Source organism: Thermococcus sp. (assembly GCF_027023865.1).
Lineage (GTDB): Archaea > Methanobacteriota_B > Thermococci > Thermococcales > Thermococcaceae > Thermococcus.
In genome coordinates, this window is the sequence record NZ_JALVUC010000011.1 from 1 (window position 1) to 55,218 (window position 55,218).

60 protein-coding genes (1 of these 60 only partly in view) are annotated in these 55,218 nt (G+C 52.6%); 29 read left to right on the forward strand and 31 right to left on the reverse strand.

The genetic code is table 11. The annotated features are described in order from the left end of the window. Window positions 1-121 precede the first annotated feature (121 nt). The 3 genes from glpK to MV421_RS03085 are packed head-to-tail and all read right to left on the reverse strand — an operon-like array spanning window position 122 to window position 3,138. On the reverse strand, window positions 122-1,606 hold the full coding sequence (gene glpK / locus MV421_RS03075; RefSeq protein WP_297418463.1) for a glycerol kinase GlpK: 1,485 nt from the start codon (window positions 1,604-1,606) through the stop codon (window positions 122-124). A gap of 48 nt (window positions 1,607-1,654) precedes the next feature. Continuing rightward, complete coding sequence (locus MV421_RS03080) at window positions 1,655-2,395, reverse strand: glycerophosphodiester phosphodiesterase family protein (protein ID WP_297418528.1); 741 nt, start codon at window positions 2,393-2,395, stop codon at window positions 1,655-1,657. Between the two features lie 32 nt (window positions 2,396-2,427). Continuing rightward, window positions 2,428-3,138: a glycerophosphodiester phosphodiesterase family protein gene (locus MV421_RS03085; protein WP_297418466.1), complete on the reverse strand. Its 711-nt coding sequence runs from the start codon at window positions 3,136-3,138 to the stop codon at window positions 2,428-2,430. 85 nt (window positions 3,139-3,223) lie between these two features. Here MV421_RS03085 and MV421_RS03090 point away from each other — a divergent pair, with 85 nt between their 5' ends. From MV421_RS03090 to MV421_RS03100, 3 genes are read left to right on the forward strand one after another with little or no spacing between them, the layout of a single operon-like run. After that, on the forward strand, window positions 3,224-4,564 hold the full coding sequence (locus MV421_RS03090) for an MFS transporter (protein WP_297418469.1): 1,341 nt from the start codon (window positions 3,224-3,226) through the stop codon (window positions 4,562-4,564). A gap of 4 nt (window positions 4,565-4,568) precedes the next feature. Next, window positions 4,569-5,429, forward strand: a complete 861-nt coding sequence (locus MV421_RS03095) for an alpha/beta hydrolase (RefSeq protein ID WP_297503346.1) — start codon at window positions 4,569-4,571, stop codon at window positions 5,427-5,429. 38 nt (window positions 5,430-5,467) lie between these two features. Continuing rightward, window positions 5,468-6,190 carry a DUF2334 domain-containing protein gene (locus tag MV421_RS03100; RefSeq protein ID WP_297418475.1) on the forward strand — a complete coding sequence of 241 codons (723 nt, stop codon included), beginning with the start codon at window positions 5,468-5,470 and terminating at the stop codon, window positions 6,188-6,190. Here the strand turns inward: MV421_RS03100 and MV421_RS03105 are convergent. Beyond that, the gene (locus tag MV421_RS03105) at window positions 6,187-7,416 is read right to left on the reverse strand and encodes an ABC transporter permease (RefSeq protein ID WP_297517816.1); all 1,230 of its coding nucleotides are present in this window, start codon (window positions 7,414-7,416) and stop codon (window positions 6,187-6,189) included. The two genes, MV421_RS03100 and MV421_RS03105, sit on opposite strands and share 4 nt — an antisense overlap. After that, window positions 7,413-8,303 carry an ABC transporter ATP-binding protein gene (locus tag MV421_RS03110; protein WP_297418482.1) on the reverse strand — a complete coding sequence of 297 codons (891 nt, stop codon included), beginning with the start codon at window positions 8,301-8,303 and terminating at the stop codon, window positions 7,413-7,415. The genes MV421_RS03105 and MV421_RS03110 overlap by 4 nt, the downstream gene beginning before the upstream one ends. Here MV421_RS03110 and MV421_RS03115 point away from each other — a divergent pair. Then, complete coding sequence (locus MV421_RS03115) at window positions 8,293-8,640, forward strand: hypothetical protein (RefSeq protein ID WP_297418485.1); 348 nt, start codon at window positions 8,293-8,295, stop codon at window positions 8,638-8,640. The two genes, MV421_RS03110 and MV421_RS03115, sit on opposite strands and share 11 nt — an antisense overlap. Window positions 8,641-8,808: 168 nt before the next feature. After that, a complete protein-coding gene (locus MV421_RS03120) occupies window positions 8,809-9,132 on the forward strand; it encodes a hypothetical protein (RefSeq protein WP_297418488.1) in 324 nt (107 codons plus the stop codon). A gap of 171 nt (window positions 9,133-9,303) precedes the next feature. On the opposite strand, the gene tmk is transcribed toward MV421_RS03120, so the two are convergent. The 3 genes from tmk to MV421_RS03135 all read right to left on the reverse strand — a co-directional run bounded on the left by tmk (window position 9,304) and on the right by MV421_RS03135 (window position 11,827). Beyond that, window positions 9,304-9,930, reverse strand: a complete 627-nt coding sequence (tmk, locus tag MV421_RS03125) for a dTMP kinase (RefSeq protein ID WP_297418531.1) — start codon at window positions 9,928-9,930, stop codon at window positions 9,304-9,306. Between the two features lie 93 nt (window positions 9,931-10,023). After that, window positions 10,024-10,731, reverse strand: a complete 708-nt coding sequence (locus tag MV421_RS03130; protein ID WP_297418491.1) for a phospho-sugar mutase — start codon at window positions 10,729-10,731, stop codon at window positions 10,024-10,026. Window positions 10,732-10,741: 10 nt separating this feature from the next. After that, the gene (locus MV421_RS03135) at window positions 10,742-11,827 is read right to left on the reverse strand and encodes an NDP-sugar synthase (RefSeq protein ID WP_297418536.1); all 1,086 of its coding nucleotides are present in this window, start codon (window positions 11,825-11,827) and stop codon (window positions 10,742-10,744) included. 140 nt (window positions 11,828-11,967) lie between these two features. On the opposite strand from MV421_RS03135, the gene MV421_RS03140 reads away from it, so the two are divergent. The 3 genes from MV421_RS03140 (at window position 11,968) to MV421_RS03150 (ending at window position 17,827) form a co-directional block, all read left to right on the forward strand. Continuing rightward, a complete protein-coding gene (locus MV421_RS03140; RefSeq protein ID WP_297418494.1) occupies window positions 11,968-13,842 on the forward strand; it encodes a phosphoenolpyruvate carboxykinase (GTP) in 1,875 nt (624 codons plus the stop codon). A gap of 97 nt (window positions 13,843-13,939) precedes the next feature. After that, window positions 13,940-16,435 (forward strand): maltodextrin phosphorylase, encoded by a 2,496-nt coding sequence (malP, locus tag MV421_RS03145; protein WP_297418497.1) that lies wholly within the window; start codon window positions 13,940-13,942, stop codon window positions 16,433-16,435. A 102-nt stretch (window positions 16,436-16,537) separates the two neighbouring features. Next, a complete protein-coding gene (locus MV421_RS03150) occupies window positions 16,538-17,827 on the forward strand; it encodes a sodium-dependent transporter (RefSeq protein ID WP_297418500.1) in 1,290 nt (429 codons plus the stop codon). 50 nt (window positions 17,828-17,877) lie between these two features. On the opposite strand, the gene MV421_RS03155 is transcribed toward MV421_RS03150, so the two are convergent. From MV421_RS03155 to hpkB, 8 genes are all read right to left on the reverse strand, one after another. Next, entirely contained in the window at window positions 17,878-19,593 is a 1,716-nt protein-coding gene (locus tag MV421_RS03155; protein WP_297503348.1) for a glutamate--tRNA ligase, read from the reverse strand. Window positions 19,594-19,635: 42 nt separating this feature from the next. Continuing rightward, the gene (locus MV421_RS03160; RefSeq protein ID WP_297503350.1) at window positions 19,636-19,821 is read right to left on the reverse strand and encodes a hypothetical protein; all 186 of its coding nucleotides are present in this window, start codon (window positions 19,819-19,821) and stop codon (window positions 19,636-19,638) included. Between the two features lie 82 nt (window positions 19,822-19,903). After that, window positions 19,904-21,325, reverse strand: a complete 1,422-nt coding sequence (dnaG, locus tag MV421_RS03165; RefSeq protein ID WP_297418506.1) for a DNA primase DnaG — start codon at window positions 21,323-21,325, stop codon at window positions 19,904-19,906. Further along, window positions 21,270-21,719, reverse strand: a complete 450-nt coding sequence (locus MV421_RS03170) for a toprim domain-containing protein (RefSeq protein ID WP_297418509.1) — start codon at window positions 21,717-21,719, stop codon at window positions 21,270-21,272. Before MV421_RS03170 ends, dnaG begins: the two co-directional genes overlap by 56 nt. 52 nt (window positions 21,720-21,771) lie before the next feature. Next, complete coding sequence (locus MV421_RS03175) at window positions 21,772-21,969, reverse strand: hypothetical protein (protein WP_297418511.1); 198 nt, start codon at window positions 21,967-21,969, stop codon at window positions 21,772-21,774. Then, window positions 21,966-22,109: a hypothetical protein gene (locus MV421_RS03180; protein WP_297418513.1), complete on the reverse strand. Its 144-nt coding sequence runs from the start codon at window positions 22,107-22,109 to the stop codon at window positions 21,966-21,968. Before MV421_RS03180 ends, MV421_RS03175 begins: the two co-directional genes overlap by 4 nt. Before the next feature lie 46 nt (window positions 22,110-22,155). Next, on the reverse strand, window positions 22,156-23,430 hold the full coding sequence (locus tag MV421_RS03185; RefSeq protein ID WP_297418516.1) for a TIGR04013 family B12-binding domain/radical SAM domain-containing protein: 1,275 nt from the start codon (window positions 23,428-23,430) through the stop codon (window positions 22,156-22,158). Window positions 23,431-23,502: 72 nt separating this feature from the next. After that, a complete protein-coding gene (gene hpkB / locus MV421_RS03190; RefSeq protein ID WP_297418519.1) occupies window positions 23,503-23,706 on the reverse strand; it encodes an archaeal histone HpkB in 204 nt (67 codons plus the stop codon). Between the two features lie 390 nt (window positions 23,707-24,096). Here hpkB and rbcL point away from each other — a divergent pair, with 390 nt between their 5' ends. Then, window positions 24,097-25,431 (forward strand): type III ribulose-bisphosphate carboxylase, encoded by a 1,335-nt coding sequence (rbcL, locus tag MV421_RS03195; protein ID WP_297517819.1) that lies wholly within the window; start codon window positions 24,097-24,099, stop codon window positions 25,429-25,431. 96 nt (window positions 25,432-25,527) lie between these two features. Then, complete coding sequence (locus tag MV421_RS03200; protein WP_367184476.1) at window positions 25,528-26,109, forward strand: thymidine kinase; 582 nt, start codon at window positions 25,528-25,530, stop codon at window positions 26,107-26,109. Here MV421_RS03200 and thrC read toward each other — a convergent pair. Next, window positions 26,089-27,270: a threonine synthase gene (gene thrC, locus MV421_RS03205; RefSeq protein WP_297503361.1), complete on the reverse strand. Its 1,182-nt coding sequence runs from the start codon at window positions 27,268-27,270 to the stop codon at window positions 26,089-26,091. The genes MV421_RS03200 and thrC overlap by 21 nt on opposite strands. 109 nt (window positions 27,271-27,379) lie before the next feature. Here thrC and MV421_RS03210 point away from each other — a divergent pair, with 109 nt between their 5' ends. Both MV421_RS03210 and MV421_RS03215 read left to right on the forward strand, forming a co-directional pair. Next, complete coding sequence (locus MV421_RS03210; protein WP_297418953.1) at window positions 27,380-27,973, forward strand: ArsR family transcriptional regulator; 594 nt, start codon at window positions 27,380-27,382, stop codon at window positions 27,971-27,973. A 78-nt stretch (window positions 27,974-28,051) separates the two neighbouring features. Further along, the gene (locus tag MV421_RS03215) at window positions 28,052-28,783 is read left to right on the forward strand and encodes a helix-turn-helix domain-containing protein (protein ID WP_297418950.1); all 732 of its coding nucleotides are present in this window, start codon (window positions 28,052-28,054) and stop codon (window positions 28,781-28,783) included. Here the strand turns inward: MV421_RS03215 and MV421_RS03220 are convergent. Next, window positions 28,780-29,568: a 4-phosphopantoate--beta-alanine ligase gene (locus MV421_RS03220; RefSeq protein ID WP_297418956.1), complete on the reverse strand. Its 789-nt coding sequence runs from the start codon at window positions 29,566-29,568 to the stop codon at window positions 28,780-28,782. The genes MV421_RS03215 and MV421_RS03220 overlap by 4 nt on opposite strands. A gap of 210 nt (window positions 29,569-29,778) precedes the next feature. Between MV421_RS03220 and MV421_RS03225 the strand changes: the two genes are divergently transcribed. Together MV421_RS03225 and gltA are read left to right on the forward strand one after the other, a co-directional pair. Then, window positions 29,779-30,627, forward strand: coding sequence for a sulfide/dihydroorotate dehydrogenase-like FAD/NAD-binding protein (locus MV421_RS03225; protein ID WP_297517822.1), 849 nt, complete (start codon window positions 29,779-29,781; stop codon window positions 30,625-30,627). After that, entirely contained in the window at window positions 30,628-32,049 is a 1,422-nt protein-coding gene (gltA, locus tag MV421_RS03230) for an NADPH-dependent glutamate synthase (protein WP_297418944.1), read from the forward strand. A gap of 12 nt (window positions 32,050-32,061) precedes the next feature. Here gltA and MV421_RS03235 read toward each other — a convergent pair whose 3' ends face one another. Then, a complete protein-coding gene (locus MV421_RS03235) occupies window positions 32,062-32,529 on the reverse strand; it encodes a hypothetical protein (protein WP_297418941.1) in 468 nt (155 codons plus the stop codon). Between the two features lie 301 nt (window positions 32,530-32,830). On the opposite strand from MV421_RS03235, the gene MV421_RS03240 reads away from it, so the two are divergent. Continuing rightward, on the forward strand, window positions 32,831-33,601 hold the full coding sequence (locus tag MV421_RS03240) for a type IV toxin-antitoxin system AbiEi family antitoxin (RefSeq protein WP_297517825.1): 771 nt from the start codon (window positions 32,831-32,833) through the stop codon (window positions 33,599-33,601). Further along, window positions 33,598-34,014, forward strand: a complete 417-nt coding sequence (locus MV421_RS03245) for a nucleotidyl transferase AbiEii/AbiGii toxin family protein (protein ID WP_297417221.1) — start codon at window positions 33,598-33,600, stop codon at window positions 34,012-34,014. The genes MV421_RS03240 and MV421_RS03245 overlap by 4 nt, the downstream gene beginning before the upstream one ends. Before the next feature lie 270 nt (window positions 34,015-34,284). On the opposite strand, the gene MV421_RS03250 is transcribed toward MV421_RS03245, so the two are convergent. Further along, complete coding sequence (locus tag MV421_RS03250) at window positions 34,285-34,749, reverse strand: YiiX/YebB-like N1pC/P60 family cysteine hydrolase (protein ID WP_297417218.1); 465 nt, start codon at window positions 34,747-34,749, stop codon at window positions 34,285-34,287. 1,172 nt (window positions 34,750-35,921) lie between these two features. On the opposite strand from MV421_RS03250, the gene MV421_RS03255 reads away from it, so the two are divergent. Beyond that, complete coding sequence (locus MV421_RS03255) at window positions 35,922-36,821, forward strand: MBL fold metallo-hydrolase (RefSeq protein WP_297417215.1); 900 nt, start codon at window positions 35,922-35,924, stop codon at window positions 36,819-36,821. 34 nt (window positions 36,822-36,855) lie between these two features. On the opposite strand, the gene MV421_RS03260 is transcribed toward MV421_RS03255, so the two are convergent. Continuing rightward, a complete protein-coding gene (locus tag MV421_RS03260; RefSeq protein WP_297417212.1) occupies window positions 36,856-37,602 on the reverse strand; it encodes a hypothetical protein in 747 nt (248 codons plus the stop codon). A gap of 316 nt (window positions 37,603-37,918) precedes the next feature. Between MV421_RS03260 and MV421_RS03265 the strand changes: the two genes are divergently transcribed. Beyond that, a complete protein-coding gene (locus tag MV421_RS03265) occupies window positions 37,919-39,145 on the forward strand; it encodes a nicotinate phosphoribosyltransferase (RefSeq protein ID WP_297417293.1) in 1,227 nt (408 codons plus the stop codon). A 17-nt stretch (window positions 39,146-39,162) separates the two neighbouring features. Here MV421_RS03265 and MV421_RS03270 read toward each other — a convergent pair whose 3' ends face one another. The 3 genes from MV421_RS03270 to MV421_RS03280 form a co-directional block, all read right to left on the reverse strand. Beyond that, window positions 39,163-39,366: a ferredoxin gene (locus tag MV421_RS03270; protein WP_297417209.1), complete on the reverse strand. Its 204-nt coding sequence runs from the start codon at window positions 39,364-39,366 to the stop codon at window positions 39,163-39,165. Window positions 39,367-39,495: 129 nt separating this feature from the next. Further along, complete coding sequence (locus tag MV421_RS03275) at window positions 39,496-40,032, reverse strand: metal-sulfur cluster assembly factor (protein ID WP_297417290.1); 537 nt, start codon at window positions 40,030-40,032, stop codon at window positions 39,496-39,498. Window positions 40,033-40,094: 62 nt separating this feature from the next. Further along, the gene (locus tag MV421_RS03280) at window positions 40,095-40,835 is read right to left on the reverse strand and encodes an ATPase (protein ID WP_297417206.1); all 741 of its coding nucleotides are present in this window, start codon (window positions 40,833-40,835) and stop codon (window positions 40,095-40,097) included. A 106-nt stretch (window positions 40,836-40,941) separates the two neighbouring features. On the opposite strand from MV421_RS03280, the gene bpsA reads away from it, so the two are divergent. Both bpsA and MV421_RS03290 read left to right on the forward strand, forming a co-directional pair. After that, window positions 40,942-41,997 carry a N(4)-bis(aminopropyl)spermidine synthase gene (gene bpsA / locus MV421_RS03285; RefSeq protein WP_297503381.1) on the forward strand — a complete coding sequence of 352 codons (1,056 nt, stop codon included), beginning with the start codon at window positions 40,942-40,944 and terminating at the stop codon, window positions 41,995-41,997. After that, window positions 41,994-42,656 (forward strand): nucleotidyltransferase domain-containing protein, encoded by a 663-nt coding sequence (locus MV421_RS03290; RefSeq protein ID WP_297417202.1) that lies wholly within the window; start codon window positions 41,994-41,996, stop codon window positions 42,654-42,656. Before bpsA ends, MV421_RS03290 begins: the two co-directional genes overlap by 4 nt. A 3-nt stretch (window positions 42,657-42,659) precedes the next feature. Here the strand turns inward: MV421_RS03290 and MV421_RS03295 are convergent, their stop codons facing one another. From MV421_RS03295 to MV421_RS03305, 3 genes are all read right to left on the reverse strand, one after another. Continuing rightward, entirely contained in the window at window positions 42,660-44,447 is a 1,788-nt protein-coding gene (locus tag MV421_RS03295; RefSeq protein ID WP_297417199.1) for a prenyltransferase/squalene oxidase repeat-containing protein, read from the reverse strand. A gap of 40 nt (window positions 44,448-44,487) precedes the next feature. Continuing rightward, window positions 44,488-46,542 (reverse strand): S8 family serine peptidase, encoded by a 2,055-nt coding sequence (locus MV421_RS03300; RefSeq protein WP_297517828.1) that lies wholly within the window; start codon window positions 46,540-46,542, stop codon window positions 44,488-44,490. Between the two features lie 315 nt (window positions 46,543-46,857). Then, window positions 46,858-47,061: a 30S ribosomal protein S17e gene (locus tag MV421_RS03305; protein WP_297417287.1), complete on the reverse strand. Its 204-nt coding sequence runs from the start codon at window positions 47,059-47,061 to the stop codon at window positions 46,858-46,860. Between the two features lie 109 nt (window positions 47,062-47,170). Between MV421_RS03305 and MV421_RS03310 the strand changes: the two genes are divergently transcribed. The 4 genes from MV421_RS03310 to MV421_RS03325 are packed head-to-tail and all read left to right on the forward strand — an operon-like array spanning window position 47,171 to window position 49,995. Next, a complete protein-coding gene (locus MV421_RS03310) occupies window positions 47,171-47,590 on the forward strand; it encodes a DUF371 domain-containing protein (RefSeq protein ID WP_297417191.1) in 420 nt (139 codons plus the stop codon). Window positions 47,591-47,618: 28 nt separating this feature from the next. Further along, on the forward strand, window positions 47,619-48,935 hold the full coding sequence (locus tag MV421_RS03315; RefSeq protein WP_297417188.1) for a glycerate kinase: 1,317 nt from the start codon (window positions 47,619-47,621) through the stop codon (window positions 48,933-48,935). Beyond that, entirely contained in the window at window positions 48,932-49,579 is a 648-nt protein-coding gene (locus tag MV421_RS03320; protein ID WP_297417185.1) for a M48 family metallopeptidase, read from the forward strand. The genes MV421_RS03315 and MV421_RS03320 overlap by 4 nt, the downstream gene beginning before the upstream one ends. Continuing rightward, complete coding sequence (locus MV421_RS03325) at window positions 49,576-49,995, forward strand: NfeD family protein (protein ID WP_297417182.1); 420 nt, start codon at window positions 49,576-49,578, stop codon at window positions 49,993-49,995. Before MV421_RS03320 ends, MV421_RS03325 begins: the two co-directional genes overlap by 4 nt. Here MV421_RS03325 and MV421_RS03330 read toward each other — a convergent pair. Then, window positions 49,928-50,365: a hypothetical protein gene (locus tag MV421_RS03330; RefSeq protein WP_297417179.1), complete on the reverse strand. Its 438-nt coding sequence runs from the start codon at window positions 50,363-50,365 to the stop codon at window positions 49,928-49,930. The two genes, MV421_RS03325 and MV421_RS03330, sit on opposite strands and share 68 nt — an antisense overlap. Window positions 50,366-50,430: 65 nt before the next feature. Between MV421_RS03330 and MV421_RS03335 the strand changes: the two genes are divergently transcribed. After that, the gene (locus tag MV421_RS03335; RefSeq protein WP_297417176.1) at window positions 50,431-50,859 is read left to right on the forward strand and encodes a CoA-binding protein; all 429 of its coding nucleotides are present in this window, start codon (window positions 50,431-50,433) and stop codon (window positions 50,857-50,859) included. Between the two features lie 37 nt (window positions 50,860-50,896). Here MV421_RS03335 and MV421_RS11025 read toward each other — a convergent pair whose 3' ends face one another. Then, window positions 50,897-51,013 carry a PIN domain-containing protein gene (locus MV421_RS11025; RefSeq protein ID WP_366938811.1) on the reverse strand — a complete coding sequence of 39 codons (117 nt, stop codon included), beginning with the start codon at window positions 51,011-51,013 and terminating at the stop codon, window positions 50,897-50,899. A gap of 89 nt (window positions 51,014-51,102) precedes the next feature. Beyond that, a complete protein-coding gene (locus MV421_RS03340) occupies window positions 51,103-52,203 on the reverse strand; it encodes a TRM11 family methyltransferase (protein WP_297517831.1) in 1,101 nt (366 codons plus the stop codon). Between the two features lie 119 nt (window positions 52,204-52,322). On the opposite strand from MV421_RS03340, the gene MV421_RS03345 reads away from it, so the two are divergent. From MV421_RS03345 to MV421_RS03355, 3 genes are read left to right on the forward strand one after another with little or no spacing between them, the layout of a single operon-like run. Further along, window positions 52,323-53,603: a prenyltransferase gene (locus MV421_RS03345; protein ID WP_297417170.1), complete on the forward strand. Its 1,281-nt coding sequence runs from the start codon at window positions 52,323-52,325 to the stop codon at window positions 53,601-53,603. After that, window positions 53,582-53,890, forward strand: a complete 309-nt coding sequence (locus MV421_RS03350; RefSeq protein WP_297417167.1) for a hypothetical protein — start codon at window positions 53,582-53,584, stop codon at window positions 53,888-53,890. The genes MV421_RS03345 and MV421_RS03350 overlap by 22 nt, the downstream gene beginning before the upstream one ends. Continuing rightward, window positions 53,880-54,302, forward strand: coding sequence for a secondary thiamine-phosphate synthase enzyme YjbQ (locus tag MV421_RS03355; RefSeq protein WP_297417284.1), 423 nt, complete (start codon window positions 53,880-53,882; stop codon window positions 54,300-54,302). The genes MV421_RS03350 and MV421_RS03355 overlap by 11 nt, the downstream gene beginning before the upstream one ends. Before the next feature lies 1 nt (window position 54,303). Here MV421_RS03355 and MV421_RS03360 read toward each other — a convergent pair whose 3' ends face one another. Further along, window positions 54,304-54,861: an Era-like GTP-binding protein gene (locus MV421_RS03360; RefSeq protein ID WP_297417164.1), complete on the reverse strand. Its 558-nt coding sequence runs from the start codon at window positions 54,859-54,861 to the stop codon at window positions 54,304-54,306. A 49-nt stretch (window positions 54,862-54,910) separates the two neighbouring features. Here MV421_RS03360 and MV421_RS03365 point away from each other — a divergent pair, with 49 nt between their 5' ends. Next, window positions 54,911-55,218, forward strand: the 5' portion of a protein-coding gene (locus MV421_RS03365) for a GTP-binding protein (RefSeq protein ID WP_297417281.1). It continues 7 nt past the right edge of the window; only the first 308 of its 315 coding nucleotides appear in the window; the start codon lies at window positions 54,911-54,913; the stop codon falls past the right edge of the window.

The window sequence follows — 55,218 nt, forward strand, 5'->3', positions numbered from 1 at the left end:
GGTAACCTAACACAGAAGACAGAACCAATAGGACGCCAAAAACGACCAGAAACCTCCTCATGATATCCCTTATTCTTCTACGACTGATATGTTAATAAAATTTATGGGTAGGAATGGTAAGTCATTGACTGCCGACGACCTTCGCCCATCCCATCGCCCTCGTTACCGCCTCCTTCCAGCCGCGGTAGAGCTTCTCCCTTGTCTCCCCATCCACAGACGGCTCAAAGACCCTCTCCGCCCCCCAGAGGCTCCTTATCTCATCTTGACTGCTCCAATAATCAACGGCTAGTCCTGCAAGATAGGCCGCGCCAAGGGCGGTGGTTTCCTTCACTACAGGCCTGACGACGCGCCTGTTGAGTATGTCAGCCTGGAAGCCCATCAGGAAGTCGTTGGCCGTTGCCCCACCATCGACGCGGAGTTCCTTTATCCCGACGAGCTTCTCCATCTCCTCAATCACGTCGCGCGTGAGGTATGCTATAGCCTCTAAGGTCGCCCTCGCCAGGTGCTCCCTGCCGGTTCCACGGGTTATGCCGATTATCAGCCCGCGCGCAAACTGATCCCAGTAGGGTGCGCCGAGGCCAACAAACGCTGGGACGAAGTAGACTCCCTCATTGCTTTCCAGCTTTCTGGCAAGTCCCTCCGTCTCTGCGGCGCTCTTGATTATCTTTATCCCGTCGCGGAGCCACTGCACAGCGGCACCTGTTATGAAGATGCTCCCCTCGAGGGCGTAGCTGACCTTCCCGTTTAGACCCCAGGCGATGGTGGTGAGCAGGTTGTCGGAGTAGCGGACAGTTTTACCTGTATTAGCCAGGATAAAGCTTCCTGTGCCGTAGGTGGCCTTTACCATCCCCGCATCGAAGGCTGCCTGACCGAATAATGCGGCCTGCTGATCCCCGGCGTCCCCGCTTACCGGAATCTCTTTGCCCAGGAGTTCTCTCCTGGTGTATCCGTAGATCTCGCTCGATCCCCTGACCTCTGGCAAAACCTCCTCAGGGATGCCGAATATCTCAAGAAGCTCGTCGTCCCACTCCAGCTTTTTGATGTTGAAGAGCATCGTCCTTGAAGCGTTGGAGTAATCGGTGACGTGTTCTCCAGTTAGGCGGTAGATAAGGAACGTATCGACTGTTCCAAAGAGGACCTCTCCGCGTTCGGCCTTTTCCCTCAAACCGGGCACGTTGTCGAGGAGCCACTTAAGTTTTGAAGCGGAGAAATAAGCGTCCGGCACAAGACCGGTCTTTTTCTTAATCAGACCGCCATACTCGCGCTTTATCTCCTCGACCATCTCTGCAGTTCTCCTGCACTGCCAGACTATTGCATTGTAGAGCGGTTTTCCACTCCTATCCCAGACAATAGTGGTTTCCCTCTGGTTGGTAACGCCTATAGCAGCTATCTGCCCAGAATTAATTTTGGCCCTCTCGATAGCGGTATTTATCGCCCTGAACTGAGCGTTCCATACCTCCTCCGGGTCGTGCTCCACCCAGCCCGGCCTCGGATAGTGCTGGGGGAACTCGTACTGACCGACGCCGTGTATATTACCCTTCCTGTCGAAGAGTATAGCTCTAGCTGAAGTCGTTCCTTCGTCGAGTGATAGGATGAACTTCTTCATGTTCTCACCGAAAAGTAGGAAGAGAAGGAAAGTATATTAGGGATTCGGTCACTTCAGCCCTATCGAATCGAGGTAGGAGAGCATCCTCTCAATGTCGTTGACTATGACACCATCGAAGAGGCCACCGAGGCGGACAAGGTTGTCGTTCTGATAGTAGAGTTCCTCGTTTAGAGGCCAGAGAACGGCCTTAAGCCCAGCTTTTTTAATCATCTGAAGCGCCCCCACGGTCTTCTCAACGCCAAGGATGGCCATCGCGTCTATCGGGGGGTTTATTGACCAGGGTCTAAGCTCCGCTATAAGCCTTGGGAGCTGGGAGAAGGTTTCCTCGCTGTCTATGAGTATCCCAAGCCTCGTTTTAGAGTCGCGCTTTCTATACTCCCTCAGGGCATCTATGAGGAAGGATGAAACGATTATCCTGTCAGGATGGTTCCTCCCTATGATTTCAGCGGTCTTTGGAACGGCATCGATGTCCTTTATCTCGACGTTGACAACGGCATCCTCCGGAATGGTCTCAAAGACCTCCTCCAGAGTTGGTATTCTCTCCCCATCGCCGAAGTCGAGCACCTTAAGCTCCTCGAGCGTCATTTCCTTGACTCTACCGCTCCCGTTGCTCGTCCTGTCGACGGTCTCATCGTGGATTACAACGATCTCTCCATCCCTAGTCAGCCAGACGTCAAGCTCGATTCCATCCGCGCCGGCTTCGATGGCCTTTTTAAAGGCCAGAAGGGTGTTCTCAGGATACTTAGCTGAATATCCTCTGTGGCCGAGAACGAGTGTTTTTCCTTCCATGACAATCACCTTCGTTTGGGGTAGGTGGGAGCCTAAAAAACCTTTCCCAGCTTAGCTGGATCGTTGGAAATGATTACATCAACAGAAGGGATCAGCCTCGGAATCCAGAAAAGCTCGTCCATACTGTAGTTCCAGAGGTAAATCCGGAGTCCCCGCCTTCTGAGGGTTCGGATAAGGGTTGCGAGAGGTCTATAACCAATGTATGCGATGGCATCTATAGGGACGTGTGCCGAATAAAAACCTCGGGAGCGGAGGAGTTCAATGATGGGGCGGAGACCGAGTATGGAGACACCTATCTTGCAGTCGGGACACTCTTTTAATAGAAGCTTTGATATGCTCACTTTATCTGCAGAAAAAATGGTTTTGTCAAGGGCTTTCTTCCGTTCAACGAGCTTGATAAGGGGTTCAATGGCCCCCGCTTCCTTAACGTCTGCGTTGAAGAGAGTGGCATTGAGGGACAGCACCTCTGAAACCTTCGGAATCAACGGGCCAAGGGGGTGGAGTTTTCTGAGCAGGGAGAGACTAACGTTACCTATCCTGAACCTTTTTCCCCCCGCGTTAAAGGCCCTGTCATGATGGACTACTAGCTTTCCATCCTTCGTTACCCTGACATCGAACTCTATCCCGTTGGCGTACTTTAAAGCCCTTCTAAACGCTGGAAGCGTATTTTCCAGCGGCCCTCTGAAGCCCCTGTGCCCTAATATGAAGATATTTTCATTGTTCATTTCTGTCCCGATTTTCATCGTCCAGATATGAACTGGCAACCCTTAAAAGCTTATTCTGTATTACTACTAACGTTTCATCACTGTACGGGGTAGAATAAAGGTGATGAGGATGGGCATCGATAAACGGAAGTTCAGCTGGGGAATGGTTCTCAGTCTAGCCCTGCTCGGGTTCAGCATGAGTACGGGCTGGGCAATAAACAAGGGTCTAACCTTTAAGTTGCTCCAAGAAGGATACACCAACGCTCCGGCGGTTATAGGGGCCGTGCTATCTCTCCAAGGTCTTATGGGACTCATCGTGCCACCCCTGATGGGGTATTACAGTGATGTTTACTCGTCGGGAAGGGGTAGGAGAACGCCCTTCGTGCTTGCGGGTGGTATCCTTGCTGGTTTGATAGCCCTAGCTATATACCTGGGCTACGTTGCAAGGATGTCCCTTGCGGCCTTCGCGGTAATCTTGGCGGCGTTCTACTTTTTCATGTACTTCTTCGTCGCCCAGTACCGCTCCCTGATGCCGGATGTTGTTGAGAGCGGTGCCCGCGGCAAGGTCAGCGGAATAATAACGCTCTTTGAGTGGATGGGCAACCTCTTCCTCTTTGGCATGATAGCCTTCCTGGCCGTGAAGGCCAGCGCTGTTACTGGGGTAAGCGACGAGATAAAGGCCATGAGTGAAGCCGGCTACCTCTGGATTCCCTTCGCTGTGGTCGCTATCTTCCTCATTGGTTCGGCTATCTACGTCTTCTTCAGGGTAAAGGAGCCAAAGATAAAAGGGGAAATGCCAGAAGAGTCCCTTTGGGACTACTTCAGGACAATACTCTCCGACAGGGACTTCCTGAGCTTCTACATCGCCCAGATGCTCTGGTGGCTTAGCTTCGAGTTCATAGCTGTATTCATGTTTGGAATCCTCGAATCCGTTCTCGGAACCTCCAGCGTCACCGCCCTTGGAAACGCCATAATGGCCCTCTTCAACGTTACCGTCCTAATCGGAGCCATAACCGGCGGCCCACTCTACGACAGGATTGGCAGGAGAAAGTCCATCATCATTGGAGGGGTGCTCTTCCTGATTCCACTCCTCCTTGGCTGGTTTATCCACACGAAGCTCCAGGTCACGGCACTCATCGGTTTCGCAGGAATAGGCTGGGGAATGCTGATGGCCACCTCCTGGCCGGTCATCGGAGACCTCCTCACCAAGTACGAGAAGGAGGCATTCAACGGGCGTTACTATGGCTTCTTTGAGGCCACTAAATCCTTCCCGATACTCATAGCGGGCCTCGTTGGCGGCGGCATCGTCCAGCTCGCTGGGGGAAACTACAAGATCCTCTTCCCGGTAGGGGCTATCTTCGTCCTCATAGCCCTGCCGTTGATATGGGGAATGAAGCACCTGGACGTTATGTCAAACGAAAAGCCGGGAATAGACAAGATTGAGGACACGCAGGAGGGGGTATGAAAACGTGTTGTTGGAAGTTTTGATTTTTCTTTTCCTCCTCTTCATTCTCTTCGCGGTCTTTATAGCGTACAAAATGGCGAAGCCTCCACGCTTCGTCGGTGACTGGACGCCCAAGGATCTCGGCTCCGGCTATGAGGAGGCAACCTTCGAGACCTCCGATGGTCTTAGGCTAGACGGTTGGTGGATCCCGAACGGGAGCGACAAAACGGTGATTCCCCTCCACGGTTACACGCGGAGCAGGTGGGACGACGTTTACATGAAGCAAACCACGGAGTTCCTCCTTAGAGAGGGCTACAACGTCCTGACCTTCGACTTCCGCGCCCACGGCAGGAGCGAGGGGAAGTACACCACAGTCGGGAGGGACGAGGTTAAAGATGTTGAAGCCGCCGTCCGCTGGTTGGAAAAGAACCATCCGGAAGCGGCCGGAAGCATAGCCCTGATAGGATTCTCGATGGGTGCGATAGTCACCATCCGCTCGCTGGCCGAGCTTGAAGGGGTTTGCTGTGGGGTTGCAGATTCACCACCGATGTATCTCGACAGAACAGGCGCGAGAAGCCTGAAGTACTTCGCCAACCTGCCTGAATGGCTTTACCCCTTCGTCAAGCCCTTTGGAAGGCTATTCAGCGGGAGGACGGAGGACACCATCAATCTGGCGGAGAGAGTGAAGAAGCCGCTCCTGCTCATAGCGGGTGAGAAAGATCCCCTCGTGGGGGTGGGTGAGGTTAGGGAGTTCTACGAGCACAACAGGAAGGTCAACCCCGACGTTGAGCTCTGGGTTACCGATGCTTCCCATGTCAGGACGCTGGAGTTCCATCCCGAGGAGTGGAAGGCCAGGGTCGGGGACTTCCTGAAGAGACACCTCTGAGGGGCAAACTTTTTAGCCATTCCTTCTTTTCACCTCTGATGAAGTCCTCCGGAAAGGTCATCACCATCGTGTTCCTTGTGTTCCTCGCCTCTTCTTCGCTCGTGAGGCCCGCCTACGTTCCGGCCTTTGGCCACTTCGTAATTCTCCTCCACGATGTCAGCCCGGGCTACATGGAGCAGTTGCGGGAGATAACGAACGTAATAAGCGCGTACGGCTTCCAGAACGAGACGTATCTCCTCGTGATTCCAAACCACGGCGGTGAAAAGCCCCTGTGTAAATATCCTGCATTTGTAAGGTTCCTGGAAATGCTCGAAAGGGAGGGTTATCATATCGAGCTTCACGGTTACAACCACATTGGAGAAGAATTCAACTGCAACGCGAGCACGGCGGAGGAGAAGCTTGAGCTTGGTTTAAGGGAGTTCAAAAAATGCGGTCTGCCTTTTCCTGAGTACTTCATTGCCCCAAGGTACAGTATGTCAAGCGATGCCCTCGGCGTTCTCCTGAGCCACAACATAACCGTCATAGGGAAGGACTTCATTTACTTCCCCGATGGCCGGATCGAGCCGGTTTACAACCACGAGTACACATGGTACATCCCCGATTTTCTCGTTCCATACCAGCTTTTGAGCGCGGAGAGTGCTTACTCCCATATTAACGGCACTTTCATTCTCTCCGTTCATCCGGTGGCAGTCAACAACGACGCGGGAATGACCTTCTTGAGGAGGTTCCTGCGGTTCGTGAGGAAAAAAGATTGGAGCTAACCGAGCCTCTTCACGGCCCAGTTGTAGAGGAGCACCGCAATCAAGAGAATTCCAAAGGCACTCACGGAGAGCCAGAGGATGCCGGGCAGGACTTCACTAGCAGGCCTATGATAAAGTTCGAGCAGTCGGAGTCCCTTGAGCGCGCTGCCAAGCGGGAAGTAGTTGACTATGGGCCTTGCCCAGTCCGGTAGGGTTGCCTCGGGTATGACGATGCCAGCAAGAAACAGGAGAGGCATCGATATCAGGTTGACTATCGTGTTGGTTGCCTTTATGCTCCTCGTTGCCATTGCTATTGCCAACCCGAGGCTCATCGAGAAGACCGCCGCGAGGAATATCAGGACCCAGCCCGGGGGGCTTGGAAAGATCGTTTCCCCGAAGACCAGCTTCGCGTAGGCTATACCCGCAAGTATGCTGATGGTTACAATGGTAAAGGTCGAGAGCACCTTTCCGGCCAGAAAGTCCCAGGCCGTTGCCGGTGAGGCCGCTATCCTCCTGAGGGTCCCGTGCTCTATCTCTTCAAGCGTCCCCGAGCCTATCAACAGCATGGTCGCGAAGAGGAACTGAATTCCAATGAAGCTCGTGACGTAGAACTGAATTGGGGATGGGGCATTCCCGGTAACGTTTTTCTCCTCCACCTCAATGGGGTTCACCAGGCCGAGAAGGTACGCCTTGCCATCTTCAACGGTGAAGTTGTCCCCAAAATTCGAGGACATGTACTTCCCCATATAGGACAGGGTGATGTTCAGTCTCCTCACGGCCATCTCATGCCTAAACTCCGAGAGGAAACCCTTCACCGTTCCGCTTACTACCTGATACTTCTGGGGGTCGCTTCTATCGAAGTACGCATAAATCCTGATGGGAAGACCTTCGGAGACGTTCTTTTCAAAGCCCCTGGGAAATACAAGGAGTGCGTCTATCCGTCCCTGGTTGATGGCTTCCATACCTATCTTCTCGCTCCCATACTCTCTGATCTTAAAGACGTGAACTCCGTCAATGGTGAAGTTTTCCATTGCAGCAACGACGTTTCCCGTCGTGAAGATGGCGCTCCCATTGGGGCAAACGACGCCGAGCTGAATCGTCACCGGCGGACTGTGACCGCCCCAGATTCCCCCGAGTAAGGTTATCCACATGAGGGGGAAGGCGAAGACCCAAAACATGGTCATTCGTTCCCTCTTTACCTCCTTCAAATCCTTTAGAATTATTCCTTTAACAACCCGTCTGTTCATTCCAGACCCCTCCCGGTGAGTTTGAGAAAAACATCCTCAAGGGTTGGTTCTTCGACCCTTATCGTCCTTATTTCGCTCTCCTCTGAGATGAGGGTTTCAACAACACGGGGAAGCAAGGTTCTGGCGTTTTCCACTGAAACCCTGAGTATGTTCCCACGCTCTATTACCCTAGGAAACTCCCTTCTCACGAGTTCAACCCCCCTTAAACTCCCTTCTATGTGAAGAACACTCTCCCTCCCAGCCAGGGACTTCAGTTCGTCAGGTGTTCCCACGGCAATCACCTTCCCCTCGTTCATTATAGCCACCCTGCTGGCCAGGGCATCGGCCTCCTCCATGTAGTGGGTCGCGAGCAGAACCGTTCTCCCCTCGTACTGGAACCGTTTTATTCTCCCCCACAGCTCTCTTCTCGATGGAACGTCCAGCCCTGTGGATGGTTCATCCAGTATGAGGATTCTAGGCTCGTAGAGGAGTGCTACGGCGAGGCTGAGCTTCCTCTTCATTCCCCCGCTCAGCTCCTTCGCCTTCTTCTCTGGAGGAAGCGAGAACTCCTCAATGAGCTTTGGGATCCTGCTTGGGGGAGCGTTATAGATGTCGGCGTAGAAGTCCAGATTCTCCCTCACTGTGAGCAGGTCGTAGGCAACGCTCTCCTGGGGTACGTAACCTATTAGTCTGGCGGTTTCCTTTGAGAGGTGCTTTCCAAAGACCTTGATCTCTCCGGAATCATAGCCGAGCCCCTCAGTTAGGATTCTTATGAGTGTTGTTTTTCCTGCCCCGTTTGGTCCGAGAAGGGCGAAGACTTCCCCCTCTTCCACCTCAATACTGACCCCTTTCAGGGCAAAAAACTCACCGTAGCTTTTCTTCAACCCATTAATTTTGATGGCTTTCATGGGCAACCCCAAGCCCAGAAACGGGGTGGAAGATATAAAGAGGGTGGAAACTCTGAAATTCAGAACTGACTGCAAAGCTCCTCTGCAATCCATTTATACTGACTTGGAGAACACTATCACGTCCGAAAACCCATCTACACGTGCTCTTCTATTCCCACAAGCCCGTTCCCCTGAAACGAACCCATCTAATAGCGAGCTGAGAGGCGATATCCCGGGACTTAAGTTTCATTTCCGTGGCTTTCTCGAAGCCGTGAACATGTCAAAGAACGTTTCTATTGCCCTGAAGCACCGGATTATCATTTTATCTTCAGGACCATCCCACCGTAGATACCTGTAAAACTCAGCTAAGGACAAAACACCACCTGGCTCATTTAGGAAAGTACTTTAGAATATCGTTTGAATTATGTCTTAATAAAGTGTAAATAGTTGACTAGTTAAACACACAAACTTTTACGCAATCGAAAAATATAAAAAGATTGCATCCAAAATACGCTCAGGTGATACCATGGACTTTGCGATGTTCATGGAGAGATACGGGTATAAAGCCCTGTGGTATGCAATGCTCCTCTTTGTCATCGTTGGAATACCAATCTGGCTTGGCTATGCCCTTGTATCGCACGGGTTCTTCACAAAGAGTCAGGCGGCTTTCATAGTCGGGCTTTTCATAGTCGCTTCTGTAATAGCGGCGAACTTTGGAAAGTTCATGAACACGACAACGAGCCTTTTCAGCAGGCTCGGCTACAACAACAGGGCCAAGCTCTTCGAGGATAAGAAGAAGATCGAGCGCGAGAGGGAGAAGCTTAAGGAGGAGGGAGGAAAGCTCTACTGATGGGCCTCGGTTAACCCTCTTTTCTTCACCATTCAGCGTGGCTAACGCTCGTCATTGGCCCAAGGGAATTGGGAAAGACTTTTTAAAAAGCAACCGGAAGAATAATGGGGAATGACGAGCGTTTACCGGTCTGATTCGCTACCAGATGAAGAGACTGGCACTGGCCGACCCCTACTTCTCCCCGGAGAGTTCGTGCTTGACAAGCTCAACTATATCCTCGTGTATATCCTCGACGCTCGCGAGGGCGTTAACGATCTTCATCTCAGGGAAGCGCTCCGCTAACCTTAGGTAGTTCTCGCGGACGGCTTTTTGGAGTTCAGCTATCCTATCGAACTCGCTCTTTATGCTTCTTCTGTTTATGCGCCTCATGCTCTCCCTGACCGGGAGGTCAAGCAGTATAACTATGTCGGGCCTTACGGCAAACCTGTTCAAGCCGATGAGCCACTCAAGGTTGAGCCCTCTAGCCCACTGGTAAGCGAGGGACGAATAGAAGTAGCGGTCGGAGATGACGATTTTACCCTCTTTAATGGCTGGTTTGATGAGCTTCTCAACATGTTCGGCTCGATCAGCCGCAAAGAGGAGCGCCTCGGCCTCGTGGCTTATCCTAGCGCCGTCTATTATGCCCTCTCTTCCGCCCGTAAGAACGAGCCTCCTGATGAGCTTGCCGAAGGCTGTATCCGTCGGTTCCTTCGTCAGGACGACCTCCTTTCCCCTCTCCTCGAACCATTCGGCAAGAAGCCTTGCCTGAGTTGATTTACCTGCACCATCAATGCCTTCTATGACTATGAAAGTCCCCACAGCCCTCACCTCCACGGATGAAACTGGTGAAGTGGTTACCTTTTAACCTTTTTCTGCGAAGGCTTTGCGAAAAAAACAGGGAAAACTGAAGCATCAGAGGTTCCTTTTCATGTGGTCAAGTAAAGTCCACATGCTGCCGAACTCTTTCTGCTCTCCTTTGTGGTGAAGTTCTATCGTCCCGTCCGGCCTGAAGCGCAGTCCAAAGTCATAGCCCCCCTTGTTTAACTTGTGGAGAAAGACCTCCTTCGGCTTGGGGGGCAGATAGCTCGTCATCATGTCGTTGATAAGCTCCGTTTCAAAGTCAAAGTGCTCGCTCATGCGCGGGAAGAAGAGAACCGCTGGGGTGTTCATTGCGTCGACGAGGGCTTTACCCTCTATCTTGAAGTTGTAGTGCTTGAAGACCTCGTGCAGGAAGTCATCGAGGGCGTTTGGGTAGTAAACTGTCGCGCCTATGTCGTTCGGGTGTGCCTCAATGAAGCTTTTACTCTCAAGTATGGTGTTTATCTCATCTGCGTCCATTCCGTTGACGTAAACCCTGACGCCGTTGTAGTAGTAGACGTATGCCAACGGAAGACCCTTTCTATGGGAGAAGTCCTTCAACGCGACGAGTGGAATCAGGCGGACGTCCATTATGGTCGAACCAGTGCTGACGATTCCAACCACCATCGCGCGCTTTCCGTACCTCGATATTGCCCTACCGTCTCTTCCAACTATTATGGTACCGTGCGAAATCGTCCCTATGGCCCTTCCAAGCAGGGCCAGCTCCTCAGGGTTGAACCTTGGGGAATAATATACCTCCATCCTAACCACCTCAATCGGGCAGTATTATACTCTCCTTTCCAATCCTCGACTCCACCCATATCTTGACGTTGGAGCCGATTTTGCTGAAGTCCTCGATGAGCGTGTTATCACCCACAACGCTTCCGGGCTGGATCACAACGCCCTTCCCTATGCGGACGTTTTCACCTATTATGGTTTCTTTGATCTCAGCACCATCCCCTATGGTGACGCCTGAAAATATCACCGAACGCTCTATTTTAACGTTTCGTCCTATTTCAACGTCGTTCCCGATGACTGCAAAGCCTCTAATGTCGGGTTTCCTAAGGATGCACTGCCTTCCGGTCACTATGGCCCCACCGTGTTCTAAGTTGCCCTTTAAGCTTTCCGTCCTCAGGCCAGGAAGGGCGAGCCTGCCCGCGAAGACATCCTTAGTGGCCTGGAGATAGCTTGAGGGCCTTCCAACATCGTTCCAGTATTCATTGAAGGTGAATCCATAGAGGGGCAGGTCGTTCTCCAGCATCCGTGGGAAGAGGTCTTTTGAGAAATCGAACTCCTTCGCCTTTGGAACGAGGTCAAAGGCCTCAGGCTCAAAGACGTAGATGCCGGCGTTGACGAGATTGCTGAATGCCTCCTCCTGCTTTGGCTTCTCCTTGAAGCGCAGGATTCTGCCATCACTGTCGATTATCGCTATGCCGTACTGGGTCGGGTCCTCTACTGAGGAGAGCGCTATCGTCGCGAGGGCGTTCTTGGATCGGTGGTACTTGTAGAGCGCTTTAGGGTCAAGGTTAGTCAGGACGTCGCTCGAAACCACGAAGAACGTATCGTCCATGTGCTTCACCACCTTCTTGGTGGCCCCAGCGGTTCCGAGTTTTATGTTGTCCCCATTGGAATAGTGTATCTCAACCCCCCATTCACCCCCGTCACCGAAGTAGTCAATTATGCGCTCCTTAAGGTAGCCGACGAGAACGTAGACCTCATCCACCCCCGCACTGATCAAGTTCAGCAGGGCGTATTCCATCGGGGACCTGTTGAAGAAGGGAATCATGGGCTTCGGCCTGTAAACTGTCAGTGGGAGAAGCCTTGTCCCCCTGCCCCCTGCGAGTACTACCGCCTTCATGATGCGCACCATCCAATGTATCATTCCCGGTTAATATGCCTTGTGATGCCATCACCACTGAACCCATAGGTTCATCGGCGTATAAACTTACTCGACAAACTATTTTAAGACATTGCCCAACTCTTCCCGGAGGCGATATTATGGAACCCCTTGAGAGGCTTGAAAAGTTCCTCGATAAGGAGCAGTTTGAAAAGATAAAGGCGATAGACAACCCGGAGCTGCATGCTTTTTTAGCGGAGTGGATTGAGTGGCTTGGACCGGACAGGGTCTTCGTCTGCACGGATAACAAAGAGGACGAACTCTACGTCCGCTGGAAGGCCCTCTACTACGGGGAAGAGAGAATGCTCGAAACGCCGAACCACACCATCCACTACGACAACTACTACGACCAGGCTAGGGACAAGGCCAACACGGCCATCCTGACCCCCGGCGGAAAGCCCCTCCCGTACCTTAACACCAAGGACAGGGACGAGGGGCTCAGGGAGATACGCGAGCTTATGAGAGGCATAATGAAAGGCAAGGAGCTTTTTGTCTGCTTCTTCACTCTCGGACCGAAGAACTCCATATTCTCGATTCCAGCCGTTCAGCTCACCGATTCCGCTTATGTTGCCCACTCGGAGTTCATCCTCTATAGAAAAGGTTACGAGGAGTTCAAACGCCTCGGCAGGAGCGCGAGGTTCTTCCGCTTCGTCCACAGCGAGGGTGAGCTTGATGAAAGGAAGACGAGCAAGAACCTCGACAAGAGGAGGATTTACATCGACCTTGATGATGAGACTGTTTACTCCGTCAACACCCAGTATGGCGGTAACACAATCGGCCTCAAAAAGCCCGCCTTCCGCCTAACCATAAACAGAGCCGTCAAGGAGGGCTGGCTAAGCGAGCACATGTTCTTGATGAGAGTAAACGGCCCACATGGCAGGAAGACTTACTTCACCGGTGCCTATCCAAGTATGTGCGGCAAGACCTCAACGGCCATGATAAGCTGGGAGAACATAGTTGGCGATGACCTGAGCTTCATCCTCCCGGTAAACGGTGTGGCTAGGGGAGCGAACGTTGAAAAGGGCGTTTTCGGCATCATCCAGGGGGTGAACCCTGAGGATGACCCGGTAATATGGAACATCCTTCACTCGCCGGTTGAGATTATCTTCTCAAACGTCCTCGTCAAGGACGGCAAGCCCTACTGGAACGACATGGGTGTTGAGATTCCGAACGAGGGTGAGAACCACAGCGGTGAGTGGTGGTGCGGAAAGAAAGACGCCGAGGGCAACGAGATACCGCCGAGCCACAAGAACGCGCGCTTTACCGTCCCGCTCGAGCACTTCCCCAACGTCGATTTGGAGGCCCTGGATAATCCGTGCGGAGTTGAGGTAGGCGGCATGATATTCGGCGGCAGGGATGCAGACACTTGGCCGCCGGTGAGGGAGGCCTTTAACTGGAAGCACGGCGTGATAACGATGGGCGCCGCTCTTGAGAGCGAGACGACGGCGGCAACCCTCGGCAAGGAAGGTGTCAGGGCATTCAACCCGATGGCCATCCTTGACTTCATGAGTGTGCACCTTGGGGGCTACATAAGAAACTACCTCGACTTTGAGAATCGCGTTAAAAAGCCCCCCAAGATATTCGCCGTCAACTACTTCCTCCGTGACAGAAACGGAACCTGGCTTAACCACAAGCTTGATAAAGGTGTCTGGCTCAAGTGGATGGAGTTGAGGGTGCACGGCGACGTTGATGCTATAGAAACCCCGATAGGTTATATACCAAAGTATGAGGACCTGAAGAGGCTATTCAAGGTGGTCCTGGACAAAGAGTACACGAAGGAGGCATATGAGAAGCAGTTCATGATAAGGGTTCCCGAGCTTCTCGCCAAGATAGATCGCATTGAAGAAACCTACAGAAAGCTTGATAACGTTCCTGAGGAACTTTTCCAGGTCCTTGAGGAGGAGAGAAAGCGCCTCCTCGCGGCCAGGGAAAAGTACGGCGACTACATCAGCCCCTTTGCACTTGATGAGATTTAACCCTCTCTTCTGTTTTTATCTTCGTCATCCGACGAGAGGCAGATTTTTAAGGTCGTGGGTGACTAGGTATCACCTATAATGATATAGGGTGATTGCTATGGCTACGCTTGATAGCTGCACCTGTGATGCAATCAGGGATAAGCTCCCCCACCCCCTCAAGGGGCTGGCCGATTTGGCCTATAACTACTGGTGGAGTTGGAACAGGAGGGCAACGAAGCTCTGGGAGAGAATTGACCCGGAGCTTTGGACGGAGCACAAGAATCCCGTTAAGCTCATCCTTGATACCCCTGAGGGTCGCTTTAGGGAACTCCTCCGCGATGACGACTTCATGAACCTCTATGAGCTTGTGATGGATCAGTTTGAGGCCTATATGAACCCAGATTCCACCTGGTTCTCAACCAACTATCCTAAGTGGGACAGGCCGATAGTCTATATGTGCATGGAGTATGGTATAAGCAGAAGCCTTCCTATATACTCCGGTGGTCTTGGCATTCTCGCCGGAGACCACGTTAAAACTGCAAGCGACCTTGGACTGCCTTTCATAGCTGTCGGTCTTCTCTACAAGCACGGCTACTTTAGACAGGAAATCGATGAGAATGGAAGGCAGAGGGAGGTATTCCCCGAGTACAAGCCGGAGGAAATGCCGATACAGCCCGTCCTCGGGAAGGATGGAAAGCTTCTCCTAATCGAGGTCCCAATCGAGGACAGGACCGTCTACGCAAGGGCCTTTGAGGTCAAGGTTGGAATGGTAAGAATGTACCTTCTTGACACCGACGTGCCCGAGAATGACCCAGAAGATAGAACGGTCTGTGATTACCTCTACAACGCCGAGATGGACAAGCGCATAAAGCAGGAGATACTCCTCGGAATCGGGGGGATGAGACTTTTGAAGGCCCTCGGTATTGAGCCTGGCGTTGTCCACCTTAACGAGGGACATCCTGCCTTTGCGAACCTTCAGAGGATGGCCTGGTACATGGAGGAAGGCCTGACGTTCACGGAAGCTCTGAGCATCGTCAGGGGGACCACAATCTTCACCACTCACACGCCGGTTCCCGCCGGTCATGACAGGTTTCCCATTGAAGAGGTCAGGAAGAGGCTCTCCGGCTTCTTGGGGGGGAGAGAAAACCTGCTCGAACTCGGCCGCGAGGATGATCAGCTCAACATGACGCTTCTGGCCATAAGAACATCGAGTTACGTCAACGGAGTCAGCCAGCTTCACACAGAGGTTAGCAAGCATATGTGGAAGGACCTCTGGTCTGGCGTTCCGATAGACGAGATTCCCATAGTCGGCATAACCAACGGCGTCCACACCATGACTTGGGTCCACAATGAGATGCGTAAACTCTTCGACCGTTATATAGGAAAAGTCTGGAGGGAACACACAAATATCGCGGGTGTATGGTACGCGGTGGAGAGAATTCCAGATGGAGAACTCTGGGAGGCCCACCTTGAGGCGAAGGGACAGTTCCTTGAACTCCTCAGGAGGAAGGTTCTCCTTAGGAACCAGCGCCTCGGCGTCGACAATCCCCTACCGAGCATGGAGGAGAATGCCCTGATAATCGGCTTCGCCAGGCGCTTTGCCACCTACAAGAGGGCGACGCTTTTATTCACGGATCTTGAGAGACTCAAGAGGCTCCTTAACGATCCGAAGAGGCCGGTCTACCTTGTGTTCGGTGGAAAGGCCCACCCGCGCGACGAAGCCGGGAAGGAGTTCCTCAGGCGCGTCTACGAGGTCAGTCAGATGCCGGAGTTTAGGGGCAAGATATTCATCATGGAGAACTACGACATGGGGAGCGCGAGGCTCATGGTTGCCGGCGTTGACGTCTGGCTCAACAACCCGCGCAGGCCTATGGAGGCGAGCGGAACGAGCGGCATGAAGGCCGGTCTCAACGGCGTCCTCAACGCGAGTATCTTTGACGGCTGGTGGGTCGAGGGCTACAACGGCAAAAATGGATGGGTCATAGGTGAGGAGAGCACCGAGCCTGAGACAGAGGCGGACGACCTCAAGGACGCCCAGTCCCTCTACGAACTCCTTGAGAGGGAGATAATCCCGACCTATTACGACAACCGCGAGCGCTGGATATACATGATGAGGGAGAGCATAAAAAGCATCGCGCCTCGCTTCAGCACCCACAGGATGGTCAAGGAGTACATGGACAGGTTTTACTCAACGGCCATGAGCAACCACATCTGGCTGACGAGGGAGAACTACCGCGGGGCCAAAGAGATAGCCGTATGGAAGGACAGGGTCACGGCATCTTGGGACGCGGTTAAGTTCGAGGACGTCAAGGTGAACGAGGAGGGGAAAGTTGAAGCGATCATTTATCTCGATGGTCTTATGCCTGACGACGTCAGGGTTGAGCTTTACTACGGTGTCAGGGCCCAGGGTTACGAGATAGAGAGACCCCACATAGTTGAGCTGAGGCATCCTCAGAAGGCAGGCGATAGAAGATGGCTCTACACATATGAGGGCAACGCTCTCAGGCATCTAGGGGACCCATGCTGGCACCACGCGCTCAGGGTTTACCCCCATCATGAGAAATTGCCCCACAGGTTCCTACTCGGCCTTGTCAAATGGTGGGGTGTTGATTGAACTTTTGTTTAACTCAGAGTTTTATTTCATCCCCTTTGTCATGGGATAAGTTTTTAACTATGCCATCGCACCAACTTAGTCCATCAATGGAGGTATGGAATCATGGATGAGATTAAAAAATGGACGGTATACATGATTTTCCTGGTGGCAGGATTCGCAACTGGAATAGGAAGCATCGGGCTGTTCCCTCAATTCTGGCTCCAGTATGGCAGCACCGGCCTGGCACTGTACTTGGTTTTCCTAGTGGTGCTGACGTACGTGGCAATCCTGGAGACAGAGACTGCCATGAAATCCGGCTACTACTTCGTCGAACTCTACAACAAGGTGTCGAAACGGCCCGCAATGATACTGGCGATATTCACGGTGATAACCATCTTCCTCTCCTACTACGCCGCCAACGTCATGCTGTCACTCCTCTCACCGGTGCTTGGAACAGGGACGGTCGCAAGGTTCATTGCAAAGCTGATAATGCTTGGCATAGTGTTCTGGGTTCTCACAAGGGCCAAGGAAAAGACCTTCGCAATAATGGCGGGAGGCGCTATATTCTTCTTCTTGGCGGTCGTTGTCACCACTATAGCATTCAAAGTCCAGATACCAGGGAACGCGGCGTTTCTTGGAATGGCAAAGCACATGCTCGTGGCTTCACACCCAGTAACCATGGCAATGATTAAGGCCGCGGCTGAGAAGGCAGTCTACGGAGTTGGACTTGGCTTCGCGTTCTACCTCATGATTGGAAGCTTCCTCAACGAGCGCTTCAACGCCAAGGTGATCATCGGCACCGGAATACTCGTCCAACTCCTCATGGGGTTGATGTCGACCGTTGTTGTTGTTTACTCCATAGCACCGGCCACCCCTGGCAGGCTCTTGGAATACGTCTACGGAGGGGAAGAAGGTGCCATACAACTCCTAGGAGACCTGCCCCACATACTGTCGAACTATCCGCTACTCTTGGCCCTCATGGCACTTTCCGTGTTCTTTGCAGGGATAACTAGCCTGCTTCCGACATCGGAGGTCGGCCTCCAGATCATCGAGTCGGTCATGGGCACCGGGAGGGAGAAGGCGGCCATGTATCTAACTGGAATCGCCCTCCTCATTGGAATCTTTGACTCTCCACCTACTATAGCCGAGATGATGCTCAAGGCAGTGACCGCTTCACTGTTTTTCACCGCGATATTTGAACTTTACCCTGTTATATTCTCCAAGAAGGGTAAGCCAACGGGTGTCATCACGGCGATAGCGGTTGCAGTGACCCTGCTTCTGATTGGAGGGTTCTACGCATTTTACAGAGACTTCAGCTCCGGCGGAGTTTACATTGCCTCCGGCGTGATTTCTCTGCTCATAATACTGTTCGGTATCTTCGGGGACAGGACCGTGTCGCAGGAGACGGTCTGAGACTTTCTTTCAATTTATCCCCTGCTCAAAATCTGAGGAAAGAGAAGAAGTCAGCGGTGGGCGAATACCGCCACGACCTTCTCACTAACATCGTCAATCCTAACGAAACCAAAGCGCTCAAACTGCACTATGTCATCCACCTTCACCTTGGCGTCACTCTCAAGGAGACCCCTTCTCACAAGCAGCTCGTCCCCCTCGGGAACGAGAACTTCACAGGGCTTCCCTTCCGTGACCCAGTGAACCATCCTCCAGTGGTTCTTCTTGGCTGTTTCATAGTCAACGCCCTGGAACCTTGCCCTGATGCCCTCCTCTTTCACCTCGAGGATTTCAACGTTGAAAAGGTCCTTCAGGCGGACAAAGTTGCCCGGCCCGAACAGCCTTATGTCGTCCTTCGAGACGTAGACCGGATCGTTAGGCTTGAATCTGAGCTTTCTTGTCCCCCTCTCCGGATAATCGGGGTGAAGAGGTATCTCAGCTGTAAACTCCTTAGCCCCTTCTATGTACATCGGGACTGGGTCAGCGACGAAGAAGTAGCGGTTGGCTATCGGCTCGACTATGCGCCTGTTTATTGCCGCAAGGTTATCCCAGCTTATCGTTGTGTCACTCCTCTTGAGGCCGACCTCTATGATGAGCTCCCTAATTGCTTCCGGTCTTATTCCGCGCCTCTTCAAAGCGCGGATGGTTCCAAGCCTTGGATCATCCCAGCCGAGGTATTTGCCCTCCTCGATTCCCTTCCTCGTCTTGGACTTGCTGAGGATAACGCCCTCTATGCTGAGCCTGCCATGGTGGACCGTGACCGGGTACTCCCAGCCGAAATAGTCATAGAGGTAGCGCTGTCTCGTCTCGTTTTCAGCGTGCTCCTGCCCACGGAAGATGTGGGTAACTCCTAATTCGTGATCGTCTATGGCTGAGGCGAAGTTGTATAATGGCCAGACGCGGTACTTGTTGCCAACGCGTGGATGGTTTGCGTTGTCAATTATCCTAAGTGCCGGCCAGTCCCTAACTGCTGGATTTGGGTGCTTGAGGTCGGTCTTTATCCTCACTACCGCTTCTCCTTCTCTATACTCGCCGTTCAGCATCTTCCTCCAGCGTTCGAGCTGAACTTCTGGCGGCTCGTCCCTGTGAGGGCAGGCGATTCCCTTATCGCGAAGCTCGCGAAACTTCTCAGGTGGACATGTGCATACGTAGGCCTTGCCCCCCCGTATGAGCTTCTCGGCGTAGTCGTAGTAGAGTTCAATTCTGTCGCTCGCTATGTGAACCTCATCCACTTTAAAGCCGAGCCACTCCAAATCTTCCTTAATCCATTCGTAGAACCTCGGCTCCGGTCTCTTGACCTTAGGGTCGGTGTCGTCGAAGCGGAGGATGAACTTCCCGCCGTAGAGCCTCGCGTACTCGTGGCTCAGGATTGCAGCGCGGGCGTTCCCAAGGTGGAAGGCCCCATCAGGATTAGGTGCGAAGCGGGTGACAACTTTACCCTTCTTAGCCTTTGGAAGCGGTTGGAGGCTCTTCTTCTCTTCCTTCTTCTCCTTCTTGGCCTCGAAGAACCCGGGATAAATCTCGCGGAGCTTGGCTCCCTGTTCCTCTAAGCTAAGGGAGTTCACCTTCTCAATGACATCGTTAACGAGGGGGATTATCTCCTTCGCCCTTGGCCTCAGCTCGGGGTTTTCGCCGAGAACCTTTCCGATGACGGCCTTTGGATTGGCCTTTCCCCGGTGAGTGTAAGCGTTAACCAGCGCGTACTTCCAGACCAGCGTCTCGACTTCCATCTTCCACCACCTGGAAAAGAAGGGATGGGAGAGTTATAAAGGTTAGTCCTCCAACGTTTCTAGGTCTTCCGGTTCTTCTTCCAACTCATAACCTCGTGGAACATCGGGCGATGCCGGTTCCTCTGAAAGCGAGGGCCAGATATTGTGAAGTCCACCACCGCGAGGAGAATGCCTCACATTTTTCTTCCCGAAAGCCTCGCCCTTCAGGGCGGGGAGGAAGTCAGCCAAGCTCCACCCTGATTCACCAGCAGGAATTACTCCATCCGGTTGAAACGTTCTAATCAAAAGAATTATGAAGTGAAAAAAGGAGTCACTCCGCAAAGGTGACTATCTTGAGGTTCACAGGCCGTCTAACGACGTTGTACTTCCTTGCACCGATGAGGTGCTTAACTCCGGTCTCGCTGACGGTGTCTATGAGCCTTTGAGTTATGACGCCGTTGAACACCACCGTATAAACATCCTTGCGCTCCTTTAGATGGTTGGTGAGTTCTCTGACGGGAATTTCAGCTATGACGTTACGGTTCTCGTCGAGGAGTATGGCAGTTGACTCCTTGCCGTTCTTGACTTTTTCTATGAACATCTTAAACTCGTCAAGCTCGCTCTTCCTGGACTTCTGGATGGGCCTGATTATGCGCTCCTCCTTCTTTGGCCCCCCTCTTTCGGCTCTCTCGGGTCTGCGCTCCTCAACTACCTTTTGGGCCTGCGGTGCCTGCTGGGAGGGGGCGGCGACCACAATGGGGGGCACTTTTTTCTCCCTCTCATCCATCTCCTTCTCGCGCTCTTTCTCCCTTATGACATCGTAGAAGTTCCTGCCCTTGTAGAATATCTCCGTGATGACCTGTTCTGCCGGGACCTTGCTCCTCAGGGCCTTGACCATCTCCTTCTTCGTAAGCTCTTCCACCTCTTTGCCCTCTGGAGCGCGGGCCACGTAGTCAACGTCTGCGACCTGGAGAAGTTCCTTGAGGATAAGCTCACCGCCACGGTCGCCGTCGGTGAAAGTCGTTACTATGCGTTCCCTACTGAGCTTAATTATGGTTTCGGGAATCGAGGTTCCCTCAACCGCTATGGCGTTCTTTATGCCGTGCTTGAGCAGGTTTAGAACGTCGGCCCTGCCCTCAACGACTATGATCGAGTCGGAGAACGGAACGTGTGGTCCGGCTGGAAGCTTCTCCGGGCCATACTCTATGAGTTCCTTCGCTCGGACAGCCTTTTTGACCTCTTCAGTAAGCTCCTGAGTCTCCGGTATCCCCTGGTCCATGAGACCCTCGAGTATCTCCTTGGCCCTCTCTATTATGTACTTCCTCTTGGTTGCCCTGACGTCCTCAATGCGGAGAACCTTTATCTGGGCCTCAGCAGGCCCAACGCGGTCTATCGTCTCCAGAGCGGCCGCGAGGATTGCCGTCTCAACCCTGTCAAGGCTTGAAGGAACGGTTATCGTTCCATAGGTCTTTCCTGCCTTGGTGTGAACCTCAACCCTTATCCTTCCGATCCTCCCGGTCTTCTGGAGTTCCCTTAGGTCAAGGTCGTCCCCGAGGAGTCCCTCGGTCTGACCGAATATTGCACCGACGACATCGGGCCTTTCGACTATTCCGTTTGCCTCAAATTCAGCGTACACAACATACTTTGTGGTTCCGAACTCATCCTTGGCTGACATGTTACCACCTTCTCTTTTCTTTTCAAACTTCTGCTTTTCGGACAAAATCTGGTGTATCACAGTCTTCTTCCTCTTCATCGAATCCCCTCCGAAGGGGGCCAGAAACGGAGACCTTGAGGTAAAGACCGTAGAGGTCCTCAACCCCTTTCACGTCCTTCTTGACCAGCTTCTTTAATTCCCTGCGCGTCTCTGCATCAACCCTGCAGGGGTAACCTTCGAGATAGCGAAGGAGCTTCCCCGCAAGTTCGTCGCCCTTCCTGTCAAAGTCGGTAAGTATCATGACTTCCCTATACGATGATGCGGTGAGCGCAATTTCGGTTAAAGGCAGGCGTGAGAGCCTTATTATCCCCGCCCTGACCCCCAGATTCCTCAGAGCCACCTCGTCTCGCCGACCCTCCACGATGAGGGCACCTTCAAACTCTCGCAGTTTGCATATAATCTCCAGGAATCTTTTATAGTTTTCGGCGTACATGACGCCCCGCAGGGGTAAACGCGTTAGGGGTTATAAGTTTAATGGCATCCCATCAAAGTTTATACCTAAAGCCAAAGATGGGCCAGCTGAGGTAGTCGGTCTTCCTTCTATAGAGCAGCGCTATTAGTGCCCCGAGGAACGGTAAGTAGAGTAGCACTGCCGATTCCCAGCCTCTTACGTTCGTCTCGACACCTATCAGTATCGTCACAGTAAAGCCGACTAGAAAGATGGTGAAGACGTAGAATATCATCCCTGCCCTCTTTGGGTTGATACGGCGAGCAGGATTATCGTCGAAAATATGGCGGAGGAGATAAGACCAAATCCCCATGCGAGGTACGAGAATGCCAGGAAAATCCCGACCGAAACTATGGGGAGGAGCCACCTTGCCATGTGCCCCCACCGGATGGATTTTTGAAAAAGTGCGTAAAAAAATTACTCAACAAACGTTTCTCATAGGGATAGTGTGGCTCATTGGCTCCTCGTAGAACTCCTCCATCAACCTGCGGAGCTTTTTTGAGAGTTCTATTTGAACCCCCCATGAACCCTCGATTTTGCCCTCTGCCGCCATCCTACCCAAGAACTTCTTCATTCTGTCACTGAGCGGTGAGGGCTTACAGCGCGACCAGGGGGTTCCCGGCAGGGGCATGAAGTAGTGGGCCCTGACTTTGCCCCCTTTGTTCATAATCCACTTCATCAGCTCGATGCTCTCTCTCTGGCTCTCCTCAGTCTCATTTGGTAGACCCACGATGAAGTCAACCACCGGCTCGAAGTCGTACTCCAGCATGTACTCAATGGCCCTCTGCACGTGTTCCACCTTGTGAAGGCGGTGCATTGCCCTGAGCATCGCGTTGTCCCCGCTCTGCGCGCCTATGGCCAACCTTCTGTTGTCCGCGTAGTCGATGAGGAGCTCCAGTGTCTCAGGTAGGACGAACTCTGGCCTTACTTCACTCGGAAAGGTACCATAAAAAAGCCTCCTGCCCTCTTTCCTCAGCGGCTGAAGTGCCTTAAGAAGAGCTTCAAGCTTGTCCAGCTTCAGTATCGCCCCGGGACTTCCATATGCAAAGGCGTTCGGCGTTATGTATCGCATGTCCTTCATCCTTTTAGAGTACTTCACGATCTGGTCAATCGGCCTGTGCCTCATTCTGAACCCCTTAATGTACGGCGTCTGACAGTAGTAGCAGCCGAAGGGACAGCCACGGGTAATCTCTATTGGGGAGATCAGGTGGGCGCTTTCAGGATAGGGTGGAAAGCGCCAGAAGTCCTCCACTTTAGCAAAGCCCGTAAAAACGAACTCTCCGTTGAGATAGAATGCTAGACCGTTGATACCGAGAAGGTCTTTGGTGATTTTATAGTCGGTTCCCTTAAGCGTTCTGAGGAGTTGATGGAGAACCTCCTCGCCCTCACCGATGACGGCTATATCAAAGCCGAGCTGGTTGAGGGTGTATTTGGGCATCGCTATCGCATGGTAGCCACCGGCAACAAGAAGTGCTCCCCTCTCTCTGAGGAGTGTAACCTCCCTTGGGAGGTCGCCCCATATCTCCTCGGTGAAGAAGGAGTAGAGGACGGCCCTGGGTTTTGCTTGTAGGATCTCTTTGAAGTCCTTCGTTATGAGAAGCTCGCTCAAATCGAACCCCTGACTCTCCAGAGCACCGAGAAGGTGAACGAAGGCGTTGTGGTTCCTCTTTGTCATTCTGACAGCTATCTCTGGCATGACTGAAGGATCGGGGAGGGAATTTAAAACCGTAACGGAACAAAAACGGGAAGTGAAAAGCCAAGAAGGCCCTCAGGCCTTGATGGCGAGTTTTATGTCCTCGGCCTTGACGGTCTTCCTGCCAGCGTGGTGGGCAAGGTCGACCGCCTTCTTGGAGATCTCAAGGGCCTTGTCCTCAAGGTGCTCGGCGAGGAGCTTGGCGGCGTCCTCACTAACGCGGGCGGCACCGGCCTTCCTTATAAGCCTGTCAATCGGGGCAATCGGCAACTCAGCCATTTTCCCAACCTCCTAAACGTTGTTTTGCAGGTATCTGCGTTCTATTTTAAGAGTAAAGGTCTATATAAACTTTTCGGAAAAGAGGGCTTCTCGACCCTATAATCCACCTTTTTTGAATGGGCCTCCGAGAAATTGAGCAACCTTGACCTCTGCCCTTTGGGATTCCCCATGCTCCCCTTTGTGGGATGATACAAAAACCATCATTTGTCCTTATCCCCTCTGGTTCTCAGTTCTCCAGCCGTTGTTTGTGGTTCCGTAGAAGATGCAGGTGGGTAAAGCAGTATATTAAGAGCGTTTTGTAATCAGTTCTGACCATAAATGTCATATTTATGAACCGCAGGGTTTTTATACGGGTTGTCCCAACCTGAGGGTTACCAGGGAGGTGAAAGCATGGTGGAGAAGTTTGATGAGATATATGACTACTACATTGACAAGGGTTATGAGCCCAATCTAAAGAGGGATGTCGTGGCGGTTTTCCGTGTTACCCCTACCAAAGGCTACACGATTGAACAGACGGCCGGTGCCGTCGCCGCAGAAAGCTCGACCGGAACCTGGACGACCCTTTACCCATGGTACGAGAAGGAAAGATGGGAGGACATGTCGGCCAAGGCCTACGAGTTCACGGACATGGGCGATGGAAGCTGGGTAGTTAAAATAGCTTACCCTGAACATATCTTTGAGGAGGGTAACATGCCAGGTTTCCTTGCGAGCGTTGCTGGCAACGTTTTTGGAATGAAGCGCGTTGAGTGGCTCCGCCTCGAGGACCTTTACCTCCCCGAGAGGTTCCTCCGCAACTACCCCGGACCGAACTTTGGTATCAAGGGCGTCAGGAAGAAGCTTGAAATATATGACCGGCCGCTCTACGGTGTCGTTCCGAAGCCGAAAGTTGGCTACTCCCCAGAGGAACTTTACAAGCTTGCCTTTGACCTCTACACCGGCGGAGCAGACTATGTCAAGGACGATGAGAACCTCACCAGTCCATGGTACAACCGCTTTGAGAAGAGGGTCGAGGTCATCACCAAGGCGATGGAGAAGGCCGAGAACGAGACCGGCGAGAAGAAGACTTGGTTCGCCAACATAACTGCCCCAATACTCGAGATGGAGCAGAGGCTTGAGCTCCTTGCCGACTACGGTGTTCCCCACGCGATGATCGATGTGGTAGTCCTCGGGTGGGGCGTTCTTGACTACATCCGGGAGCTGGCAGAGGACTACGGTATAGCGCTCCACGCCCACAGGGCCATGCACACCGCCTTTGCCCGCTACAAGTACCACGGTATCTCGATGTTTGTCCTGGCCAAGCTCTACCGTGTCATCGGTGTTGACCAGCTCCACGTCGGAACCGCTGGCGCCGGTAAGATGGAGGGTGAGAAGTGGGAGGTTGTACAGTACAAGAGGATAATCACCGAGGACCACTACGTTCCTGACGAGAACGACGTATTCCACATGGAGCAGAAGTTCTACCACATAAAGCCCGTCTTCCCGACCAGCTCCGGTGGCCTGCACCCAGGCAACATCCAGCCGGTTATAGATGCCTTAGGAAAGGATATCGTCCTTCAACTCGGTGGCGGAACCATGGGTCACCCTAACGGACCTAAGGCTGGGGCTATGGCGGTCAGGCAGGCCATAGATGCCATTGTGCAGGGGATCTCACTTGATGAATACGCCAAGACCCATAAGGAACTCGCTAGAGCCTTAGAGAAATGGGGACATGTCACCCCCGTCTGAGGCTCTGACGGTTTTTTCATTTCATCTTCGTCTTGTGTTCAACTTCTCTTCCGTAGGTGATTTTAATCCAAATTCATTTCTTAAAGCGGTGATTCAATGATTCATCCAGGTGGAATCCTTGAGGTCATAACCGGACCGATGTTCGCTGGGAAGACAAGTGAGCTGATAAAGAGGATTGAAAGACAGGCCTACGCTAAGAAAAAGGTTGCCCTCTTCAAACCGAGCATAGACGACCGCTATTCAAGGGAAGAGGTCGTTGCCCACAATGGATTGAGGTATAGGGCCTATGTAGTCCCGACAAGTAATGAAGGAGTTGAGGAGATAGCGAGGCTCGTTAGACGGGGGAGGTTTGACGTTGTAGGGGTAGATGAGGTTCAATTCTTTCCTGCGAAAATAGTCAAAACGCTAAATAATCTAGCCGATTCTGGGATTTACGTCATAGCAAGTGGCCTGAACCTTGACTTCAAAGCCGAGCCGTTTCCCGTTATGAGGGAACTCCTCGTTAGGGCAGACAACGTGGTTTATCTTACTGCGGTCTGTACGGTTTGTGGACGGCCTGCAACGAGGAGTCAGCGTCTCATAGACGGGAAACCTGCTCCTAGGGACTCGCCTGTTATACTCGTTGGTGGAAGGGAGAGCTATGAGGCTAGGTGTAGGTTACACCATGAGGTCCCCTGAGAGAACCTTCTCCCATGTCTTCACGTCCTTGAGGCCGTGGCCAGTTGCAACGACAACAACGGTTTCGTCCCTTTCTATTATCCCCCTCTCGCGCATCTCCTTTGCCAGGGCCAGGGATGTTGCCGATGACGGTTCAACGAAGATTCCTTCCCTTCCGAGTAGCAATCCTGCCTCTGCAGTCTCCCTGTTCGTAACCGTATCAAGGTGGCCATTGCTCTCCTTTATGGCCTTCATAACGTTCTCGCCATCAACAGGTTTTTTGACGGCTATGGCACTCGCTATTGTAGGAGCTTTCTTCCTGATTTTCTCTATGGGCTGTCCAGTTTTCCATGCTCTTACGATGGCATCGTAACCCTCTATCTGAGCCCCTGCAATCCTCGGAAGGCTCTCTATAAGGCCGACCCTGTAAAACTCTTTAATGCCCTTCCAGATGGCCCTTAGATGGGTTCCAGCTCCTATCGGAACAACAATCCAGTCAGGAACGTTGTAACGTAACTGGTCGAGGATTTCAAAACCGGTGGTCTTTTGTCCCTCGACGCGGTAGTGGTAATTGCCCGTCAGGTAATACCCCTCTTCTATGGCTTTCCTTTCCGCCTCGGCCAGGGCCTCGTCGTAAGTCTTTCCGAAGACCTCGACCTTGGCACCGTACATCCTCGCCTGTGCCAGCTTCTCCTCTGGAGTCCCCTCTGGAACGACTATTGTGACCTCGAGTCCTGCCTTGGCACCGTAGGCGGAAACGCTGGCCGCCATGTTGCCGGTTGAGGCCACTATGACCTTCCTAGCGTGGAACTCAAGGGCCTTGGTTATCTCGACGCTTGAACCCCTGTCCTTGAAGGCTCCGGTTGGATTCTCCCCCTCGTATTTGACGTAGAGCCTGCCAAAACCGAGCTTTTCCTCGAGGCGCTTGAGCCTGTAGAGCCTTGTTCCTCCCTCGTTGAGGGTTACGATTCTTTTGAGGTTTGAAACTGGCAAAAACATCCAGTACTTCCACACGTGTGGGGTTTCCCTGAACCAGGGGTCGTCGTCTTCGATGAGGTTCGCTATGTCATCGTAATGGTAGGTAATGTCAAGGGGGGCACCACATTTGGGACACTTGTAAATCCCCGAAGCAAGAGGAAATTTGGCACCGCAGTGAGTGCAGACTAACTTGGCCTCGAACATGTATATCACCCTGTTTACGTAGTGGGAGGGGTTTTTAAACTCAGCTTTTTAACCGAAAAGGTTTAAAGGATATTTTCTAACTCTAGGTTAGAGAAAGGGAGGTGAGACGGTGGAATCAAATAACATGGGGAATTTGCTTGACGTTCTCGGCAATAAAACGAGAAGAAGGATACTCGTACTGCTCACAAAGAGGCCATACTTCGTGAGCGAGCTGAGTCAGGAACTCGGAGTCGGCCAGAAGGCCGTTCTAGAGCACCTCAGGATACTTGAGGGAGCAGGTCTTATAGAGGGTAGGGTAGAGAAGATACCCAGAGGGAGACCGAGAAAGTATTACATGATAAAGCGCGGCTTCCGCATGGAGGTTCTCCTCACGCCCTATGCCTTCGGCACGGAGATGTACGAGCCTAGGAAGCCTAGGCAGACGGCCGAGTACAGCCGCGCAAAAGACCTTATAAAATCCACCGAGCCAGCGGAGGAGAAGATAAGTGAGCTTTTGGCCTTTCTCCACGAGATAGAAGCGAGGGTAGACGAGCTAATAATGGCAAAGCAGGAGCTTGAGGAGGTTCGCCTTCTGACCGAGACGTATATAGAGAATCTCCTCCGAAGGATATCCATGGAGAACGAGCGCGAGTTCGAGGCACTCCTCAGGAGGTTCGCTCCGAGGCTTCCCCGTAAGATATTGGATGACCTCAATGACTTTTAGGAAGTCTCTGGAGGGGACGAGCGACGGGAGTTAGGCAATTGCCGAAAAGCTTATAATGATTGACGAATATCCCCCATCATGCTTGAGAAGGAGAAAGAAGCCCTGGCGAAGAGGATAGCAGGTGAGATAACCCTCTCCTCCGACCCGGGAAAGACAATGCGGAAGTGGCGTGAGATATTTGGAATCAGTCAGACGGAACTCGCGGATTACCTTGGTGTTTCTTCTTCTGTTATCAGCGACTACGAAGGCGGCAGGAGGAAGAGCCCCGGCGCTTCTACTATACGAAAGTTCGTCGAGGCCTTGATAGACTTAGACGAGAAGCGTGGAGGAAACGTCATACGAGCCTTCAGCAAGACCCTCGCAGGAGAGCTTCCAACGAGTGCCATCCTTGACATCAGGGAGTTTTCCCTCCCGATCACGATAAAAGACCTTGTCGATGCGGTCAAGGGCGACGTCGTTGCCAACATTCACCTCCTCGACAGGCGCATCTACGGCTACACCGTCGTCGACAGCATCAGGGCTATCCTCGAGATGAGCAGTGAGGAGTTCCTCAAGCTCTATGGCTGGACAACGGAGAGGGCGCTGGTCTTCACAAAGGTAACAACAGGGAGGAGCCCCATGATAGCGGTGCGCGTCCAGGGGCTTAAACCGGCCGTTGTAGTTCTCCACGGTGTTAAGAAGCTCGATGAGCTGGCGGTGAAGCTTGCAGAGCGCGAAAGGGTTCCCCTCGTTGTCTCAAAGCTCTCCAACGAGTCGGATCTTATAAGTGCCCTCAGGAAGCTCGTGGAAAAGACCGAGAGGGAAGTTTAAACTTCCAGCTCCTTCCTCTTCCAGACGCCGTCTCCAGCGAGCAGGGTTAGTCTGTTCTTTATGTGGACCAGAACATCGTTCAGCGTCTTTCCGTTGTCGTACTCCTTGATTATCCCCAACAGTTCCTCCCGACTGTAATCCTTCATCTCCCTCGCGAGTTCCGTCATCCTCGGGTATGCTCTGACGATGTTGTCAACTATCGTTATGTCTGCCATCCTCGCGGAGCGGGAGAGGGGGTTGAGGTCGATCGTTATCACGAACTTGCCCATTGCCACTAACGCTTCGGTTCTATCCCCATCCTCCAGCGGGACGACAACGACATCTGCCTTCCAAATTCCTCTCTCATCCACCTTCCCGCGCTCGTGCTCTAAACCCGGGATTCTCTTGGTTGGATTTGTTCCAAGGAGATCCACTTCAGGGTCGTACTTCCTGAGCTCCTCGGCGATGGCCTTAACGCGCTCCTCCGTGCGGTAGAAGAGGTTTATCTCAAGCTTCGCCCCCAGGGCCTTTGCGAGCTCTATCGTCTCCTCTGGAACCAGCGCGGCCACGTTCCCGTTCACCGAGATAACGGGGTACTTGGCTAAGAGAAGCTTCGCTACTGCCGCCCTCATGGCCCTCTCAGCAGGCTCTACCGTTTTCTCCCCTATTATGTAGTCGAAGGCCTCGCCGCGACCGTGGGCTATCAAACCGGCCTTGGCGGTCATGCCCTTCTCCATGCCCTCGATGATCTTCTCTCTGTAATACAGACTCCAGTAGCGAGGGTGACTCTTCGGTATCTTTATCATCCTTACCACCGCTATCCCCTTGGTGATACCCCCCTAAAAATCTTCCTAACGGTAATACAGCAATACGGCGCCAGAACTGGTCTCTAAAGAATGCTTTCCTATCTTTTTTCAAGGAAGGGAGTTCTGAACCTTTGGTTTAAAAAACCCATATAACCCTGGAGTGCAAAACCTCTGGTGAACAGAGTTATTCATATGCATAGGTGATGTACCATGGGGTATAGGATTACGGCAAAGACCGATTTGAGTCCGATTGATTATTTTGTCGAGGTCGAGGCGCCCCACGTGGCGAAGGCCTGGAAACCCGGTCAGTTCGTGGTTTTCATAACCAACGAGAAGGGCGAAAGGGTTCCAATGTCAGTCTACAAAGCAGAGAACGGAAAAATTGGAATGTTCATCAGGAAGCTTGGAAAGAGCAGCATGCAGCTCTACTACGAGTTTACCGTTGGGGACGAGCTTTACAGCATGGTGGGCCCGCTTGGAAAGCCAATAAAAGTAAAACACTACGGGAATGTCGTCTTCGCTTCCGACGCCGTCTGTGGACAGGCCGAGAACTACGCAACGCTGAAGGCGATGAAGGAGGCCGGAAACTACACGATCTCGATACAGAGCTTCGAGGACGCCGCTAAAGTCTATCCCGAGGAGTTCCTCGCGAAGCCTGTTGCTGACGAGTACTACCTGACCACCGACGACGGGAGCGTTGGGATAAAGGGGAACTACCTCGACGTGGTTAAGGAGCTCATTGAGAAGGACAAGGGGGACATAATATTCGCAGGCGGAAAGCTCGGGACGCTTGCAAAACTCGCCGAACTCACCAGACCGTACGGAATCCCGACGATAACGACCGTGAGGCAGATAATGGTCGACGGAACCGGGATGTGCGGTTCCTGCAGGATACTCTACGGCGGTGAGGTAAGGTTCGCGTGCAGGGACGGACCAATGTTTGACGCCCACAAGGTCGACTGGGAAGACGTTCTGAAGAGGGCCAACCGCTTCCTCGAGCAGGAGAAGCTGGCCAGAGAACGCTATCTCGAGGAGCTCCGCGCCAGGGGGGTGGTCTGAATGCCGAAGCTAATCAAGGAGAGGGTTCCCACTCCGGAGAGGCCGCCAGAGGAGAGGGTTAAGAGCTTCGTCGAGGTTAACTTAGGATACACGTTTGAACTCGCCAAGCAGGAGGCCGAACGCTGCCTCCAGTGCCCCGTCGAGTATGCCCCCTGCATCAAGGGCTGCCCGGTTCACATCAACATCCCCGCCTTCATAGCCAAGATAAAGGAAGGGGACATCAAGGAGGCGCTCAGGATAATCTGGAACGACAACACACTCCCTGCGGTTACGGGAAGGGTCTGCCCGCAGGAGGACCAGTGTGAAGGGGTCTGTGTGGTCGGAAAGGTCGGAACCGCCGTTAACATCGGCAAGCTCGAGCGCTTCGTTGCTGACTACGCCCACGAGCACGGCATAGAGGAGGAACTCCTCGAGGAAATGATAGCGGGCAAGGAGTGCGGAAAGGGCAGGGTGGCCGTCGTCGGTGCAGGTCCTGCCGGACTCACCTGCGCCGGTGAACTGGCCAAGATGGGCTACGACGTGGCAATCTTTGAGGCCCTCCACAAGTCGGGAGGGGTTCTAACCTACGGCATACCCGAGTTCAGGCTGCCGAAGAGTATCGTTGAGAAGGAGATCGACAAGCTCAGGAAGCTCGGCGTTAAAATCCTCACCGACCACGTCGTGGGGAAGACGGTAACACTCGAGGAGCTCCTTGGAGAGTACGACGCCGTTTTCATCGGAACGGGTGCGGGGACGCCCAGGCTCCTCAACATCCCCGGAATACTCCTGGGAAGGATTTACAGCGCGAACGAGTTCCTCACTAGGATCAACCTCATGAAGGCCTACGAGTTCCCAGAGTACGACACCCCGATAGCGGTGGGGAAGAAAGTCATCGTCATAGGTGCCGGTAATACCGCGATGGATGCAGCCCGCTCCGCCCTGAGGCTTGGAAGCGAAGTTACCATAGCCTACCGCCGCGGTAGAGAGGACATGACGGCCCGTATCGAAGAGATAGGCCACGCAGAAGAGGAGGGTGTGAAGTTCGAGTTCTTCCTCAACCCTGTGGAGTTCATCGGCGACGAGGAAGGCAAGGTCAAGGCGGTGAAGTTCGAGAAGATGAAGGCTTTGGACGAGAGGGACAAGCGCGGAAAGAGGAAGATCGTCGGAACCGGCGAGTACGTGACTCTACCCACGGACACAGTCATCATAGCGATAGGCCTTGAACCGAACAGGATAATCACCGAGGAGGCGACCGGCCTCAGGGTCAACCCCAACGGAACTCTCGTCGTTGATGAGAACCTTATGACGAGCATTCCGGGAGTCTTCGCGGGTGGCGACGCGATAAGGGGTGAGGCGACCGTCATCCTCGCCATGGGCGACGGAAAGAAGGCAGCAAAGGCGATATGCGACTACATTGAAGAGAGGAGGAAAGCCAGCGCTTGAGCCTCTTTCATTCTACCATTCCCTTTTTCTGCTCCCTATGAATAGACCCGTCTTTAGGTAAGCCATGTACTCGTCGTGGGCAAACTTTAAGCTGAATGCCTGCGTCTCCTCCGGCGAGAGCCACTCAACCTCCTCAGGAATGCCTTCCTGCCAGACGTAAACGAGACCGTCTCTGTCGCGCGCTATCAGGAGGGTGTGTAGGGGCTTTTCAAGCTCCTGGGCAAGCTTTACCTCCCTTCCAACCAGTGAGGTGAACTTCCCGAGGGGCGCTACCGCCACGAATATCTCCGCGTCCTTTATCCTGCCGCTGGTGTCACGCAGGCCGTAGTCCGAGGGCACTAGGATGTTGTTGGAGCCAAGTTTTTCATCTATGATCTCAAGGATTGCTTTCTCGGTCCTCGTATGATATAGGAAGGTAGGTTCGCTCAGGTAGACGAACGGTCCGTGGCGCTCCTTCTTCCTCCTCAGAAATCCGAGCATACAACCACCTCAGGTGGGGATAAAACTTCGTCATCGCTCACTCCGTAGGGATGACACTCATCATCGGTTCGCAACTCAAATCTCCCTTCTAAGGCCTTCTTTCGGCCAAAGGAGACTTTTCCGAGGAGTGGGTGTCATCGGTTAAAGGTGCCCCATCATCCCACCCCTTCGAAAGTGCTCTAGAAAGGGGGGTTAAAAGGTTTTGCCGTTCCGCCGATAGTTTTCAGGGTATGCTTCCAAAACCTTTATATTCAAAAATTCTTATTTTTATCCGGTTATATTGGGATTATGGTGAGAAAATATGAATACCATGGGGATCTTGAGGCGGCTCTCTGAATTGGGGGATGTATTCACAAAGAAGGAAGCTCAAGAGAAGCTCGGCATGAGCACGAAGCAGTTAAACTACTACCTTGAAGCCCTCCTTAGAGAGGGATTTCTCAGGAGAGTCACCAAGGGCATCTACACGCTCTCCCTAGAGCCTGGGAGGACCTCTTCCCCCCACGAGTTCGTTTTGGGGCAGTTGTTAGTGCCCAACGGAGCGGTTGCCTACTGGTCAGCCCTGAACTACTATGGAATGACCGAGCAGATCCCAAGAACGGTTTTCATCCAGACACCAGTAAAGAAGGACTACCGGAAGCTCCTGATCGTCGACGGCAAGAGGTTTAAGGTGATCGTAGTCAGCCCTGAGAAGTTTTTTGGAATCAGTACCATACGTCTTGGACGCAGAGAGGTCCGGATAACAGACCCGGAAAAGACGATAGTGGACTGTTTGGACAAGCCCAAGTACTGCGGGGGGATAATCGAGGTTCTTAAGGCCCTCAAGAACGCGAGGCTGGATTATGAAAAGCTGCTGGAGTACGCCGAGAGGATGAAGAGCAAGGCCGTTCTGAAGCGTTTGGGATTTTTGAGTGGGAGGCTGGGGCTTGGGATTGAGAAGGAAATCAGACTTTCTGAAGGGGACCGGAAGAGCTTTGCACTCCTCGACCCTTCAATGCCCCCTGAAGGTCGCTTTAACTATCGGTGGGGCCTTCGGATCAACGTTCCGGATGATTACTGGGAGGAGGTAGAATGATTGAGGAGGAGATAAAAGTCCTGAGTTCCGAGCTTGGGGTTCCGGTCTCTACCGTTGAGAAGGACTATGCTATAAGCTGGATGCTCTACGGTCTCTGGAAGTCAAAGTTTTGGAGGGCACTGGCTTTTAAGGGAGGTACCTGCCTGAAAAAGGCTTACTCCCCGGACTACAGGTTTTCTAAGGACCTTGACTATACTCTTCTTTTGGAGGAGCCGAGTATAGAGGAGGTTCGAGCTAAAATAGCCGAAGCCGTTGAAGCGGCCAGTGAAGGGCCCCTTCAGTTCCTGGATTTTGAGCTGAGGCCGAGATACGGAGTAAGGCTTTTCAAAGGGGAGCTTCTTGGATTTGAAGTTCGGATTCCGCTTAGAGTGCTCAGCAGAACCGGAAATCCGCGGGAGCGGCTACGTTGTTAACATACCCTCAAAGCTGGCCCTCTGGACATTTATTAGAACCAAGGTTTTTTGAGGGTGCCATTAGGGAAGTCATCTCACTGGTAAAAGACCCTGCCACGACCGGTGTAATGGACCTGGCCATCAGCAACTACTAGATGAGGATCGGACACTCTTGCGTACAGAGGTATTGCATTGGTGTAGAATTGAAGTGGAATACAATATTCTGGATCCAAAAGTTGAATATCCTTAGGATCTCTCAAACTTAATAGATTCAAAAAAGAGAGGGAGGCTTTAGATCCCATTGTAATAAACAACGTAAGTCCAGTTGCTGTCATAAACCTCGGTCGGAGCCACCGCGTAACCATACTCCCAGCTCCAGCTAGGGTTAGGATCAAGGTTTACTTGTCCGTTGCTTGCAGCCATGTAAGCCGCCCACACTAGTTGAGAGCAGTAATACTTATCATCATAAACCTTCGGCTTGCTGAAAAAGTCCCAATTGTATGACTTTCCAACCTGAGCCAGAGCAAACTGGACAGCAGCTTCTTTAATAGCATCACTCACAGCAACCCTCTCAATGGCAACAGTTTCATATCTCGTCAGGAAAGTACTAAACGTGGTCACGTGAACTCCAGTACTCGGCTCCGCCTCGACAACGAGCCAATCGTTGTAATAATCACTCCATCCAACAATCATGCCAACATGATCCCAGTAACCTGGAATTAGTGAGGCGAGCCCTGAGGAGTCATGTCCAAACACTAAGTCACCCACTTCAACGTTGGTTGGGTATGGTGTGTGTAAGAGCCCGTCCCTGAGCTAAAGCTAAGCGCTGAAGCGAACCCTGCACTACTGACCATTCCCAATACCATCAAGACCAAACCAAGCACGGTCAAACGCTTCATATGAACCACCTCAAAAACCAAATAAAGAAAAAACTAATAATAAATCTAACGGTTTTAACAACCGTCCGTTCTAATTAGTAGCTTCTGGCCTTCCTCTAACCCAAAGGAGGAAGGGTTTCAGTGAGTGACCCTACTTTGCTCTTTAGGGGGTTAGGGCTTTTTCTAAAATCCTCCGTATAAGCCACTGCAAGAGTCTTCAAAAAACTCTGGCAACCCCTCAACAAGCCAACAAGACCCAACTTCTAATCGACCACCCGTTTGTACTCTTGCTTCCCTTTATGATTTGCATTCTGACCCACTTTTTGCACTTTAATCCTATGTGAGAGACTCACGTATCTTACAGGGTGGGTGCCTGGTTGTAGCGTGCAAGATTGTGAAAAAAGAGTGAGTGCACTGCCCCGACGTTTCAGCATTTTCTACTTTAGTTTTTTGTGAACAAATTAGAAGGGCACACTTCCGACTCAAGTGCCCTTAATGTGGAACAATATACGTGAGAAACTCACGTATGTTATAGTGGGTGGAGAGTATCACAGTATCAGAAGTATCATCTAGTGTCAGTAGTATCATTTCATCACTCCCCCACGTTCCATCCCTTGCATAGATGTGCCTCATTATCTATATTAAAAACATAGATAATCGTGAACAGTTTAGAAAAGCACATGAGTATCCCTCTTTTTTAAATCTCACCCCTTAGGACTGGAGGAGGTTCAGTTTTTCACTAAAACCTATTGAAAGGGCAAGACTTTCAAAAGAGAAATGTAAACCTCCTCACTATTTAATCCCCACTCCTCCCATTAAGGCTTTCAGAGAGGCAGTCAAGCTTTAACCAGCCTATCATTGTTGCCCAAAATAACTTCAAGGGTATCAGTGCAGATAACCAAACACAACCTTTTCTCACATCTTCCAGCAGAGAGATTGCACTCCTTTTTAAGATAATATAAAAGGATATCACATCGACACTTCTCAGTGATCAACTCAATGATGAGCAGACCTTATTAAGGTTTAGCCCGAAAATACCCCGGTGATAAAATGCGTGTTATCCACCTCGCCTCGGAAAGCCTCGGCGTTAGGAGCTTAGCTACCTTCGTCGAAGCCTCTGGTTTAAAAATCTTCATAGATCCTGGCGTCGCCCTCGGCCCGAAGCGATACGGCCTTCCACCGGCGAAGGCGGAGCTCAACGCCCTCCACCAGATGAGAAGGAAGCTCCAGGGCTACGCTAAAAGGGCCGATGTTGTGACCATCTCCCACTACCACTACGACCACCACACGCCCTTCTTTGAGGGCCTCTACGAGAGCTCAAGTGAGGAATACGCGAGGGAAATCTACGAGAACAAGCTCCTCTTCATCAAGCACCCGCGGGAGAACATAAACTTCAGCCAGAGGAAGAGGGCATGGGCCTTTCTCAAAAACGCTGAGCCGATAGCGAAGAGAATAGAGTTCGCCGATGGGAGGAGCTTTGACCTCGGCGGGGTTACGCTGGAGTTCTCTCCGGCGGTTCCACACGGAAGCGAGGGATCGAAGTTGGGCTTCGTCGTGATGGTTTTAATTGATGATGGCTCCGAAAGGGTGATTCACGCCAGCGACATACAGCTCCTGAACCGCAAATCCGTCGAGTGGATAGTCGAGAAGAACCCAGACTTGCTCATAACCGGCGGGCCACCGACTTACCTTGGCCCGAGGGCTGCTGGCGCCTGGGAAACCGGAGTCAAAAACCTCAATGAGATAATCCGCGAGACGGACGCGGAAATAACCCTCGACCACCACATCATCAGGGACAAGCGCTACCCGGGGTTCTTCGATGAGCTGGAGGAGAGGCCTAAAACGTTCGCGGGCTACCTGAAGGTTGAGGACAGGCCACTCGAGGCATATCGAAGAGAGCTTCACAGGATTGAAAAGGGAGAGAGGATGCGGACGTGCCTTCAGGGGTAAGACTAGTTTACATCCCAAAGATGATTCGCTAGGGTTACCTCTTCACAAGTAGGAGCGACGCTTCCTTTCTCTCTTCGGAATCCTTCTTAAAGAATCCGAAGTGCACCGTGTACAGGCTCCCCTGCATCCTGCAGAGCCGGTCTTTCCCACCATCGATGAGGAGGAGGTAGTTGCCCGCAGTGAGGTAGGGCACGATTAGGGTGGAAAGTTCAGTGAAACTCGCCTTACAGGTCTCGTTCCCGATCCCCACCATGTAAGTACTGTAGGGTATCCCTGTGTAGGTTACCGTTCCCCTCGTCCAGTTGGAGGGGGTTAACCTGACTGCTATATTGTTCACCCTGAGGATATTGGGTGAGAACTCTACGTCCCCATCGCAGTCGGGGTCATTGTAGTCATAGACGGAGAGGACAACGTAATTGTAGGTCGCGTTGCCAACCCGGATGACCGTCTCATTTATAACCGTGGAATTGCTGAGCAATAAGAGGGAAATGTTAGACAGTGACCTTAAGACGTTCTCATTCCCTTCCCTGGATGTTGCGACACGATAAAGGGCCCTGACCTCTTCGAGTTCGCTCTTCATGAGATCCACAGCGAGCCTGTAGGAGGGATCTTTAAGCGTTACATTGTGTGCATTGTTAACGAGAGTCAGGTTTTCCCCAGCTGGACATGCAACGGGCTTCAGCGGGATGCTCGGGGTACTCTTATGGCCGTGAGCACCTATGCAACCTGCCGTGAATACCACCGCTATTAGGAGGAGAGGGAGAAGTTTTCGGGAGAGCATACGATCACCAGAGCTCGTAGTTTCCGGGATAGTGAGTGCCATCTACTTTGTATCCTATGTACAATCTGCCTGGAAGGAAGGGTTTTATTTCTATACTATTCCATAAATTCTTTGGAATATCTCCGTAGTTGCCTCCCTCATATACAAAGGCATGTGGTCACAAGACAGGCCCCCATCCTTCAACAAACCAATTTACATTGTTTGTTATATTTAAACATTTTGACTCGTTATGAGTAGTTTATTCCACACTACGAAATGGTATCATTTGCCCAGAAACCCTTTAAATCCAGAAATATAATCAACCCTGGTGATTAAAATGCGCGACTTCTACATCGCTCATGAAGAGGATATAAAAACCGGGAAAACGACGGACGTCTATTTCATCAGGACGAGGAAAATCCTCGAGGAAAAGGGCATCCACAGGAAGGTCTTCGCCGACGTGACTACCACTTCCCTCCCCAACGGATGGAAATGGGGTGTTCTTGCTGGAGTAGAGGAGGTGGCAAGGCTATTTGAGGGAATGCCCGTCAACATCTACGCTATGCCCGAAGGGACAGTATTCCACCCCTACGAACCAGTTCTTCAGATTGAGGGCTACTATAAAGAGTTCGGGATCTATGAGACTGCCTTACTCGGGATGCTAAGCCAGGCGAGCGGGATAGCGACGGCCGCACTTAGAACCAAGATAGCGGCAAAGTTCAAGCCTGTTTATTCCTTTGGAATAAGGCACATGCACCCGGCGATAGCCCCAATGGTTGACCGCTCTGCCTTCATAGGCGGCTGCGACGGCGTCTCCGGCGTTTTAGGGGCTGAGATGATGGGGGAGAAGCCCGTCGGTACGATGCCGCACGCCCTCATCATAACGGTCGGCGACCAGGTGAAGGCCTGGAATTACTACGACGAGGTTATGCCGCCGGAGGTTCCGAGGACAGCACTCGTTGATACATTCTACGACGAGAAGTTCGAGGCGCTGATGGCCGCTGAAGTCCTCGGCGAGAGACTGAACGCGATAAGGCTGGACACACCAAGCTCGAGGCGCGGCAACTTCAGGAAAATCATTGAGGAAGTCCGCTGGGAGCTTAATCTAAGGGGCTACGACCGGGTTAAGGTACTCGTCTCCGGCGGCCTCGATGAGGAGAGCATAGCGGAAATAGCCGATATTGCGGATTCTTTCGGTGTTGGCTCCAGCATAGCGAGTGCCAAACCAATAGACTTCTCCCTTGACATAGTTGAAGTGGAGGGTAAGCCCATAACGAAGCGTGGGAAGCTCAGCGGGAGGAAACAGATTTATCGCTGCGAGAACGGTCACTACCACCGCGTTCCGGCCAACAAGAAGCTTGAGAAGTGCCCGATCTGCGGGGCGAAAGTAGAGCCTCTCCTCAGGCCGCTCATAGAGAACGGTGAAATAGTCGCGGAGCTACCGAATGCAAGAGAGATAAGAGAATACGTCCTTGAACAGGCCAAGAAGTTTAATTTAACGCTCGATACAATCCCACGGGATACCAATTCAAAAATCCTCAAGAAACATTTACACTCGATATGAAGGAAAAGGAGGGGGCTTCAAGCCTCCTCTATGTGGATGCAGCTGACCGGGCAGGCCTCAGCGGCCTCGGTAGCGCAGTTGTAGAGGTTCTCGTCCTCGATAACCTCAACGACCGTGTGGCTCTTGCCGTCGTCCCCCATCTCGAAGACGTCCGGGCAAAGGCTTGCGCAGATGGCATCTCCAATGCAAACGTCCTGGTCAACCGAAACCTTCCACGCCATGGAACATCACCGCCTTTAGATGAGCTCGGGGCAATATAAAGTTTTCGACGGGGAAAAGGCCCTTCAGGGCAAAGATCGTTGAAAGAAGGATTAAAAACACCCTTAGTGAACAGAAAAATGCAGAATGGGTCAGTAGAGACCCAGCTTCTTCTTGTACTCCGGGCTTATCCTGTCGGGCGTCCAGGGGGGGTCGAAGGTGAGCTCTATCTCCGCGTCCTTAACGCCTGGGATCTCGAGTATCTTGTCCTCCACAGCGCGAAGGATCCACATCGTCATTGGACAGCCCGGAGTGGTCAGCGTCATCTTAACATAGACCGTGTTGTCGGGCCTGAGCTTCAGCTCGTAGATGAGGCCAAGGTTTACGACGTCGACACCTATCTCGGGGTCTACAACATCCTTGAGCTTCTCCCATATAATGTCCTCGGTGAGCTGAACGTTCTCGTTTACGGTGGTCTTTTCCTCGCGCTCGCGGTTTATGGTTATGAGTCCAACTCCCTCGAGCTTCCCAATCTCCGAGTGGAGCTTTATGAGGACGTTGTCTATGTCCGGCGTATCCTTTGCGAGGGTCACCGTCACGTTGCCCTTATCGTCCACCCCGATGGATTTGATAAACCTCTCGTCAACTATTCCCTTAACGACCTTTTCGACATCTTCTTTCGTGACCATAATCACCACCCAGCCGGAGTTGGAAAAGACAAATTTAAACCTTTTGGGGCAGAAGTGTGTATCTAAGACGATAGAATGTCCTCTATAATTTTGACCGCCATCTCCGGCCTCAGCGCCCTCGCCCTCGTCTCCCTCAGGACGCGCTGAATCCCGTAGCGCTTTATTGCAGGATTGTTCCTTGCCGCGAGCTTCCAAAGGGGACAGCCAAAGTTGAATTCGTAGCGCCCTCCAATTATCTCTATGATTTCACCCTTATCGAGCGCCAAAAATGCCGGAAGGTTGAGGATTACGAGTTCTCCTTTGTGGTAGATCGATATTAGCCCCGAGCTTAGGAGGTCACCGCTCGCGAGAATCTTGACGCCAAGCTCAAGTGCTTTCCTCTCAACTGCTCTCATGACCATCGTGTGACACCGCCCACATATCGGCGCCCTCTTCTTCATTAGACCTTCCATCTCGTCGGCGTATCCCCGAATTTCCACGAAAACCGATTCCTCCTTTGTTGCCTTTTCTATCTCTCTCTCGGTCATCTGTGGGAGTCTTGCAGTTATAGGAACCACATCAAAGCCGGCCCAGCGAAGGATTTTGAGTGAGGCAGTACTGTCAGAGCCTGCCGAGAACGCGAGTGCCATTCTTACCTCCATTGGGGAGCGCTCGAACTCCTCACCGGTGAGGCGGTACTCCAGGAGGTCCTTAAGGCGAGAATACACCCTCTCCCCGATTTCCTCCCTAACCCGCTCAAGGGCCTCGTGGTTGTATTTGAGGCGGTAGCGCTTGATGAAGTCGTCTCCAATTGGGTGTATCATCTGAGGCCAATCGTGGGTGGGCTTATTAAACCTGCCGCTAGGAAAACCTTAAAAGAAGCCCACTCTAACCCCCTTCACGAACGAAATCCTTCTGGAGGTGCTTGCTATGATGGAGATAGTTGAGAGCGTTAGGGAGAGGACGAACATTCCCGTTTACGAGAGAACGGTCGAGAACGTTCTGAGCGCGATACTTGCGAGCGACGATATCTGGCGTATAGTGGATCTCAGCGAGGAGCCACTTCCTCTCGTTGTGAGGGTCATAACGGTCCTTCATGAGATGGGCTACGTTGCCTTCGATGGGTCGAACGTCGTCCTTACCGAGAGCGGGAAGAGGCTGGTGGAGAAATACGGAATCGGAGCAAGGAGAGATTACACCTGCTCCCACTGCGGTGGGAAGACGGTCGAGCTTTCCGCCTTCGGCGACCTTCTGGGGCAGTTCAGGGAGATAGTGAAGGACCGCCCGCAGCCGAAGCACGATTTTGATCAGGCCTACGTTACGCCTGAGACGACCGTCGCTAGGATCGCCTTGATGCACACCCGCGGCGACCTCGAGAACAGGGAGGTTTTCGTCCTCGGCGACGACGATTTGACCAGCGTTGCCCTCATGCTCTCCGGCCTTCCAAAGAGGATAGCCGTCCTCGACATCGACGAGAGGCTTGTGAAGTTCATCGAGAGGACCGCGGATGAGATAGGCTATGATAACATCGAGATGTTCACCTTCGACCTGAGGGAACCCTTGCCCGACTATGCGCTCCACAAGTTCGACACCTTCATAACAGACCCTCCGGAGACGGTTGAGGCCATCCGCGTCTTTGTGGGGAGGGGTATAGCGACGCTTAAGGGACCGGGTTGTGCAGGCTACTTCGGCATAACGAGGCGCGAAAGCTCGCTCGACAAGTGGCGCGAGATGCAGAGGGTTCTCCTCAACGAATTCGGCGTTGTCATTACCGACATCATCAGGAACTTCAACGAGTACGTCAACTGGGGCTACGAGGAGGAGACGAGGGCGTGGAGGCTCCTGCCTGTGAAGGTCAAACCCTCCTACAATTGGTACAGGAGCTACATGTTCAGGGTTCAGACACTGGAAGGCTCAAAGGGCTTTGAAAAGAGGATACCCGTTGGGGACGAGCTTTACAACGACGAGGAAGCGTCGACCACATGATTGGCCTTATTGACTGCATCAGGCGAGAACTCGGCCGGGTTCCCGGCCTACACTCCCTAATTCTCTACGGCTCCCTCGTCAGAGGGGACTACCTCCAGGGGACGAGTGACGTTGACTTCTTCGCGGTTCTCGAAGACGGCATGGAGCCAGAGGAGGTACTCTCCAAACTACAGCCCGTCCTTGAGGAGTGCACTGAAGGCCTCAAACCCGTTGAGGTTGATATCGCTTGGGAGTGGCTCTCAAACCTCCGCGACCCGCTCAACCTCGGCTACCCCTACAAGTTCCTGACGGTTTACCAGGCCGATTTCAGGGAGAACCATCTCGTGGTTCTTGGTGAGGATATAACTGAACTCCTGCCCGAATACCGAGTTGAGGATATCCTCCCCGGAAGACTGGATGGCATTCTGAGAAACCTCGAGCGCTTCTCCGGAAACATGAAGATGCCCCACATCCTCGCGGGAGAGACCGCCAGGCTGATGGCGTTTCTCAACGGCTCGAGCCTGAGGAAAGGGGATGTCCTTGAGAAGCTCAAGGAGCTGGGGGATGAGGAGGCCGTCAGGGTTTACCGCTCCTATCTAGATGGGAGGAAAACAGAGTTTGATGGGGAGTTCTTGGTGGGGTTCGTAGCTTCCAGGGTGGAAAAACTGAAGAAAAAATGAAACTTATCTCTTTCTCTTTTTTGGCCTCTGTGGCTTCTTCGTTTGCTTTCCCCTCCATAGAACGACGGCAGCAATGGCTATCAGAATGCTCCCTGCGGTTATGTACGCGTACGCTTTTCCGCCACTGTTCTCCTTTTCCACGGATGGAACCGCCCTGAACCCGTTTACACGGTACGCTTTTATCACCAGCGGGTTCTTGGAGGGAAATATAACCACGTAGCCATCCAGTCCTCCAGTGTTCACTCCCCCCGTTGAGTTTCCTATGTACCTTGAGTCCTCCACCTCGAGGAAAGTAGCGTTCTTGAGGAAAACCCTGCCGCTCTCGATGTTCACCTCAGGTATATCCGCGTAGAGTAACCCTCTGAGGAACGAGAATCCCTTTTTGTAGACCTCACTGTTGGTGAGTCCCGCCTCCTGGAGGCCCAAGAGTGCCCGTGCGGTTGACGCTATCCCCGCGATTGAACCCTGCGTGTATGGGAACGCCCCAGTGGGATACTGCCGTTCTTTGAGCATACCAAGTGTTGTATTGAGCTCTTTTGCCATCCCGAACTCGCGGAACACCACCAGCGCCCGGGCGAGGGCGTAGGTTGGCACGCTGTAGTACATGGGCTTTCCCGTTTTAGGGTTCTTTGTGAGCATCCACGTGATGTTCCTGGAGAGATAGACAAGGGACTTGGAATAATTGTAGTTCACGTTGAGCTTTCTGAATACCCAGACCACGTACTCCGTGTTGTAGAAGTCCTTCCAAACCCCGTCTCTGTCCGTGGAGAGCAGGTAGCTGACCTCCTTTGAGTAGTTCTCCCCGAGGAGCGCCTTCACCCTCGCGGTCTCAGCAACCTGCCATGGAAGGAGCGCCGAGAGGTTGTCCGGTAGCCCGGGCTTGATGCCGCACTCCAGGTAGTAGCTAGCCAGAACGGCCTTTTCCCACTCTGTTCTCGGTTGTAGCTTCCCCATGTATGGGCAAGCTATCGTCTTTAGGTTTTCGAAGCCGTTTACTCTCGCAACGGTGAGGAGGTCAAGCACCCTGAAGTAGAGTTCTCCCCAGAATCCAAAGTGCTCCCTCTTCAACAGTTCCTCGCGGTACCTCTGGTTCCCAGTGGCGTAGAGCGCCATAGCTATCGCGATCGTGTCATCGCTTGTGAAGTTCTCCAGCTGAACCTTTCTTCCCAGGTATGCAAGGGCAAACGCCCTGTATGCCCTCAGGTCGCCGTTCACCTTCATGTTCTCAAGTTCGTTCACTTTTCCAAGTGCCAAGTAGCCGAAGATCCTCCCTTCATCCGTTCTGGGCTGTGCCGTCATTAACCAGCCGATCGCACGCTCTATCGCTTCCCCAACCTGCTTGTTCATCCCCGTGAGGTTCTTTAGTATATAGCCCTTCTTGAACTCCTTCAGAGCAATAACTGCTAAAGCTGTGTCGAGGTAGTCGTTCCACGAACCATCTGCCTTCTGCTTGTAAATGAGCCAGTATGCGGCGTTGTTTATCGTGTGGATGTATCTCCCGTGGGCGATGTTCTCACCCCTCATCAGGGCTAGCATAGCCATCGCGGTGTACTTTGCTTCCTCCTTCCCACCCTGGGAGTATCCCCATGAATTGAACGGGGTTCTTATTGCCATCAACCATTCACAGCCTTCCAGCACCCCTGTATAGTCGCCCGTCTTGTAGAGGGCCAGAACCGCGAAGGCCGTGTCCGGGACGGTTGGGTAATACGTGTACGGCTCGATTTTAGCCGAGACCGGCACCGATGATGCAATGAGCAGGATGAACAGCCCGATTACTAGAACCCTCCTCATTCAAACCACCTCAAGGAAGAAAAAGAAAGGGGGTTAAAAATCATCCGTAGTAGACTTTAACATCGAGCTGGTAGTTGGCGGTCCAGTAGTAGGTGTCGTAGGCGTAGACCACGAAGTACCAGGTTCCTGGAGCCGGGTTATTGTATTCAACGTGTTGTATTGAACCCAAGTTCTCTGAGCTGTCAACGAGGTTCTGGTTCGGGTCGTAGAGGTAGAGGAAGAGATCATCGTAGCTGTTACCGGTGAGGTCTCCGGTTATCTTGGTGGCGCCGCTGTTCACGGTCATCTCGTGGACGTTGTAGTCCCCGAAAGTAACGGTTCCAGTGAAGGTTTTCTCGTCAACGGTAGGCTGGCTTCCGCTTCCGCTGCTACCACCGTTGCTTGGGCTGCTCCCGCCGTTGTTGCCACCGTTGCTGGGGTTACTACCACCGTTGCTCGGACTGCCAGTTCCCTGACTGACGGTGCCTCCCTCGTCGAGCACCTCGAGCTTGTAGTTGGCGCTGCCGGAGTAGCTGACGATGAGGAAGTACCAGGTTCCTGGGGTGGGGTTCCTGTAGGCGACCTTCTCAAAGCCGTAGTATGAGGTGTCGGAGTAGTCGACGAGCTGGCCGTTCGGGTCGTACATGTAGAGGTCGAGGTCTGTCTGCTGGTTGTCCCAGGTGAGGAGTGCCGCTATCCTCGTCGTTCCACTGCTGACGGTGACCTCCTTGGTGACGTTCTGCTTGTTGGCGAGATAACCGGTAAAGTCAACCTTTGAGTCCTGGTCGTAGTTGAGGGCTTCGTAGGCGTTTATCCTACCGGCGCCGTAGGCTACACCGGCTATGGCGCTCGAGTTCACAACATCGGCGGTTATCTCGAGGACATACTTTATCTTGTCAGGCGTCCAGTCCGGGTGGGCCTCCTTGAGGAGAGCCACTGTACCGCTGACGTGTGGGGTGGCCATCGAGGTTCCAGAGGCGGCAACGTAGTACTGACCGACAGTCTCGCTCGTGAGCTGGGTTCCGGCAGCCCTGTCGGAGATAATCCAGTTCCCCGGAGCGACTACCTCCGGCTTGAGCCTGCCGTCAGCGGTTGGGCCCCTGCTGGAAAAGTAGGTAATAACGTCGTTCTTGTCAACGGCTCCGACGGTTATAACATCGGGTGCCGCAGCCGGGGAGCCGATGGTGTAGGTGTTTGGCCCGCTGTTCCCAGCTGCGACACAGACTGTTATTCCATCTGCCCATGCCTTGTCAACCTCCTGACTGAGGGCGTCGGTTCCATCGGAGCTCTGTGAACTTCCGAGTGAAAGATTGATGACGCTTATGTTGTACTTGTCCTTGTTCTGGATAACCCAGTCGATACCGGCTATTATGGTTGAAACGGAACCGCTTCCATCCGCATTGAGAACTTTAACGCCGACGAGCTTGGCACCGGGGGCGACACCCCTGTATTTGCCGTTGCTCGCTGCACCCGTGCTGGCTATTATTCCAGCAACGTGGGTTCCGTGGCCGTTGTCATCGTACGGTGTGGTCCTGTTGTTGACGAAGTCCTTCCATCCTATAACCTTACCCTGAAGGTCGGGATGGGAGGCGTCGATTCCGGTGTCCACAACGGCCACGGTAACACCGCTCCCATCGTAGCCAACGTTCCAGACCTCTGGGGCGGATATCTGTGCGGTTGATTCATCAAGTCCCTCAAGGTCAACATCGGCCTGTATCTTGTAGTCCTCCTGGATGAACTGGATTCCCGACATCTGGGAGTTCCCAAAGAAGCCGGAGTCAATGAGACCGGCTATCATAAGGAGGTCGTGAACCTTGAGTGTAACCGCAACGGCTGGAATGGCCTTGTAGTCGTATTTAATCTTAGCTCCAAGAAGTTTGAGAACTCGTATCGCGTTCTTTTTGTCCGCCTGATTGTCGAACATTATCACGGTACTGACATCCTGGTTCCAGTTCATGTTCTGAACCTTCTGGAACAGGGCCGGGGTAAGCAGGCCATAGTTCTTCTGGGTCTGGACGTGCTTCACTGCTACTGGCTTGGCCGGAACTGCCGCAACCATACCTGCCATTATTCCAACTAGGAATAAGGCAACCACCACTGTCTTCCAATTCTTCATACTTAAACACCTCTTTACCTTTGGGCTTCTATCAACTCATCAGGGTCATAAACCCTTCATTGCAGTCTTGGTATGTTCATGCAAATATAAATCTTTCGAATCTTCAGCGTACGTTTGGAAGTATTATATTAGAATTGGTATTCCTATTTGGAGTATGTAAAACAAACACATATCTATTCGTTAAGCATTAAGAACCAACTTGAAACTTGGGGTTCCAACAAAGTACCATAGAATCATCAGAAAAAAGCATATAATGGTAATATGTTGGAAATCTTCCAAGAACGGAACGTTAGAACATCAAAAGGCGGAAGGGGCTCAGAGCATCTTGCCCTCTTCCTTCATCCTGACGAGTTTGGTCATGTAGCCCGCTATCCTGTTTCTGATGGTCTTGCTCTGGACGGTGGTGAGTTCCTCGACCTTCTTCTTGTTGTGCTCGAAGTCCCTTGTGAACTCGTTCGGGTAGCGGTCAAACAACTCGCGGGCAGCCCTCTTGATGAACGTCTGCTTGATGTTTCCCATCATCAATCCCCCCGTTATCTTGACCCTGACAACCATACCCCAGTCTCGAAAGCGGTTTTAAAGCTTTTCCCTCGCTCAGGCTTATAAACCCTCCTCCCGAGCAAAAACCATGCTGAGGGAAGTCATTCACTGCAGGGGCCACGAGAACGTTAAAGCCACCCATAAATCGACGCTGGAGTTTACGAAGGAGGACTACCTTACCCCAAGGGGAGACTGCATACTCTGCATCAAAGCTGATAAGGGGATAAACGACCTAAGCGGGGGATTCAAAGCTGCTCTCAGAGCTGGGAAAAGGCTCCTCATTCGCATAAGAGTTGGGGGCATTGTGGACGAGGTCCTCGCTGAGGGAAGTCCAGACCTGATTTTAGACCACGAGTACTCAATGGTGGTTAGAAGGAGCACTTATGTTGACGGGAGAACGCTCGCGGTGAGGGCTAACAAGGCCGCAAGGGACATAGACAGGCGCATCGTTGAACTCCTGAGACATCCGGAAGCGAAGGCAGAGGTGGAACTCCTAATCCTCGACTGATTTTTAAGACCTTATTCATATTTCCCCTATGTTGTCCCAAGCCAGAACAGATGCCCACTCCATACTCGACGCCGCGCTGAAGGCGGCTGATCCATATCTTGCAGTGAAAAGGGCAATGGGAGTTAGGGGCAACGCCCTAAGGGTTTTTGGGAGGGAGTTTCCTGTAACCGGAAGCATCTACCTCCTCGCCTTTGGCAAGGCCGCCTGCGCGATGGGCAAGGCCGTCGTTGATCTTCTCGGAAAGCGCATTAAAGAGGGCCTCATCGTCACGAAGTATGGCTACGCTTGGAACTGCCCCAGAATCCAGAGAATCAAAGTTATCGAGGCCGGCCATCCCATTCCGGACGAGAACTCCCTCCTCGGAGGAAAGTTAGGCGTTGAACTTGCCAAGAGGATTGGAGAAGAGGATATCCTCCTCGTCCTCATCTCCGGTGGTGGTTCCACGCTCTTCCTCCTCCCGGAGGAGGGGATAAGCCTTGAGGACAAAATCCGGACGAATGAGCTTTTGCTTAAGAGCGGCGCAAAGATATCCGAGATAAACACCGTGAGGAAGCACCTCTCCACAGTGAAAGGTGGAAAGCTCGCGAAGCGCGTTAAGGGGACGGTGATAAGTTTGATCCTCTCCGACGTCGTCGGAGACCCGCTTGAGACCATAGCCTCCGGTCCCACCGTGAGGGACCCCACGACGTTCCAAGATGCCTATGGGATTCTGAGCCTCTACGGCGTCTGGGAGAAGCTGCCCGAGAGCGTTAAGAAGCACATTGAGCGTGGTTTGAACGGAAAAGTCGAGGAAACCCTCAAGGAAAATCTTCCAAACGTTCATAACTTCATTGTGGGGAGTGGGACGAGAGCCTGCGAGGCAGCCCGGAGGAAGGCAGAAGAGCTGGGCTACAACGCCGGAATCCTGACGACGGCCCTCGAAGGGGAGGCGAGGGAGGTAGCGCTCGCGATAGGCTCGATAGTCCAGGAAGTGGCCAAATGCAACCGTCCACTTCCAAAGCCGGCCGTTCTCATAGCGGGAGGTGAGTGGACTGTAACGATTGGTGGAGAAGCCGGCCTCGGCGGTCCGAACCAGGAGTTTGCCATGAGCATTGCCCGGAAGATATCGGGTCTCAACGCTGTTGTCCTGGCCGTTGATACGGACGGCACAGACGGGCCGACCGGTGCAGCTGGTGGAATAGTTGATGGGAAGACCATTGAAAGACTGGAAAAGGCCGGAATCAATGTCGAGGACGTCCTTAGGAGGCACGACGCCTACAGGGCACTCAAAACTGTAAATGCACTCCTTAAAACCGGACCGACTGGAACGAACGTGAACTCGCTGGTGGTGGCGGTGGTGGTATGAAGGTGGAGATCAAAAGGAGGCCAGTTAAATACGCCCGCCTCGAGGTTAAGCCCGATGGAAGGGTGGTCATCACGGCCCCGGAGGGCTTTGAAGTGAAGGACTTCATCGAGAGGCACAGAAACTGGCTCGAGGCCAGGCTGGCCGAGATAGACGGTCTGCGGGAGACAGCCCGGTCAGGCTTTCCGATAAATGGTGAATTCTACACTGTGCTACATGGGGGGAAAACGAAGGTCCATGAACGGTTTAAGACGGTGGTTCTCTCAGGATACCGTGATGAGGCCCTCTCCGGGCTGAAGGCCTTCCTCAGGCCTAAGCTTCTCGCCCTTGTTGATGAGTGCTCGCGTAAGATGGAGGTTTCTCCGGGAAAGGTCTCCATCCGGCACCAGAGGACTCGCTGGGGGAGTTGCTCTCCTAAGGGCAACCTGAACTTCAACGTCCGCCTCGTTTCTGTTCCGGTGGAGCTTAGAGAGTACGTCGTCGTCCACGAGCTAGCTCACCTGAAGTACATGAACCATTCAAAGGCGTTCTGGAGGCTCGTTGGGCGCTTCTGCCTGGACTACAGGGGCGCAAGGGAAGAACTTAAGAGATGGTGGAATATCATAGGACTCAACCCCTACTGGCGATGGCTTGGTGGGAAGGAATGAGAAGCCTTCTCAAGTTCATGGCGCTGATGGCCGACGAGGTTGTAGTGGGTCTCTTCCTCATCTGGGTACTGCCGAGCTTTGGGGTTGAGCTTCCCCTCTGGGTGGTGGCGGTCGTCATAGCGGTTCTCCTGGCCAAGGATTTTCGTGTGGTGCCCTTCATCCTGCGCGGCGGCCTCAGCGCCAAGCCTCAGATCGGCTCTGAGAGCCTGATCGGGAGAACCGCGATGGTGGTTGAGGATTTAAACCCCAGAGGCCTTGTAAAAGTGGCTGATGAGCTCTGGAGTGCCAAGTGCGTAAACGGAACGGCCCGGAAGGGCGAGGTGGTTGTGATAGTCGGTGTGAGTGGCGCTAAGATCCTCGTGGAACGCCGAGCATCGCCAGAACCCGGGCAACTTCCTCTGGATGGTTCGTCGTGAAGGAAACAGTCCAGCCCTTCTTCCGCCGTATCGTGACACATGCCTTTGCTGGAAGGGTGAAGTGGATCGTCCCGTAACAGCTCATCCAGCCCTTCCGAACCTCAAAGCCCGCTATGTTCTCGGTAGAAACCGTCTTCCTGACTACGAGCCCGAAAAGGCCCCTTATTCTAACCTCACGCTCGTCTATCTCGATTTTGATGGCCGTGACATCCAGAAGGAGAACTGAAATTCCAAGTGTGGTCGTGAGCATTATCTCAAAGCCCTCTCCCGCATGATATGCACCGTAAAGACCCGCGAACATCGCAAGGACTGGAATCAGCACGATGATTTGAAACACCCTGCTCGTTAGTCTCTCTTCGTATAGCGCCATGTTCTCATCGAAGAAACTTCTCGGTTAGAGTTTTAAATGTTGCTTTCCAAATCCTCGGGATAGCCATGGTAATGAAGATGCCCGTTGACAGGTTAAGTGATGGGGAAGTTAGGAAAATACTGACGAAGTACAGGAGGATAGCCCTCGTAGGGGCCTCACCAAAGCCGGAGCGCGACGCCAACCAGGTGATGCGCTACCTGCTTGAGAAGGGCTACGAGGTCTACCCCGTGAACCCACGTTATTCCGAAGTCCTCGGAAAGAAGTGCTATCCAAGTGTTCTCGACATTCCTGATAATGTGGAGATAGTCGACCTCTTCGTTCGGCCGGAGTTCACGATGGACTATGTGGAGCAGGCCATAAAGAAAGGAGCAAAGGTTGTCTGGTTCCAGTTCGGGACTTACGACAGGGAAGCCTTCAGGAAGGCCAAGGAGGCCGGTCTAATGGCGGTGGCCCACAGGTGCATAAAGCAGGAGCACGAGAGGCTTATGGAGTGAGTTTCAGGAGTTCCAGAAGCTCTCTCGTGTTCAGCACCTAGATTTCTCGAATTTCTTTCAGCCTCCTATTGTTGCTCCACAGGGGAGCGTTTACCTTCAGGGCGAGGGCCACAAAGTCTGCGTCGTCTTTATCTGGGCTTACCCTAAGTGGCAGGGAATGAACTCGGAGTAAAAGTCCTCATTCACAAAGCTGACTTCTTCCCTGTCGTGAACGGCGAGGTTTTCAAGAGAAAAAGATAACAGTTAGCCCCTGTACTTCAGCACATGGATATCCCTAACCAGGCGGTGCCTCTCCTCGTAGTCTGTGTACCTCCCCAGAACTTCAAAGCCGAGCTTCCCGAGCCACTTTCGCTCTTTCCTGTAAACTCCACCGCCACTCAGCTTATACGCTGGGAAGACGAAAACAACCCTCCCGTTCCTCTTCAGCACGTTGGCAAAGCTCTCGAAGACAGGATAGTAGAAGCGGTCAAGCTCGTTGGCGAATTTAATTGCTTCGTCCCTGCTAGGGTTCCTCTTGAGGGGCTTTCCAAGGTATGACTCGGTTACTATCGCGTCGAAGCGCTGTCTAAAGCACCTCTTGAGCTTCCTCGCGTCGCAGACCTCCAGGTGGGCAGAATTTTTGAGGTGGAACTCCTCCCTGAGCCAGGCGAGGTTCTTCTTTGCCGCGTTTATCTGCCCTCCATCCCTGTCGCACCCGTATGCGTTTAAACCCTGAAGGACGAACTCCTGAACGACGGTTCCAATGCCGCAGAATGGGTCTAAAAAACTCCCCTTCCTAACTTCGGTAAGGTTAACCATTGTCCTCGCGAGCCTGGGTGGAATTGAAAGGATGGGCTTCTGAATGGGCCTCCCGACGTCGAGCTTCTTCAGCTCGAAGGGGTCGGTGACCTTAACCGTCTCGCCGACGAGAGCGCTTTCACCCTCTCTAAAAAGAAAAACGAAGTCTTTCACCTCTGGAAAGCCCTTCAGGAGCAGCTCCGCCGGCATCGCGTAGACTTTAGCCGGCTTGAAGAACTTTGTAGGACCCCCCTCCTTAAAGTGTCTCTTTATCTTGCTCCCGAGCTTCCTCCAGAGCCTCCAGTCGTTTCTTCCATAGAGGCTTAAAGTGAAGAACCGAGAGTACTCCAGATCCTTTACGGCTCCCTCACCCTCCCCTACTATTTTTATCAGCTTCAAAGAGCCACCGAGCCAGTGGAAGTATCTTTCAACCTTACGTGAGGAATTGAATAACAACCAGTAACGACTCGACCTGATTGGCTTAACGTTAAGACCGAATCTCCGACTGAAGGAATAAAATTCCGCCTCACTGAGGGCTGGATTTTTACCAAATAGCACCGCGTACATGGTTAAAACTTCAACGGGGCCATTTAAAAACGTTCCGAGGGATAACTTAATAAGTGAAAATGCATAATATTCCAACGAAGACCTTGACAATATCCTTAATCACCCGGGGGCGATATTGTATGTTAATCAACGAAATCCTCTCATCTGTTGAGGTAATTCCAGAGCCCTATGTAAAATCTGCAACATATGCTAAAATAGGCGAGAGGCTCGTTTCGGTCCACAACGAAGGTTTTAAAACGGCCTTCGTGAAGGCAATGGAAACCGTTAAGGACATAGACAATCCTATGACAGCATTCCGCGCACTCCTTTCGATTGGATATTCAATGGGCAAGGCTGGTCTGAAATCTTCGAAGAGGATCTACCATAGTGTTTTTGAGGATTCCCGGGTTCTCCCGGATGCACAGAGGGATATAGTCCTCCAGACTGCTAGCACCTATCTTATCGCCCTTGGGGACCTTGGCGAGGCCATCCGCTTTGCCGGCGACATCTCCAACCGTGAACTGCGCAACGAGACCCTATACAGTATAATTCGCGCCGGAAGCAGGGCCATGGGGAAAAGTCAGCTGGAGATTGCTTACCACATCAGAAAGATAAAGCTCGCCCTTGAGTACATCGATGGAGAACCTTACCGCTCCAAGTCCCTCCTTGAGGTCATCAAGGCCTACCTTGCTATGGGAAACTACGATGGGGCGGTTTCAATGCTTCGCGAGGTAGAGGTCAGGGAGTGGGCGAAGCGCGCTTTCAAGGAGGTTGTTTTCTTCATGAAGGAGAAAGGCGTCCTCGGCCACTACATCGATGCACTTGAGGGAACCGCAAAGGCCCTGATAGAACGCTTTGATGGGGCCTTTGTAGAGGAAATGGCTCTTGCCCTTGCCCTTTCCAGCCACGGAAGTGCAGCTCTCGACCTCATCCGCCGCATTGAGAGCGATGACCTTCTGGCAAAGATCGCCCTCGAACTCCTCGAGAGGGACGCGGGTGCACTCGTCTCTTACATTGATGCCCTCACCGACGAGGAGGCGGTTCCCGTTGGGAAGGCCGTTCTGAACAGAATTCTGGAGCTTAGAGATCTTGACCTTTGGGATGTCGTCGTGGCGGTTGGAAGGAGCACCGCAAATGAGGAGGTCTGGGCGAAGATAGCGCGCTTCTACGTCCTCAACAACAGGCTGGAGGATGCGATGAAAATCGGAATGATGATGAAGGACAAGCGCCTGCGCTCCATAGTCTTGGCGGACGTGGCCCACAACTTCGTTAAGTCTGGAGGGGTCGAGAGGGCCATTGATGCTGCGCTTGAAGTCAGGGACATAAAGTTCGCTTCGTTCCTTGTGTCTGAGATACTCCTGGCCGCGCTGGACACTGAACTTAATGGGAGGGTTGTGCCGTGGAACGACTCAAGATGCTGATGGGAAGAAGGAATGGCATGCATCGCCTCGACTTTTTAAGGGATATGGTGGTAGTTCTCCTAACCGACCGGGGGATCTATTCCGACGAGACTCTGTTCAGAGACGCCGTTGAGGAGATATACAGAACCTTGAGGGAGGTCGTTCTTGAGGAGGGGAACCGGGACGCCGTTGAAGCCTACGAGCTTGCGGTTCTCCTACGTGCGGTGGTTTTCCAACGGGTTCTGGATGTGGAAAGCGCTTTAAAGGCCATCGAGAAATCCCTCTCAGGTGAGGGGAATGCTCTTTGAGCTTGAGGTTCCAACTTCTGAAAAGTTTCAGATAGTTGATATAACTGATGACGTTCAGAGGCTTGTCTACCGCTCCAAGGTGAAGCACGGCATAGTCATCGTCTTCACCCGGCATACCACAACCGGCCTCTTTATAAACGAGGCTGAAAATGGACTCCTTGAAGACATAAAGGCCAAGATGAAGGAACTTGTGCCCAAAGGCGCCGGCTATTCTCACGACCGTATTGACGGCAACGCACATTCCCACATCAGGGCAAGCCTGTTTCTAAACCCTGAGGTGGTCATCCCCATCGACGAGGCTGAGCTTCAGCTCGGCACCTGGCAGAGGATTCTCTTCGTTGAACTCGACGGTCCGAGACACAGGAAGGTTCAGGTAATGGTTTGTCCCTGCCCAGAGTTCCTAGAGGAATAAACTAAACGTACTGAGCGTAATGCGCTATCCTCTCGAGGAGTTCGTTGAAGCCCTTGTAGGTAACGAGCGAGAGGGGGACGGTCTCCTGTTCAAGCCTCTTCTTTATGATTTCCCTAAGTTCTTCAACGCGCTCCCTCGGAACGAGGTCTATCTTGTTGATTACCACTATTATCGGCTTCTCGTAGCGCATCTTAAGGACGTGGTGGAGCCTCTCCATCCCCCTGTGTAGGCCAACCGTTGCATCGACCATGTGAATGATAATGTTCGCTGAGACTATCTCGTCAATTATCCCCCTAAAACGCTCCTCGCTGAGCACCTTTCCCCTTGTTTCCCCCTGGGGGTCAAAGAGGCCGGCCGTGTCGATGAGCACGAACTCATCGGCCCCCCCGAGTGGATTCTTCATGCCCTTCGGTATCTTGAGCTTGCCAAAGCGCCGCCTTATCACCCCTTTGGTCGTCCCAGGTAGGTTCTCGACCTCGCTCACCCTCCCCCCTATGAGGGCGTTCATGAGTGTTGATTTACCTACGTTCTCCGCCCCAATAATCGCAACCTTTATCATACCCTCACCCCAAGTGGTGATGAGCCAAAGAGATATAAAGGTGATGAACATGCCCAGGCGGGTTAAATTCGGTCACCATTACTACTATATCGTCACAGTCGATGACCTTCATTCGGGCGGCTTCAGGGGAAAGAACGTTGTCATTGAAGGCACGGTAGAGGACAAACCCTTAGTCGAGTTCCTGCCTATGGAACTGCCCGGTTACAGGACTACCTTTCGAGTTTCTGGCATAAGGGTCGAATTCTCCGGAAGCCCGTGCATCAGCTTGGGGGATAGAGTCAGGGTCTACGGCCGCTTCCTTGGTGACTGCATAATCTCTAGTGCCGTTGAGACAGAGAGAGCGCTCTTCACAACGGA

Bases quoted from the DNA above. Each gene is read 5' to 3' on its own strand.
- MV421_RS03115 (WP_297418485.1), top strand. From the start codon at position 8,293: ATGGCTTTCATGGGCAACCCCAAGCCCAGAAACGGGGTGGAAGATATA.
- malP (WP_297418497.1), top strand. From the start codon at position 13,940: ATGGCTACGCTTGATAGCTGCACCTGTGATGCAATCAGGGATAAGCTC.
- MV421_RS03100 (WP_297418475.1), top strand. From the start codon at position 5,468: ATGAAGTCCTCCGGAAAGGTCATCACCATCGTGTTCCTTGTGTTCCTC.
- MV421_RS03185 (WP_297418516.1), bottom strand. From the start codon at position 23,430: ATGCCAGAGATAGCTGTCAGAATGACAAAGAGGAACCACAACGCCTTC.
- MV421_RS03360 (WP_297417164.1), bottom strand. From the start codon at position 54,861: ATGATAAAGGTTGCGATTATTGGGGCGGAGAACGTAGGTAAATCAACA.
- MV421_RS03200 (WP_367184476.1), top strand. From the start codon at position 25,528: ATGATTCATCCAGGTGGAATCCTTGAGGTCATAACCGGACCGATGTTC.
- MV421_RS03245 (WP_297417221.1), top strand. From the start codon at position 33,598: ATGATTGAGGAGGAGATAAAAGTCCTGAGTTCCGAGCTTGGGGTTCCG.
- MV421_RS03170 (WP_297418509.1), bottom strand. From the start codon at position 21,719: ATGTACGCCGAAAACTATAAAAGATTCCTGGAGATTATATGCAAACTG.
- MV421_RS03220 (WP_297418956.1), bottom strand. From the start codon at position 29,568: ATGATAAAGATACCGAAGAGTCACCCTCGCTACTGGAGTCTGTATTAC.
- MV421_RS03150 (WP_297418500.1), top strand. From the start codon at position 16,538: ATGGATGAGATTAAAAAATGGACGGTATACATGATTTTCCTGGTGGCA.
- MV421_RS03265 (WP_297417293.1), top strand. From the start codon at position 37,919: ATGCGCGACTTCTACATCGCTCATGAAGAGGATATAAAAACCGGGAAA.
- rbcL (WP_297517819.1), top strand. From the start codon at position 24,097: ATGGTGGAGAAGTTTGATGAGATATATGACTACTACATTGACAAGGGT.
- gltA (WP_297418944.1), top strand. From the start codon at position 30,628: ATGCCGAAGCTAATCAAGGAGAGGGTTCCCACTCCGGAGAGGCCGCCA.
- MV421_RS03295 (WP_297417199.1), bottom strand. From the start codon at position 44,447: ATGAGGAGGGTTCTAGTAATCGGGCTGTTCATCCTGCTCATTGCATCA.
- MV421_RS03305 (WP_297417287.1), bottom strand. From the start codon at position 47,061: ATGGGAAACATCAAGCAGACGTTCATCAAGAGGGCTGCCCGCGAGTTG.
- MV421_RS03255 (WP_297417215.1), top strand. From the start codon at position 35,922: ATGCGTGTTATCCACCTCGCCTCGGAAAGCCTCGGCGTTAGGAGCTTA.
- MV421_RS03135 (WP_297418536.1), bottom strand. From the start codon at position 11,827: ATGAAGGCGGTAGTACTCGCAGGGGGCAGGGGGACAAGGCTTCTCCCA.
- MV421_RS03110 (WP_297418482.1), bottom strand. From the start codon at position 8,303: ATGAAAGCCATCAAAATTAATGGGTTGAAGAAAAGCTACGGTGAGTTT.
- MV421_RS03355 (WP_297417284.1), top strand. From the start codon at position 53,880: ATGCTCTTTGAGCTTGAGGTTCCAACTTCTGAAAAGTTTCAGATAGTT.
- MV421_RS03300 (WP_297517828.1), bottom strand. From the start codon at position 46,542: ATGAAGAATTGGAAGACAGTGGTGGTTGCCTTATTCCTAGTTGGAATA.
- MV421_RS03290 (WP_297417202.1), top strand. From the start codon at position 41,994: ATGATTGGCCTTATTGACTGCATCAGGCGAGAACTCGGCCGGGTTCCC.
- MV421_RS03085 (WP_297418466.1), bottom strand. From the start codon at position 3,138: ATGAAAATCGGGACAGAAATGAACAATGAAAATATCTTCATATTAGGG.
- MV421_RS03140 (WP_297418494.1), top strand. From the start codon at position 11,968: ATGGAACCCCTTGAGAGGCTTGAAAAGTTCCTCGATAAGGAGCAGTTT.
- MV421_RS03215 (WP_297418950.1), top strand. From the start codon at position 28,052: ATGCTTGAGAAGGAGAAAGAAGCCCTGGCGAAGAGGATAGCAGGTGAG.
- dnaG (WP_297418506.1), bottom strand. From the start codon at position 21,325: ATGAAGAGGAAGAAGACTGTGATACACCAGATTTTGTCCGAAAAGCAG.
- MV421_RS03225 (WP_297517822.1), top strand. From the start codon at position 29,779: ATGGGGTATAGGATTACGGCAAAGACCGATTTGAGTCCGATTGATTAT.
- MV421_RS03240 (WP_297517825.1), top strand. From the start codon at position 32,831: ATGAATACCATGGGGATCTTGAGGCGGCTCTCTGAATTGGGGGATGTA.
- MV421_RS03080 (WP_297418528.1), bottom strand. From the start codon at position 2,395: ATGGAAGGAAAAACACTCGTTCTCGGCCACAGAGGATATTCAGCTAAG.
- hpkB (WP_297418519.1), bottom strand. From the start codon at position 23,706: ATGGCTGAGTTGCCGATTGCCCCGATTGACAGGCTTATAAGGAAGGCC.
- MV421_RS03175 (WP_297418511.1), bottom strand. From the start codon at position 21,969: ATGATATTCTACGTCTTCACCATCTTTCTAGTCGGCTTTACTGTGACG.
- MV421_RS03105 (WP_297517816.1), bottom strand. From the start codon at position 7,416: ATGAACAGACGGGTTGTTAAAGGAATAATTCTAAAGGATTTGAAGGAG.
- MV421_RS03120 (WP_297418488.1), top strand. From the start codon at position 8,809: ATGGACTTTGCGATGTTCATGGAGAGATACGGGTATAAAGCCCTGTGG.
- MV421_RS03345 (WP_297417170.1), top strand. From the start codon at position 52,323: ATGTTAATCAACGAAATCCTCTCATCTGTTGAGGTAATTCCAGAGCCC.
- MV421_RS03335 (WP_297417176.1), top strand. From the start codon at position 50,431: ATGGTAATGAAGATGCCCGTTGACAGGTTAAGTGATGGGGAAGTTAGG.
- MV421_RS03330 (WP_297417179.1), bottom strand. From the start codon at position 50,365: ATGGCGCTATACGAAGAGAGACTAACGAGCAGGGTGTTTCAAATCATC.
- MV421_RS03270 (WP_297417209.1), bottom strand. From the start codon at position 39,366: ATGGCGTGGAAGGTTTCGGTTGACCAGGACGTTTGCATTGGAGATGCC.
- MV421_RS03155 (WP_297503348.1), bottom strand. From the start codon at position 19,593: ATGGAAGTCGAGACGCTGGTCTGGAAGTACGCGCTGGTTAACGCTTAC.
- bpsA (WP_297503381.1), top strand. From the start codon at position 40,942: ATGATGGAGATAGTTGAGAGCGTTAGGGAGAGGACGAACATTCCCGTT.
- MV421_RS03180 (WP_297418513.1), bottom strand. From the start codon at position 22,109: ATGGCAAGGTGGCTCCTCCCCATAGTTTCGGTCGGGATTTTCCTGGCA.
- MV421_RS03130 (WP_297418491.1), bottom strand. From the start codon at position 10,731: ATGGAGGTATATTATTCCCCAAGGTTCAACCCTGAGGAGCTGGCCCTG.
- glpK (WP_297418463.1), bottom strand. From the start codon at position 1,606: ATGAAGAAGTTCATCCTATCACTCGACGAAGGAACGACTTCAGCTAGA.
- MV421_RS03320 (WP_297417185.1), top strand. From the start codon at position 48,932: ATGAAGGTGGAGATCAAAAGGAGGCCAGTTAAATACGCCCGCCTCGAG.
- MV421_RS03310 (WP_297417191.1), top strand. From the start codon at position 47,171: ATGCTGAGGGAAGTCATTCACTGCAGGGGCCACGAGAACGTTAAAGCC.
- MV421_RS03280 (WP_297417206.1), bottom strand. From the start codon at position 40,835: ATGATACACCCAATTGGAGACGACTTCATCAAGCGCTACCGCCTCAAA.
- MV421_RS03325 (WP_297417182.1), top strand. From the start codon at position 49,576: ATGAGAAGCCTTCTCAAGTTCATGGCGCTGATGGCCGACGAGGTTGTA.
- thrC (WP_297503361.1), bottom strand. From the start codon at position 27,270: ATGTTCGAGGCCAAGTTAGTCTGCACTCACTGCGGTGCCAAATTTCCT.
- MV421_RS03260 (WP_297417212.1), bottom strand. From the start codon at position 37,602: ATGCTCTCCCGAAAACTTCTCCCTCTCCTCCTAATAGCGGTGGTATTC.
- MV421_RS03340 (WP_297517831.1), bottom strand. From the start codon at position 52,203: ATGTACGCGGTGCTATTTGGTAAAAATCCAGCCCTCAGTGAGGCGGAA.
- MV421_RS03275 (WP_297417290.1), bottom strand. From the start codon at position 40,032: ATGGTCACGAAAGAAGATGTCGAAAAGGTCGTTAAGGGAATAGTTGAC.
- MV421_RS03090 (WP_297418469.1), top strand. From the start codon at position 3,224: ATGAGGATGGGCATCGATAAACGGAAGTTCAGCTGGGGAATGGTTCTC.
- MV421_RS03315 (WP_297417188.1), top strand. From the start codon at position 47,619: ATGTTGTCCCAAGCCAGAACAGATGCCCACTCCATACTCGACGCCGCG.
- MV421_RS03235 (WP_297418941.1), bottom strand. From the start codon at position 32,529: ATGCTCGGATTTCTGAGGAGGAAGAAGGAGCGCCACGGACCGTTCGTC.